This window comes from Chryseobacterium sp. JAH, assembly GCF_001507335.1.
GTDB lineage: Bacteria > Bacteroidota > Bacteroidia > Flavobacteriales > Weeksellaceae > Chryseobacterium.
In genome coordinates, this window is sequence record NZ_LMAH01000006.1 from 230,686 (window position 1) to 288,086 (window position 57,401).

A 57,401-nucleotide genomic window follows, 5' to 3' on the forward strand; every position below is an offset into this window, starting at 1 on the left:
TTTTTGTGTTCTTTTTTATCATTAAATTTTTATTTAAAAAGCACATCAACGACAGAAGTGATCTAACCGAAATCAAGAGATCAGACGAACCTGAACTTTTTAAAATGATTGATGACATCGTAAAAGAAGCCGAAACCAACTTCCCGAAAAAAGTATACCTGTCAAACGATGTCAACGCAAGTGTATTCTATGATTCAAGTTTTTGGAGTATGTTTTTTCCCATTCAGAAAAATCTAACAATCGGAGTCGGTCTTATCAACACTACAACAAAACAGGAACTGAAAGCGATACTTTCTCACGAATTCGGGCATTTCTCGCAGCGTTCCATGAAGGTGGGAAGCTATGTCTATAATGTGAATCAGATTATTTTTAATTTGGTCAATGATGATGAATCATATCGAAATTCTGTTGAAAAGTTCGCTAGTTTCAGCGGCTATTTTTCAATTTTTGCATCGCTGGCCATTTTCTTTACTTCAAAAATACAATGGGTGCTTGCGAAGATGTATTCTTACGTCAATATACGTCACATGGCACTTTCCAGAGAAATGGAATTTCATGCAGACGAGGTTGCCGCCAATATTGCAGGATCGATTTCTTTGGAAGAATCGCTTTTGAGACTAGAACTGGCCAATAATTCTTATCATAATGTGCTTAATTTTTATGAAGCGAGAATTTCAAAAAACCAATCGAGTAGAAATATCTACAGAGAACAGTTTTTTGTGATGAATTTTCTTGCCGAGCAAAACGAACTAGAAATGAAATACGATCTTCCACATGTGAAACTTACAGAGTCAGGCTTGTTCAACAAATCAAAACTGAATATAGAAAATCAATGGGCATCGCATCCTTCCACAGAAGACCGCGTAGCAAAACTAAGACAGCTTAATATTACAAAAGAAGTCGACAATCAACCTGCAAAAGATCTATTTAAAGATTTCGCAAAAACAGAAGAAAAACTGACAGCCAAACTTTTCTCCAACATAAAATACGAACGTGGAAGAAAAGATTTAGAATTCGAAACTTTTAAATCTGAATTTGAAACACAGTATCAGAGAGATTCTTTTGATAAAATTTTTAATAACTACTACGATAACAAAAATCCAAATCCTGAAATTCAGGAGAACGTTCTGTCTGAAAATATTCAGTTTGAAAACCTTTACGACAATGAAAAAGTAGAACTTGTATACACTTTAATCGCTTTGGAAAGTGATAAAAAAACCATCGAAGCGGTTGCCAATAAAGAATTTATTTTAAAAACATTCGACTACGACGGAAAAAAATATAAAGCTGCTGAAGCCAAAAAACTGATTCCGAAAATTGATCAGTCAATTGTAGAAATAAAAGATCAAATCATAAAAAATGATTCTGATATTTACAATTACTTTCTGAAAACAGCTGACATCCAAAATAGGAAATCAGAATTTGTGAGTCTTTATCAATCATTTTCAGATTACGATAAGCTTTATGAAGAAAAATACAAGCTGTACATTGATCTCGTAAATGCTACTGCTTTTATCAGTGCCCGAACTCCTTTTGAGCAGATCAGACATAATTTTATAACGCTTAAATCTTTGGAAGACCAATTAAAACAGGAAATGAGATTTCATCTTCAAAATCTACACCTCACCTCCGAATTGAGTGAGAAAGATATAAAAGATTTGAAAGATTACATTGAGAAAGAGCACATCTATTTCCGTAATGAAGAATATTTTGAAGCCAATCTGCGACTGCTGATGAACGCAATCAATACTTTACCTTATCTTCTTCACAGAAAATATTTTTTAGTTAAAAAAGAAGTACTATCACTGATGAACAATCTTGAAGAGCGTCGGCGTGTAGAAAAATTCTCCTAGTTAGAGTACCAACCGTTTTGTTTTTACAGAACGGTTTTTTTGTTATTTTTACTAAAGATTCTTACAAAGTATGATAATTATTTAAATGAATTAAAACAATGAGCGCAGAACAAATCCCAATCTACTACCACGGTACAAAAGCAGATTTAAAAACTGGTGACCTCATCGAAGTAGGCTTTGTATCAAATTACGGAACAAAAAGAAAATCAAAGTACATTTATCTTTCCGCCACTTTGGATGCGGCAACTTGGGGCGCAGAATTGGCTTTCGGAGACGGGAAAGAAAGAATCTACATCGTAGAACCGACAGGGAAAATAGAAGACGATCCTAACGTAACAGATAAAAAGTTTCCGGGAAATCCTACAAAATCCTACCGTTCGCAATATGCTTTCAAAGTCGTTGGAGAAGTTACAGATTGGGAAGGTCATTCCCCTGAACAGCTTAAAATGATGAAAGATCATTTGGAAAAGCTGAAAGAGCAAGGCATTGAAGCGATTGAAGATTAATTTAGAGATACATTTGGTATGAAATCCTTACTTATTTTTGTACACTGCCTCCTGCTCACAGCAAGTTTTCACCCCAGAGTATCGCAATAGTATTTCATCAAGATATTGTCTATACACAAAGCAAGAGATGAGATCTTTTAATAGGTATGAAAAATGTAACAAGTCAGATAAGGCTTTCAGTACGTGAAATAGAGAATGCATGAAATCGGACCATTTTAGAAGTATTTAATTATAAAATTGAGCTTGCGTAAAGAGGAAGATACTTTTTGACTAAGTAATAATGAACTCAAATCATTAGAAAATCATTCTGAAGAAAATTTTTCCCAAAAAATTTCTGTAAAAACTAATAAAATACCTTTTAATGGAAAATAAAAATTTCAACATTTCTTTTTTAGTGGATCAAACGCCAAACGAGGTTTTTAAAGCAATTACTAACGTACGTGGTTGGTGGTCTGAAGCAGCAGAAGGAGATTCAGAAAACCTCAACGACGAATTTACTTACATACATGGTGACATCCATTATTCTAAGCACAGAGTAGTGGAAGTTTTTCTAAACAAAAAGGTTGTATGGTTGACTTTAGACAGCAGATTATCCTTCGTAGAAAAGCAAGATGAATGGAACGGCACCAAGGTCATTTTTGAAATTACAGAACAGGATGGCAAAACCAAATTAGAGGTTACACATGTAGGATTGGTCCCAGAATTTCAATGTTTTGAAGGGTGCTCAAAAGGTTGGACACATTATCTGGAAAACAGCTTAATCCCATTGATAGTAACAGGTACAGGAAATCCTGACCGAAAGGAAAACATGTAAACCTACTACAACTCCAGAAAGTTAACTTATCAGGAACTATCATCTTACCCATTGAAAGGGAACTTTAAATACATAAAAACTCCAAAACAATGCAAAATACAAGAATTTTCACCACATCATTTGTCAGTGTTTATCCCCACTACATCACAAAAGCAGAAAAGAAAGGACGCACAAAAGAGGAAGTACACGAAATCATTTTCTGGCTTACAGGATATGATGAAAAAAGTCTTCAGGAACTGTTGGAAAAAAGAACTGATTTTCAGACTTTCTTCGATGAAGCTCCAAAACTCAACCCCAACGTTTCGTTGATTAAAGGAGTAATCTGTGGTTATCGTGTGGAAGATATTGAAAATGAACTGATGCGAAACATCCGGTATCTTGATAAATTGATCGATGAACTGGCCAAAGGAAAATCAATGGAGAAAATTTTGAGAAAAAGCGAATGATGATGTAAGCATATTCTCTTTTGAATTGGTATAAAAATATTCGCAAAATTTAGTTGAATCACATAATATGAAATCTTTAAATTCTCATAAGTAAAGTAAGTAACCATTCATTAGCTTCTCATTTTAAATATCTAAAACTAACTTCTCTAGCTTAGATGGCAATCTGATCAAAACATCATATTTAAATCATGAAAATATAAATAGCAGAGTACCTCCTACAGCACTTCATTAGATTTTATGAAAATAAAACTCAATCTGACAGGTTATAATTCATAAAAAAGTAAATATCATTAAGTATTTCAAAATATTTTGAGCCGTTTTAAGTTTTTAGAACGGTTTTTGATTAATACAATTGTAATGTAGTGTTGACTTAAATTTCATCTATTTAAACAACATTTCTAGCTTATTTACACCACAAAATATAACACCATGAAAAAAATACTATTACTCCTTTCCTGTATCCTCATTTCAGGAATTAACGCACAAGAAATGCCTCCTAATGTACACACAGTTCCTGAGGATAAAATGAATATCATTAAAACCAATATTACTGGTTATGCGTTCCGAAACATTAATCTTTCTTATGAGAGATCAATCAACAGATGGTTCGCCATAAATATAGGATTCGGAACTGTAGCAGAAGGGAAAGTTCCATTTATGAATGCTTTTTTAAGCGAAGAAGATGAAAAAGATTTTCAGAATCTTAAAATCAAAGCAACCAACTTGACCATAGAGCCTAGATTTTATATCGGTGAAGGCTATGGAAAGGGATTTTACTTCGCTCCCTACTATCGTTACTCAAAAGTTTCCACCAATACGTTTGACTACACTTATGATTACAGTGCTTTTGGAACGACCTTACCCATTCCAATGAAAGGTTTGGGAGATGCAAAAGGAAACAGCGGCGGACTCATGGTTGGTGCACAGTTTTTCCTCAACAAGCAGCATAGTTTTGTGTTAGACTTTTGGATTGCCGGGGCACACTATGGCTCAGGGAAAGGAGACTTCAGTTTAATGAGCGATATTTTTCTCACTCCAGAGATGCAGGCTGAGCTAAAAAGGGAGATTGAAAATTTAGATATTCCCTTTGTAAATTATACTGTAGAAACCAATTCAAATGGTGCAAAAATAAAGGTAGATGGACCGTGGGCAGGTTTTAGAAGCGGATTCTCATTGGGATACAGATTTTAATGCATCTTGAAATAAAAAATACCGTTCATAAAGTATGAACGGTATTTTTTTTATTTGTAAGCATCTTTAAATTTTTCAATAAGATGGTCAAGAGTATGGCGTTGTACGTAAACTGTTCTCACATCATCATAACGTGGGGATCTGTAAAAGACTTCATGGAAATCCATACTTCCATTTCCTACTTTTACCACTTTTTCAACATCAATGTTCAATTTCTTGAGTTCTTCTCTTAAGACTTGAAATTCGTCTTGGATATTATTCATCTTTATATTTTGGTTTAAGTTAAAAAATCATCAACAATTATCAAACTAACCCCTATTAATTTCAACAGATGGTTAAATTTTTAATAAATTTAGTAATTTACTTTGAAATAACCATAGGGTTTTCGATAATTTTTACATTTAATCAAAATAACAATAACTATACCTAACTGTATAGTTATTAATTAAAAGTGAATTCAATATGAACTAAATGTTAACAAACTTAATGCTACAGGCATTTTTCGTTGTAACAAAACCATAATTCCAAGCACTAATAATTAGGAAAAGAATAAGCATGTATAACGCAAACACAAAGTCGATTCTTAATGACTTTTTTAATTTTTTAAAGAAACCCAACGATCAACAGATTCATCTTTCTACTAAAAATAAGTTTTCTTTAATTTTTAAACTTTTAATTTTAGAATTACTCTTTACTTTAATCATTGTTACACCTCTTAATTATCTGATTGACGAATTCATAACGATAAAATCACCAAGTTTAGATTACAAATTCAATACAATATATGCTATCATCGCACTAATGGTTTTGATAGTTCCCTTTGTAGAAGAAATCATGTTCAGGTCTATTTTAAGATATAATTCAATTTTCAGTAAATGGATCGACCGAGAAAAATGGGATCGATATTTTCCTTATCTGGTATACACAATGAGTATTGCATTTGGTCTTGTACACGCCAGCAATTATTATAATGACTCTTTAAGTTTTTATCTCTTATTGCCTTTAATAATTTTAAGCCAGCTTTCCGGCGGATTTGTACTGAGCTACATTCGGGTGAGAATCAATTTTTATTATGGATTCATTTATCATGCTTTATGGAATTTGATTGCTGCTTTAATTATTCCGTCAATTGTACTTTTGATGAGCTGTCCTATCAAAGATCATTCTAAAAACTACAGCTTAGAAATCGATGAGAAAATACTTTTCAATCAAAATGAAATTCAGTCAATCTCAATAGATAGTAGAGATAATAAAGTGTACAAAATTGATGCGGAACAGTTGTTTCTTCAGGACATTCTCGATCAGATTTATGGTGAAGAAAAATATTACGTGGATGAATATTTAATTGATATGGATTTTTCTTCCAAGCAAGGTGTCACCAAAGAAGAATTTAAAAAGATTCTGGAAAAAGAATATGATATTGAATAAATTTTCAAGTTTAAATTTATTCTGTTCTTAAGAAATATCTATTAAAAGTGATTTTTAAATTTAACTCTTAAAACAATCTGCAATCAAATAAGCAAATACATTTTAAACCATGAAAACATTTAATACCCTTCTCGTTTTGATTTCACTTACAATTTCAGGTTCTATTTTTGCACAAAAAGCCGCACAGAATAAATCTGATAATGTTAAAACAAATACAACCAAGAATGAAAGAATTTTACCAAACGAAAATGCTCCTCATTTCATGCAGTTTGGAATCATGTCAAGAAATCATGATGAATTCAGAAAAAAATATGGTATTGCGGTCATTTATCAGAATTGTGTGATCAGCCAATTCCAATCTCAGAAAGCCAGAGAAAACAATCAACTCGTTGCTAAAACTCTCACAGAAAAACATGGAGATACATGGAGAAAAGATCTAGGATTTATTCCTTACGGTATATAATTTAAATTAAATCTTTTCCTCAACTTCAATTTCGTGTCTCAGCTGCGCTTTGTACAAGGTTGAATAATAGCCATTCTTATCCAGAAGTTCAAGATGCTTTCCTTCTTCAACGATCTTACCATGCTCCATAACAATGATTTTGTCGGCTTTCTCTATAGTTGAAAGTCTGTGGGCAATAATGATTGAAGTTCTGTTTTTGGTGATTTTTTCTGTCGCTTTCTGGATTAGTTTTTCACTTTCATGATCAATAGAGGAAGTTGCTTCATCTAAAATCAAAATTTTCGGGTCAGACAAATAGGCTCTTAAGAAAGATAATAACTGTCTTTGACCTAATGAAATAGACGAACCTCTTTCGCTTACTACATATTCATAACCACCGGGAAGACTTTCGATAAAATCATCCACTTCAATTTCTTTTGCGCCGGCTTTTATTTTCTCTAAAGTCACACTGTCATCTCCAAACGCAAGATTCTCAAAAATACTTCCATGGAACAGGAAAACATCCTGCAGAACAACACCGATATGACTTCTCAGATTATACAGCTCGTAATCTTTCAATTCAACGTCATCAATAAAAATTTCTCCGGAATTAATGTCATATAATCTCGTGATCAAACTAATAATCGTTGATTTCCCAGCTCCGGTGGCTCCTACAATAGCTACCGTTTCTCCAGGATTGACTTTAAAATCAATTCCTTTTAAAACTTCCTGCTTATCATCGTATGCGAAACGTACATCTTTGAATTCTATTTTTCCGTGAAAATGGTCTTTAGAAACCTTTCCGTTGTTTGGCATTGCATAATCTTCATCCATAATCCCTAAAACTCTTTCCGCACCTACAATTCCACGTTGAATATTATTGAAACGGTCTGCAATCTGCCTCAAAGGTCGAATCAGCATTGAAATAAACTGAATAAAAGCAATCACGACACCTGCGCTGATGGTAATGTAACCTCCATAAAACAAAACAAAACCGATAAAAAGTGAAGAAATTAATTCAACTACAGGAAAAAAGAGCGAGAAGATAAAAACCGTTCTCAGCAAAGCACTCTTTAGGGTAATATTAATATCGTCAAACTTTTGAAATTCAGCTTTTTGCCTGTTAAACACCTGAATAATAGGCATGCCGGCTAATCTTTCCTGCACAAAAGAGTTTTGGTTGGAAGTCCAGTTTCTTTCATCACCAAAAGCTTTTTTCAGCCTTTTCTGGAAAAACCTTGTAATCACGACCATTAGAGGTAAGATCGCCAACGAGATATAACTCAGATGCACATCCACCTGAAACATCATGAAGAGTACGAAAATAATTCTCAAAACATCTCCAAAAACCATTAAGAAACCATCTGTATAAACGGTAGCAATGGTTTCTACATCCCCCACTGCACGAGTGACCAACTGACCAATTGGGGTTTTATCAAAGAAAGCGGTTTTAAAATAAATCAGCTTATTGTAAAGTCTTTCGCGAATATCTCTGATGACATTCTGAGAAATATAATTAGAAAAATAAACCAAAAAGAAATTTAAAATCGTCTCTGCAAAAACCAACCCTACCAAAACATAAATATGCTTCATCATCAAGGCCTTATCTTTCAGTTTCGTAATATCATTATCTACGATTTGCATGGTAAGATAAGGTCTGTACGTGGAAACTATGGACAGTATAATGGAAATAATTAGGGTAAAAATAAACCACGAACGAAACTTCATACCAATGAAGAAAAGTCTCTTTACTATTGCCCAGGTATCTTGTTTTTTCATGATCGAAATTGACGTAAAGAATTAATTTTAAAAAATTCTCTGCAAAAATAAGACTTTAAAATTTTACAGCCTTTACAACTCCATCAAATAGTCATAGAAAGTTTCTGATCCCTGTTATTTACAGAATAAATTATTGTAGTTTTTCTAACCAGTTTAAAACATATCCCGCAACTTCTTCCCAACCTTTTTCACCGGCAATAAAATGACTTCTTCCTTCAAATTCTTTAAAGTCTACAATACTTTTTTCATCTTTGTACGCATTGGCTATTTTTCTTGAAAATTCTGCAGGGAAAATATGGTCGTTTGAGCCTGCGATAAACAATAACGGTTCATGAGGTTTATTTAAATCTAATTTTGCTGAAGATTTGAAAAGCGGATCTCTTGCCAATTTTCTGCTTTCGGGAGTGGCAACGGTTTCGTACAACGTATCACTTTCAGCTTTAGAATAATTATTAAAAAAAGCTTTGTGATACCATTCTTTTGATCCTAAATATGCTGAGTTTCCTCTGAAGAAATTCACTACAGGCCAAACAATTTTCACAGTAGAAAAAGGAGCCATTACATTTTTTGGTGGTGCACCATCGATACTCACACCCGCAACCGCTTTTCCCATATCAATAAGTTTCTGAACCATCAATCCGCCGAATGAATGACCGATTACAATTGGTTTCTCAGGAAGCGTATTGATGAATGTTACCAAATTTTCTACCGTGTCATCAAAACCAACATTTTTCAGTTCTGAAGGAATATTTTTCTTTAAATCAATTGGATTTCCATCATGTCCGGGATTTGCCGGAGTATGTACCGTGTAACCTTGTGCTTCAAAATAAGTTTTCCAATTTTTCCAGCTTGTATTGTTTACAAATAATCCGTGAATCAATACGATAGTTTTTGTTTTCATAATAAATATTGTTTTAAATTATGAGACAAAGTTGCGCAGATAAACTGAGAATAATTTTAACCTTGGTTAAAATCGTAACAGTAGTTTAAATTTTATTTGAATATTATTTTTAACGCAAAGTGTGCGAAGGTGTAAAAGTAGCATAGATCACAAAGATTTTGGCAAAGTATTACATCTGCTAAATCAGTGAGATATTAAAAAAGTTCAGTTTATTTCCCGGAAATTCTTTTTCTGATTCTGCTTAAAGATGGTCCCTGAATTCCCAAATAAGAAGAAATATGATACAAAGGAACATTATTAAAAATATCGGGATGCTGTTTTATCAGATCTAAATACCGCTCTTCGGGAGATTTTAAAATGAAGCCTTCAATTCTGCTCATGGTCACATTAAAAGCTTCCTGGGCCAAAAGTCTTCCGAATTTTTCCCACTGATGAGACAGCTGATAAAGCGAGATAAGATCTGTGTAACGAATATAGATAATAGTTGAATCAGTCAAAGCCTGAGTATGGTAATCACAAGGAATCTGATTGATAAAACTTTTGAAAGAAACCACAAATCCATTGGCGGAATACAGAAAAACATTCTTCTCTTCCCCTGTTTTTTCATCAATTGCATAAGAACGGAAGACTCCGTCAACAATAAACCCGAAATATGTACAAACCGTTGCCCGAAGATTATAATAGTCTCCTTTTTTATACATTTTGGGTTCCCATAAATCTAAAGACAATTTAAAATCTTCTTCTGTAAGACCTGCAAACTGGTTCAGAGCAAACGCTAATTTTTCAATTTCAGTCATGGTTTATCCGTTTTTTTATTCCTTAATTCCAATTTCTTCTATTTCCAAAGAAGGTTTTCTAAGGCTTTCTTTCTTAAACTTTTTCTCAAGAATATGGTAAACTACATAAACGCCGGCAATTGCGAAAAGCCAACTGATGATGTTGATTATTGAAAAACCTGTATAATTGTTATCACTCAAAGTATCGGTAAATGCTTCATAGATTCCGTAACAAATCAAAAAGGTAATCTGGAATCCAAAATAAATTGCAATTGCCAAAAGACCAAACGGCCATTTTGTTTTTCCAAATCTTTCTGCTAAACCGGCATAATATCTATATGCTCCGATTAAAATAAAAATTGACATCATAATTATTAGTTTTTAAATTAGTTTTATGAAAAATCATATCCTACATCCACTAGAAAAAGACCGTGGGCTGGTGCAGAGGTTCCTGCTGAGTTTCTGTTTTTATTTTCTATAACCTTTCTTACATCATCAGGTTCTATTTTACCCGAACCAACGTCAACCATTGTTCCTACAATTGCTCTCACCATATTTCGCAAAAAGCGGTTGGCTGAAACAGTAAATTTCAATTCGCTTCCATTCTGCTCCCACTCCGCTCTGTACATTTTGCAGAGATTGGTTTTGTTGTCAGTGTGCAGTTTCGCAAAACTTGTAAAATCTTCATATTCAAAAAGAATTTTGCAAGCTTCGTTCATTTTATCAACATTTATATTTCTCCTCCAGAGCTGCCACGCCGAATCTTGTGTAAAGGGATTTTTCTCTAAAGAAATATAATACTCATACGTTCTGAAACTTGCATCAAATCTCGCATGAAAGTCATTTTTGACAGGGAAAATTCTTTTAATCGATATATCAGCAGGTAAAAAACTGTTCATTTTATGACAAAGCTGATCACTGAGAGTCTGCTCGGTTTCAAAATGGGCAAACATTTTTTTAGCATGAACTCCTGTGTCGGTTCTTCCAGCACCTGTCGTTTTAATATCCTCTCTTAAAATGGTAGAAAGTGCTTTTTCAAGTTCCTGTTGCACAGAAATATCTTTCGGCTGTATCTGATAACCAAAATAATTTTTACCGTTGTATGAAAATTCTATAAAATACCTCAAAGTAAAATAGATGTTAGATTGTAGATTTTGTTAAAATAAACCTCAGCTATCAAAAGTTTTCCTACAAATTACCTTTAGTGCTTTTGCTTACTTTGTATTTTTGTTTTGATGCAAAAGTACCAAAAAATCAAGACTGAAAACTCAAATTAAACTTTTTTAGATAATTTGTAAAATTTCTAAAACTTGTACAGAAAGATGATTAGTTCATCGCAGCTAAGTCTTTCCCATTATCAAATAATTGAAATTTCTGAATGCAAATTAATCAAAACTCCTTAATGGCACATTTTTCTAAATCTTTTTAAAAGAGACAAAAAAAAATAAGAGAACGAATATTAGTAAAATCATTCAACAACAATAAAGAATTGATTTTCTAAAATTAATGTTGATAAATCATAGATATATACTATAAAATCGTCTATAAAATTCTTAATTTTGCCAACGTATGAAAAGATGGTATCTCTATCCTTTTTCCTTGGGTTATCATATGGTTACGGGCATCCGAAACAGTATGTATGATCTGGGAATTTTTAAATCTACGAAATTTAAAACCCCGATTATTAATGTTGGGAATCTTTCTGTGGGTGGAAGCGGAAAGTCTCCCATGGTGATGTATCTGGCTACTTTCCTTTCAAAATACTACAGAACCGGTGTTCTATCGAGAGGTTACGGAAGACTGACAAAAGGTTATGATGTTACAAACTACGACAGCAATTACAAAACCGTTGGTGACGAAGCAATGCAGTTATTCGAACGTTTTAAGAATCGTTTTGTAATTGCCGTTTCAGAAGAACGTGTTCCCGGAGCAAGAAAAGTCATTGATGACATGGATCTTGATGTCTTGATTTTAGATGATGCAATGCAACACCGAGCCATCAAAGCCGGATTTAATATTTTGATGACCGATTTTAACGATCCCTATTTTAAAGACTACCTTCTCCCAGCCGGAGATTTGCGTGAATCGAGAGCCGGATCGCATCGCGCTGATATCATTATGGTCAGCAAATGTCCTGATGAACTGACAGAAGAAACGAAACAGTATTACATCTCGAGAATCAAACCCTCATACAAACAAAAAGTGTTTTTTTCATCGATTGGATATGATGAAAATGTGTATGCTAGAGATAAGATGCTTCCTGATAATAATCTGAATTATTATGACATTCTTTTGATCACAGGAATTGCCAACCCGAAACCTCTTCTTAATCATCTGGCTAAATTTTCTCAGAAGGTAAAGCATCTGAAATTCAGAGATCATCATAATTTTTCAGATGATGATATTAAAAATATTATCGCAGAATACAAAAAACTAGGCGAATACAAACTGATTTTAACTACAGAAAAAGATTACGTTCGTCTCAAAACGTTCGATTATCTCCGTGATTTGGTCTATTACTGGCCTATTAATGTGATTATTGATGAAAAAGAAAAATTCAATCAGATGATTTTAGATTATACCAATAAAAAATAAAAAAATCCGCAGCAAATGCTGCGGATTTTTTATTGAAATAGAAACTTTCAATCTCTAAAATTTTATTTATTCGTACGATTCCAAAGTAAAATTACGTTGCATTGTTTAGATTTGTAAAAAATTTGCATATGAAACAGCTTTTGACATTTTTGATGTTAAGTATTTTCACTTTAGGATGTTCGCAAAAAACACCTGATGTTTCGAAAACTGAGTTTTCTAAAGAAGCTCTGAATCAAAAATTACAAAATGAAGAGGGAAAAGATATCACTGTTCAGGAAATCCTGAACCAGCACAAAGGGAAAGTTGTGGTGATCGATTTCTGGGCAGGTTGGTGCAGAGATTGCCTAAAAGCCTTTCCAAAAGCTATTGAACTCGAAAAAAATAATCCAAATGTAGATTTTGTTTTCTTTTCGCTCGACCGTTCAAAAGAAGGTTTTGACAGAAGTCTTGAGAAATTTGAAATGAAAGAAAAAGAAAACTACTGGTTTTCAACAGGCTGGAAAAACGATTTCAATAATTACATTGAACTCAACTGGATTCCTAGATATATAGTGATCGATCAAAAATCTAAAATCGCAAAATACTACGCAATCACTCCTGATGATCCTGAGATCCAAGCTACTATTGACAAGCTTTTGAACTAAACTGAAGATAAGATTTAGACTAAAAAAAGCCAGTCATCAACTTAAACCTTAAACAGGAATAACAGAATCCATATCTTTGTGATATGGATTCTCCGTTTCCGCTCCGTAAAATAATTCATGTTGATATGGATGCATTTTATGCTTCCGTGGAGCAGCATGACAATCCTGAATTAAAAGGGAAAGCAATTGCTGTAGGCGGCGGGCATCGTGGTGTAGTTTCGGCAGCAAGTTATGAAGCGAGAAAATTCGGAGTTCGCTCTGCAATGCCTAGTAAAACTGCTAAAGAAAAGTGTCCGCATCTTATTTTTGTACCACCCAGGTTTGCGCGTTACAAAGAAATTTCAAAAAAAATCAGGGAAATATTTTATGAGTACACTGATCTTGTAGAACCACTTTCTTTAGATGAAGCGTATCTCGATGTTACCGAAAACAAAAAAGGAATAAAATCTGCCAATCAGATTGCCAAAGAGATTCGTCAGAAAATATTTGAGCAAACAGGATTGACAGCATCAGCGGGAATTGCAATCAATAAATTCTTGGCCAAAGTAGCTTCAGACATCAACAAACCCAACGGACAGAAAACCATTCATCCCGATAAAATGGAATCATTTTTAGAAGAACTTCCTGTGGAAAAATTCTACGGAGTCGGTAAAGTGACTGCCAACAAAATGTTTACATTCGGAATTTTTAAAGGAAAAGATTTAAAGAAAAGAACACTGGAAGACCTTACGCGATTATTCGGGAAATCGGGTGGATATTATTACAATGTAGTTCGGGGAATTCATCATTCCGAAGTGAAACCTCACCGTATTCAGAAAAGCGTTGCTGTGGAAAGAACTTTTCTGGAAGATCTTTCAGATGAGCAGCAAATTGATGAAAAACTGACCAGCCTGAGCGAAGAACTTCACCAGCGTCTTCAGAAAAACAATATCATGGGACGCTCGCTAACGTTGAAAATTAAGTATAAAGATTTTTCATTATTCACCAGAAGTATTACCAAAGAAGAATACTTCAATTCTCCAGAGCAGTATTTTACGACATCAAAAAAGCTTTGGGAACTCCGTCCTTATGATAAAGCGGTACGATTATTGGGTCTCTCGTTATCTCATCTCAATACAGAAGAAAAAAAGCAGATTTCTGTTCAGCTTAAAATTCAGTTTGAAGAGTTCGAAGATTAGCCAATAATTTTCATTAAATTGATACTACCAAATACAATAAACTATGAACCAGACAATGATTCAATTTTTCCACTGGTACAGTGACGGGGACGGTGTACTGTGGAAACAAGCCGAAAAAGAGGCAAAATACTTATCAGAATTAGGAATCACATCAGTTTGGTTTCCACCCGCTTACAAAGGCACAAACGGCGGTTTCTCCGTAGGCTACGATGCTTATGACCTTTACGATCTAGGAGAGTTTGATCAGAAAAACAGCACTCCCACCAAATACGGAACCAAAGAAGATTACATCAATTCAATAAAAGCTCTGAAAAAAGAAAAAATTCAGGTTATTGTTGACATTGTTTTAGGCCATAAAGCGGGAGGTGATGAGCTCGAAACCTTTAAAGCGGCAAAAGTTGACGAAAACAACCGTGAAAAAATCATTTCAGAATTTTCAGATATTCAGTCGTATACTAAATTTACTTTTCCTGGAAGAGGAACAAAATATTCAGATTTTGAATGGAATTTCACCTGCTTCAGCGGGGTAGATTATGCTGAAGGAAAGGAGTCTCACATCTATAAAATTCAGTCTGAATACGGAAATGACTGGGAAGAAATGATTGACGACGAAAAAGGAAATTATGATTACCTCATGTTTAATGACGTTGAACACCGCAATCCTCACGTACGCGAAGAGCTCAATAACTGGGCAAAATGGTATTTTGACGAAACCGATTTTGACGGCGTAAGACTGGATGCTTTAAAGCATATTTCATTTGATTTTTATAAAGAATGGCTGACTATGCTCCGCTCCAATTCTGGTAAAAATATATTTGCTGTTGGTGAATACTGGGCTCCAGGACAACTGAATTTACTCCAAAAATATATTGAAGCGACTGAAGGCTGCATGAGCTTATTTGACAGTTCGCTTCATAATAATTTTCATACGGCATCCAATGAAGGTGGTTCTTACGATTTGCGTAGAATTTTTGATGAAACACTCACTGCAGTAGATCCAATGCATTCTGTAAGTATCGTAGATAATCATGACACGCAGCCTTTACAGGATTTAGAAGCTCCCGTTGAGACCTGGTTCAAGCCACTCGCCTATGCTTTAATTTTATTGAGGGAAAATGGATATCCATGTGTTTTTTATCCAGATTTGTATGGAGCCACTTACAAAGACAAAGACAGGGAGGGCAATGAGCAGGAAATATTCTTAGACAAAGTAGACGGTATCGAACAACTTTTAAAAGCAAGAAAAGAAAACGCTTATGGTGTGCAAAAAGACTATTTTGAAGACGCTAACTGTTTAGGCTGGACCCGTGAAGGTGATGAAGAGCATTCTGGTTGTGCTGTTGTATTAAGCAATAAAGACGCTTACCAAAAACCTATGGAAATGGGTGAAAAATATATAGGCAAAACCTTCTACGACCTTTTAGGACGATCTGAAGAAAAGATAGAAATACGGGAAGACGGCTGGGCAGATTTCCCTGTTCCTGCAGGAAATGTGAGTGTCTGGATAGCTGAATAATTTTTTATAAAGCTAAACTTTTCGGAGTTCCAAGATTTCCGGTCTTTCAGATTGATCGGAAATCTTTCCCTTATAGGCAAATTCAGTCCAAAGTGAACGCAGTTTTCTTCCATTTTCATCGATATATTTCCACGGAATATTATTTAAAATTCCTGCGTTTTTCCAAGCCGATTCATTTCCGAAAATGAAAGGCAGATCAATCGCATGAGCTCCCATAAAATGATTACCGATAATTCTTGGATGAATTCTGAACAGATAAATATTACCACCAGCTGCTGCATAGTTTTCTGCAAAATCTCTCGCAGGTTTTCCATAAATAATTTCTGTCGTAGATCGAATAACTCTATCAACTAAGCGTTTTGGTAGATACTTATTCATCATCTCGGAGGTACGGAGGTAAAGAGCAGTCTCCTCATCGTTGATTCCAATCAACACATCAATATTTTCTGCGTTCCCCTTCCACTTCTCTTCTACTTCATTTTCACTGCATAATGGTGGGAAACCATATTGAGTACCGAAAGGCATCGCTGCTTTTAAACCATATTTTAAAAATGCTGGAGGTTTTTTTTTAGCGGTTTCAATAATTTTAAAAAGGTCAGTTTCAGCGGTGAAATCCATAGTATTTTTCAAGAACTCTGCAGACATTTTCTGACGGTTCTGCCGCAATCCCAATGGCGCACTATGAATAATTACTCTTTTAAATAAATTTTCAACACCTTCAGAAACCATCAGATGAGCAATTGCATCTCCGCCAGACGACTGCCCGAATAATGCAATATTTTCAGCATCACCACCAAAATCTGAAATATAATTTTTAACCCATTTCAAAGCTTCGATAATATCAAACAAACCTAAGTTGGCTGGTCTTTTCTCTGTGCCTCCCAAAAAACCAAAAATTCCCAGTCGGTATGAAACGGTAGCGATGATGACATTCTGCTCTTTCACCCAATCTGAAGGATCGGCGGTCGATAGATCTCCACAGCCGATTTCATAGGAACCACCATGAATCCAAACGATAACCGGAATCTTTTCATTTTCACTAAATTTTTCAGGTCGGTAAATAGAAAGATATTGCACAGATTCCTCAACTTCGAAATCATCGAGATTGGTTTTGCCAATTATTTTTTCTAAAAGTTGACTAATATTCTGAGGGCAGACCGGTGTTTTCTCTGGGAATATAATTTCATCAGCGAAAGGCTGTACCGGAATCGGTTTTTTAAATCTTTCAGAATAGGCATAACGGATGCTTTTCGCTTTGATGATTCCGTTTTCTTTGATGCCTAAAACTTTCCCGAAAGAAGTCTTGAAGAAATAGGTACCAGTATTTTCCTGAAATTTCATGTTTCAAAAAATATATGTTAGTTTAAATTAATCTTTATCTTTCAGAAAAGGCCCAGCTTGCACTTTTTCCCTCAGCGTATTGAAATTCAAATAAAATTAATACTGTTTCCCCTAAAAAACAAAGGATTCAACTTATTTTTCATTGTATTGGAAAGACGAGTGACATTCTCTTTTTACTTTATTCAGACAAAAAAAAAAGAAAACATCTGTAAAACGGGTATATCTTTCTGTAATCTGTATAAGCGATATTTCTTAAAAAGTCACGATTTTTGCATAGAACAGAATAATTTAAAATTAAAAGATGGACACATACTCAGTAAAAGCTTACGGTACGGAATCTAAAGAAGCCGATTTAAAAGAAATGACGATCGAAAGAAGAGAAGCAACACCTAACGATGTGGAAATAGAAATTCTCTACTGTGGAGTTTGCCATTCAGATCTTCACACCGCAAGAAATGATTGGGGCGGAACAAAATATCCAGCAGTTCCCGGACACGAAATTGTGGGAAGAATTACGAAAGTAGGAAGCGAAGTTTCAAAATTCAAAGTAGGCGATCTTGCCGGAGTAGGATGTATTGTAGATTCTTGCGGAACTTGTGAAAGTTGTAAACAAGATCTTGAACAGTACTGCCAAACTGGCTTTGTAGGAACTTATAATGGGAAAGATTCTCATTTGGGAGGCCATACTTTCGGTGGTTACTCCGAAAAAGTGGTTGTAGATGCAGATCATGTTTTGAAAATTCCTGAAAACTTAGATTTAGCTGCAGTGGCACCCCTTCTCTGCGCAGGAATCACCACATGGTCGCCTTTAAGACACTGGAACGTCGGTGAAAACTCTAAAGTTGCCGTTGTAGGTTTGGGAGGTTTGGGACACATGGCGATTAAACTTGCAAAAGGCCTGGGTGCTGAAGTCACTTTATTCTCAAGAACTCCGGGAAAAACTGAAGACGCAAAAAAATTGGGTGCAGATCACGTAGTGATTTCTACAGATGAAGAGCAAATGAAATCGGTCACCGGAAAGTTTGATGTGATTATCGATACTGTTCCTTATGATCATGATGTAAATCCCTATGTTGCTACATTAAATATCAGTGGGACTTTAGTATTAGTGGGCTTCATTGGCAAAATGGAAGAAGCTCTTTTCACTCCTCCTATGATTATGGGACGTCGATCTGTTGCAGGGTCGGTGATCGGAGGAATCGCTGAAACACAAGAAATGCTTGATTTCTGCGGAGAACACAATATTGTCTCTGAAATCGAAATAATCAAAATGCAGGAAATCAACGAGGCGTATGAAAGAATGCTGAAAAGCGATGTGAGATATCGTTTTGTGATTGATATGAAATCTTTGTCTTAGATTTTATTTAAATAATATCCAAAATACTCTTCATTTTGAAGGGTATTTTTTTTGGAGATAAATTTGTGTGAATATGCGTTTAAATTAGTAAAAACGAAGTCGCACCGTTTTTATTTCTAGATGTTTGACTGTTATTAAGATTTCACTTCATATTAAAAACTACTGATATTTCTGCTCCATATCCTGATACGCCCAATCTGCCATTGCATCGATCACGGGAGCAAGTCTGTTTCCGGCATCACTTAATTTATAGGTAACATGTGGTGGAACTACAGGTTTCGCAGTTCTGATGATGAGTCCGTCACTTTCTAATTGTTTTAGGTGTTGGATCAACATTTTTTCTGTAACAGTCGGGATTGCTCTTTTCAGTTCGCTGTACCTTTTCTCACCATTTGAAAGCTGAAATAAAATAATTGGCTTCCAGAAGCCTGCTATTTTTTCCATCACATACATTACCGGACATTGATCCAGCAAATGTTTTCTGTTTTCCTGAATAGTAGAATTTTCTTTGATTGCGGTCATAGCGATACATACTTTAGGGTAAGTACTTGTATAAAAGTAAGTACAAATATAACTTTGTTCTCAGAAATAACAACATAAAATTATAAAATATTCACTTATGAAAATCATTATCACAGGTTCCCTAGGGAACGTTGCAAAACCATTAGCTCAACAATTGATTGCTGAAGGCCATGACATTACCGTTATCAGCAGTAACGAGAACAAAAAATCAGAAATTGAATCTTTGGGTGCAAAAGCAGCAATCGGTTCCGTTACAGATATCGAATTTTTAAAAGAAACTTTTAAAGGTGTTGATTCGGTTTTCCTCATGACTCCACCCATGATCGATGCAACAGATATCATAGAAAAGACAGTGAATGTCGGCAAAAAATATGCAGAAGCTGTTGCGAAAACCGGAGTCAAACGTTTGGTGATGCTGAGCAGTGTAGGTGCAGATTCACCAACAGAAAACGGACCGATTGCCAGTCTTCATCACATCGAAAAAATATATGGTGATCTCGAAAATGTATCTTCTACTTTTCTGAGAGCGGGCTATTTTTATATTAATTTTTTCAATGATATTCCCGTGATTAAAAATGCAGGAATTATTGGAGCTAATTATTCTGCGGAGGTTAAAGTTCCTTTGGTTCATCCAAAAGATATTGCAAAAGCAGCTGCTCAAGAATTGGTAAAAACCTCATCTGATCAAAAAATCCGCTATGCGGTAAGCGATAATCGTGAAGCGGGAGATTTTGCAAAAGTATTTGGCTCCGCAATCGGAAAGCCTGCTTTGCCTTGGATAGAATTTACTGATGAGCAGACTTTTGAAGGAATTTCTCAAGCAGGGCTTCCTGAAGAAATGGCCAAACTCTATGAAGAAATGGGACGTGGCATCAGAAACGGTGTTGTACAAGAAGATTTCATCAAATATGGTTCACCAATTGATGGTGAGACAAAATTAGAGGAGTTTGCTAAGGAGTTTGCTCATCACTTTAATTCATAATGTTTGAAAATAGATTCGGCGGGCCTCTGGCCCGCCGAATCTATTCCTATGCTCTAATACGATTTTATCCTACACTAATTTTAGGTCGTCGCGTTGGGACTTTTCATTATTTTTTTAATGTTTGTTTTAATACTTTTAGTTTTCCGTCAATTCTATTTTCCAATTTCAAATTTAAAATTTGGGCAACAATCGGATAAACATTTACGTTTTCAAACTCGTCTATGATCAGGTTATTTTCAAATCCCGGCCCCCATGCGTAAAATGTTGCTTTCATTTCAGGAACTAAGTTCGGATCATAACCATGTTTTCCAACCGAAGTTTTTTGATTTTTCTCCAAAAAAACTTTCGGAGCTCTTGGGATCAAAAGAATTTGCCCTATCCTATGATAGCGGTCATCTCTCGTCGAAAAGTGCAAATATTTCGGAAGCTTTTTATCCAAATACACTTCATAATCATCAGTTTTAGTTGCTTTCAACTGTTTATATACAGATTTAACCTCATCAGGGTTTTTAACATATACCCTTACCAAAGTCTGAGAGTTATAAAAATCAAACCGGTCTTTATTGAATAATATTTCAGGAATCTCCAGAGGATTTCCACCGTCAACCTGAATCATTCCATGATCAGAAACAAAAATAATGCTGACATTTTTCAAACCTAAATCATTTACTTTCTGAACCAGATTTCCAACCGCTTCATCAATCAACTGAACTGCCGCTTCAGTTTCCTTGGATTCAGGACCAAAATGATGTCCCGCTCCATCCACTTCAGGAAAATACATCGAAATAAAATGTGGTCTTTTATCTTCAGGAAGCTTGAGCCAGTTAATGACTTTATCTACTTTGTCTGAAGGTTTAAATTTCTCATGATACGGATAATAATATGTCGGTCTTTTTCCTCCGGCATCACTTGCAGAACCTACCCATTGTAACGAAGCAGTTATTAAACCTTGTTTTTCGGCCAATGTCCATAGAGGAATGCCACCATACCAACTACCATCTTCTGCATTTTCCTTTTTACTCATGGCATAGCTTTTCTTGGTTTTATAATCGTAAAAGAAATTATCCACCAAGCCATGATGAGAAGGATATAATCCGGTCATGAGACTCCAATGATTGGGAAAAGTAATACTCGGATAACTTGGAGTCATGGCTTTTGCCTGAACACCTTCACCAGAATATTTTAAAAGATTTTGGGCATTGTATTTCTTAGCGTAATCATATCGGAAACCGTCTGCAGAAATCATGATGACGTAAGGTTTTAACTTGGCCTCTTCGCTGTTAAATCGATTGGGACTAATAATCTGAGCAGTATCAATGATTGGTGTTTGTGCAAAACCGATTATTGAAATGAACAAGAATAAAAATTGAATTTTCAACTTCATCTGAAATTTTTGGCAAATTTAGCTTCTATAGCATATTAATGAAAGTTTTAGAAGTTAAAAAAACATTAAGATCTCTTTAATGAAATACTTTTATCATGATATTAAAACTAAAAAAAGCCACTTTCAGTGGCTTTCAATTATTCTTTAATTAATTTTTCAAAAGATAAACTTCCATCATGTAAAGTCATTTCAAAATAATAACTTCCGGATTTCAGATCAGCAACATTAATGTTGTCACCTTCTAATTTTACCGATCTTACTTTTCTTCCTGTAGATTCGTAGATGTCAATAGATTTTATTTTATCAGCATTTTTAAAACTTACCGTTTCTTTTGCAGGATTCGGGTAAATAACTACATTCTTACTTTCTGCCAATAGATCTTGCGTTGCTAATGATGCGGTTTTTGTTAAAGTTACATACCCTCTGTTTGTTCCTCCATGATATCCACTTGAAAGAGCAGGGCCCGGTCCTTTAGCAAAGAAAATATTAATTGTCCCTGCGCTATTTGTAATCGCAGTATCACCAGCTCCACCAGCCAGTGATCTTGTTGCTACCACTGTTCTTATACCGGAAGCTATTACATTTGAAGTCTCAGTCCAATCTTGTGCAGCATCTGGAGTAGGAGAAGATCCCACTCCTACAAATGTATAATCTCTGCTGGGCGTAGAGTTATAAACGAATCCATCTTTTCCGCTTACCATACCTTCGCCCACATTTCCAAAACCTATTCCTAAGTATGCGTTATCACTTCCTGTAAGTGTAATCGTAGCTAAAGTTGGTGTTGTATCAATCTTTACAGTCATTCCGGTTGACCCAAGAATTACTGTACCTGTACTAAACTGTGCGCTGACCGTTGTTGCCAGAGCTAAGCTTGAAATAAGTAATAATTTTTTCATATTTTAATTTTTTAAGAGGTTGATGATTTCTTTATTGTCTGTTTTTAATGCATATTCAAAAGGAGTCATTCCCATCGAATCTTTTTGGGTTTTATCAGCTTTATATTTCAATAATATTTCCACTAATTCTTTGTTTCCTGATTTTACCGCCCACAATAATGGTGTTGTTCCTGTAGCATCTGCAATATTTGGATCGGCATTTTTCTTGAGTAAATGTTCTACGAGATCTTTATTATATTGTATAGAAAGACCTGCCAAGGCAGTTCCTTCATTACTTTTATAATTCACATCTTTCACATGATCAATGAGAAACTCAGCGACTTCTTTATTTCCGCGGTAACAAGCTAAAATCAGAGTTGAAAAACCTCTTTCATTGGTCTCATTGATGACATTGGGATTTTTTTTCATCGCTTCTTTCATTTCAGCGACAGTTCCGCTTCTTGCAATATCAAAAACAGATTTTGCTTTTCCCTGGGCTGATAGTAAAGAAAAACCAAGTACACATATCGTCATTAAAATTATCTTTCTCATTGTTTTACAAGGGTATAATTGTATTCTACATTTACATTTTCAGCCACTTTCTTCATGACCATTTTCGGAATGGTGACCCGAAAATCTGCCGGTCTTGCTACAAAACCTCCCTCCATATAGATTTTCCCGTCTTTCATGGAAATGGTTGCAATAGAAGATACTGCCTTATCTACACCATGAAAATTCAATGTTCCCTGAATGGTATACTTTTGCGGATTAGCACTGAGTTTCGTTTTATCGAAACCCTGAATTTTTCCCTTGAATGTCGTCTTAGGATATTTTGCAGTTTCGGCATAGCTTTCATTAAAGTGTTCTTCCATCAGTTTAACCTTAAAATGAAAATTCTTCACCGCTGAAACCGAAGCAATTTCGCCAGTATCAGAATTGAGAATCACCGTATTGTTGTTGTCCTGTGCAAATACATCTTCAAATAAAGGAACAGAAGCTTCAAATGTTACTTTTCCTGTTTTGGAACTGTACTTTTGAGCTAACGCCATGTTTCCAAACAATATTGAAAACATTATTATTGTTAATTTTTTCATTTTTTTTAAATTTAATTTTCTACAAGACCGTCTGCTTTCCATTTGATGAAAGTATTAATCTGGCTAGCAGATAATGATCCTCCCTGCGGCATTTTTTGAGGATCCCCGGCAGGCCTTTGTATTCTGTCTAAAATATTGTCTATATTATTCTTTACCTGACTATAATTCGTCCACGGTTGGAACGACGCTGGTCCTCCCGCAGAATGACATGATATACAATTGGCATTAATAATCGGTTTAATATCTGTTTCGTACCGTACAGTTTGTGCAATAGGTGTCTTGTCTGAAATCTCTTCATAAGTTCTGCTTTCGCATGACGAAATGAAAAGAATAAGACCCGATATGTAAATTATTTTTTTCATTTTAAAATACTCTGTAAAGATTAAACCCAAAAAAAATCTGTCCTTTATCCCATTTTCCTGTTGCATTCGTAAGATATCCGATATCGGAATTGAGTTGAGAATTACTGAATAACAGCTGGAATACATGCCCTCCTGTTTCGATATCCATTCCCAATGAGAGTGGATTTTTGTAGAAACTGTGATTATCAAAATTCACAAAGTATTCTGCATTAATCGAAATCCTTTTAGAGATTTTGTAGCGGGCTCCCAATCCTGCCAAAAACTGATCGCTGTTTTGAATAGCAGGATCATAAAGATTTTTGTGCACATAAGACGGACTTAACTGCAGAGAAAAACCATCGCTGAATCGTCGTGAAATGAGCGCCTGAGTTAGATAAGAAAGCCTGTCGCCAAACTGAAGATTCGGATAGTTATCCTTATCTAAATCAGTATTCATAGCCATTACATTGTACCCTACAATTTCTACCGGAAAATCTTCGTTTTGTTTCAGAAGCTTATATTTGGCTCCAAACTCAAACGTTTTCATGTTGGTTTCCCTTGAAAGGCTTAATGATAATCCGTCGGTCACTCCATAGATTACCCCTAATTTTGTAGAAGCATCATCGAGCCCGAAAAAATTTTTAAATCCGGTGCTTACATCACCAAACCTGTGTGCGACAACAATGTACCATTCTTTCTTTGCAGTCAGCTTTGTAGACTGCCCCGTGACGATCTGTAATGCCTTGAATGCCGGCGGGTTGTTTTCTGTTGTTGTGAGAGTGTCAATATCTTTCAGCAAATCTTCCTGAGAAAAGGCAAGAATTGAGGTAAACATCGACAAAAATAATAGAGTTTTTGTCATATAAATTTTAATTAAAATTATATAACAAACTTAGAGAGTAATGCTTTTAAAAGTGTGTGACAAAAGTCACCGATGGAATTGTTTTTATCAATGGAAAGTATATAAGTTTATAAAACATTTTATTAGATATGACTAACATTTTTATTTTCGGGAATTCTTATACCTTCCTTGCTTTGTAAAATTTCACCTTCATTTTCTATTTTTTTCAAAACACGGCTTACGACCTCTCTTGATGTACCAAGATTGGTAGCAATTTCGCGGTGGGTTAATTTGATGGGGTGGTCACCTTTTAAGTCAATCTGATGTTTGATATAACTGAGAATTCTCTTATCCAGTTTATGAAATACAGCTTCGTTGACCATATTCATAACATCTGAAAAACGTTTATCGTACTCCTGATAAAACAATCTGTTTATTGCAGGAAACTGAATCAACCAATCATGCATTACGGAAACAGGTATAAGTAAAACCTCCGAATCTTCTTCTGCAACTGCATAAATGCGGCTTATGTGATCTGAGAAGATAGAGGAAAATGTCATCAGACAGCTATCATTTTCTCTGACATAGTAGTAGATAAGTTCTCGACCATCATTTAATGTAAATACCCGTATTGAACCTTTGATTAGAAATGGCACAAATTTATTTTTTTGTCCTTCTCTGATTACTTCAGTTTTCGCTTTTACCGTGTTGACAATAGCATGTTTATTGATCTCTTTTAAGAAATCATCACCTAAAAAGCCGAATTTATTAAAAATAAAATCAAAATTCATCGTACACGTTATAATATTTTAACGTAACAAAGATATAAATTTGAACTGTTCTTAATTATAAATATACTGTATAAAAGCTTATTTTGACCCATTCTTAATTATGGAATACACCAAATGAGAAAATAATAATATAAATAGTATGACAAAAAGAAATGCCCCAACTTTCGCTGGGGCATTCTTAATATATTTTTGAGAAAATCTTACGCTTGTACGTTGTTTCCACCTAATACGAAAGGCTCAACTTCTTTGATTTCTCCAAACTGCTGCTCATAGTTTGTGATGTTTTGCTGAAGAGCTGTAAGAACTCTTTTCGCGTGAAGTGGAGCAAGAATTACTCTTGAACGCACGTTCGCTTGTTGTACACCTGGCATAAGCTGGATGAAATCTACTACAAACTCTGATGGAGAATGGTTTACTAAAGCAAGGTTACAATAAACCCCTGAAGCTACCATTTCGTTCAATTGAATGTTGATGTTGTTTGGATCGTTGTTTTGGTTTTGGTTGTCCATTATTTTTGTTTAAGTTTTATGTTTAAATAATTCAAGGCTCAAAAATAAATTAAATCTTTGAACCTTGAACATTAAATTTTGAATTAATTTAAATCTTCGAATTCTTTTTTAGAACCTACGATTACATTCTGGTATTCTTTAAGACCTGTACCTGCAGGAATTCTGTGTCCTACAATTACATTTTCTTTAAGACCGTTTAAGCTATCTACTTTACCAGCTACTGCTGCTTCGTTAAGAACTTTAGTTGTCTCCTGGAATGACGCTGCAGACATGAAAGATTTAGTCTGTAGAGCTGCTCTTGTAATCCCTTGCAATACAGGTGTAGCTGTTGCAGGAAGTGCGTCTCTTACTTCTACCAATTTCAAGTCTTCACGCTTCAACTTAGAGTTTTCGTCTCTCAATTCTCTCGCAGTAATCATCTGACCTGGTTTAAATTCTTTAGAATCACCAGCTTCAGTAACTACTTTAAGACCAAACACTCTGTTGTTTTCTTCTAAGAAATCCATTTTGTGCTCTAAAGCTGCTTCAAGGAACTGAGTATCACCTCCGTCAACGATAGATACTTTCGTCATCATCTGTCTTACGATAATTTCGAAATGCTTATCATCAATTTTCACCCCTTGTAGACGGTAAACTTCCTGAATTTCATTTACTAAATATTCCTGAACCGCAGTTGGTCCTTTGATCTTCAAGATATCATCTGGAGTAACTGAACCGTCAGAAAGTGGCGAACCAGCTCTTACGAAGTCATTCTCCTGTACCAAGATCTGGTTTGATAATTTAACTAAATAAATTTTTCTCTCACCAGTTTTAGCTTCAACGATCAATTCTCGGTTACCTCTCTTAATTTTACCATAAGAAACTACCCCATCGATTTCTGTAACAACCGCCGGGTTTGAAGGGTTTCTTGCTTCAAATAATTCTGTAACTCTCGGAAGACCTCCAGTAATATCCCCTGACTTAGCAGATTTTCTTGGAATCTTGATTAAGACTTTACCAGCCTTAATTTTTTCACCGTCGTTAACCATTAAGTGGGCTCCTACCGGTAAGTTGTAACCTTTCTGTTCAACACCTTTAGAATCTACTACCTTCAATGTAGGTACAGCTTTCTTATTTCTAGATTCAGAGATTACTTTCTCCTCAAATCCTGTCTGTTCGTCAATCTCCAACTGGAATGAAATACCTTGGATAATATCTTCGTACTCAACCTTACCGGCGTTTTCTGCAATAATTACCGCGTTGTATGGATCCCATTTTGCAATAAGATCACCTTTTTTCACTTTATCTCCAGATTTAACCAATAATTGAGAACCGTAAGGTACGTTAGCAATCATCAACGGAGTTCTAGATTCGTTATCAGCAACCAATCTAAATTCTGTCGTACGAGATACCACTACTTCAGCAGTGTTTCCGTTTTCGTCTTCAGAAGTAATTGTTCTTACCTCATCCAATTCAACGATACCGTCTCTTCTCGCAGCGATTGATGGATTTTCTGATACGTTGGTAGATACACCCCCTTGGTGGAAAGTTCTCAATGTTAACTGAGTTCCCGGTTCCCCAATAGACTGTGCCGCAATTACACCTACTGCTTCACCCATGTGGATTTTCTTACCAGTTGCCAGGTTTCTACCATAACATTTAGCACAAATTCCTTTTTTGGTTTCACAAGTAAGCGGTGAACGTACTTCTAAAGATTCAAGCCCCATTTCCTCCACTCTTTTAGCCAAAGCCTCATCAATAATCTGATCAGCGATAGCAACCAATTCGTCGGTTTCAGGATCGTAAATATTATGAAGAGATACTCTACCTAAGATTCTTTCAGAAATTCTTTCAACGATCTCGTCATTTTTCTTCAGTGCAGTAACTTCTGTACCTCTTAGAGTTCCACAATCTGCTTCTGTTACGATAACATCCTGCGCAACGTCTACTAACCTTCTCGTTAAGTAACCTGCATCGGCAGTCTTAAGAGCGGTATCCGCAAGACCCTTACGGGCACCGTGAGTAGAGATAAAGTATTCTAAGATCGAAAGGCCTTCCTTAAAGTTTGCAAGAATCGGGTTTTCGATAATTTCCGCACCGGTAGAACCAGCTTTCTGCGGTTTTGCCATCAAACCTCTCATCCCTGATAACTGACGGATCTGTTCCTTAGAACCCCTCGCACCAGAATCAAGCATCATATATACAGAATTGAATCCACCTTGGTCAACTTTCATTCTGCTCATGATCATTTCAGTTAATCCAGCGTTGGTGTTTGTCCAAACGTCAATTACCTGATTATATCTTTCTGTATCTGTGATTAGACCCATGTTATAGTTGGCTCTAATTTCGTCTACAGTTTCAATAGATGTAGCGATCATTTTCTTTTTCTCAACAGGTACAACAATGTCACCTAATGAGAACGACAGACCTCCTTTGAATGCATTTGCATATCCTAAGTCTTTCATTGCATCCAAGAACTTCACAGTGGTAGGGAAGTCTGTATCAGCAAGTACTTTACCAATAACATTTCTTAATGATTTCTTGGTAAGAAGCTCATTAATATATCCTGATTGCTTAGGAACGATCTGGTTGAATAAGATTCTACCAACAGAAGTTTCAATCAATTTAGTTGTGATTACACCTTCTTCTTTTACCGGTAGTCTACATCTTACTTTAGCGTTCAATGAAACTCTACCTTCCGCATAAGCGATTTCCGCTTCTTCCGGAGAATAGAATGCAAGACCTTCTCCCAATACTTTTTTCTCATCTGTAGAGCTTAATTCTTTGGTCATGAAATATAGACCAAGAACCATGTCCTGAGATGGTACTGTAATTGGAGAACCATTTGCAGGGTTCAAGATATTCTGAGAACCTAACATCAATAACTGAGCTTCCAAAATTGCTTCTGGACCTAACGGTAAGTGTACCGCCATCTGGTCACCATCAAAATCGGCGTTGAATGCTGTCGTTACCAATGGGTGTAATTGGATTGCCTTACCTTCGATCATCTTAGGCTGGAAAGCCTGAATACCCAGTCTGTGCAAAGTAGGTGCTCTGTTTAGTAAAACAGGGTGACCTTTCATTACACCTTCTAAGATATCATATACTACAGGTTCTTTTCTGTCGATAATTCTTTTAGCAGATTTTACTGTTTTTACAATTCCTCTTTCGATCAGTTTTCTGATGATAAACGGTTTGTAAAGCTCAGCTGCCATATCTTTAGGAATACCACATTCGTGAAGCTGCAAGTTTGGACCTACAACAATTACCGAACGCGCAGAGTAATCTACCCTTTTCCCTAGTAAGTTCTGACGGAAACGACCTTGCTTACCTTTCAATGAATCTGAAAGTGATTTCAATGGTCTGTTTGATTCAGATTTTACTGCAGAAGATTTTCTTGTATTATCAAATAATGAATCCACAGATTCCTGAAGCATACGCTTCTCGTTTCTCAAGATTACTTCAGGAGCTTTGATCTCCAATAATCTCTTCAAACGGTTGTTTCTGATAATTACTCTTCTGTAAAGGTCATTAAGGTCAGAAGTCGCGAAACGTCCTCCATCCAATGGAACCAATGGTCTCAATTCTGGTGGTATTACAGGAAGCACACGCATAATCATCCACTCCGGTCTGTTGATCATTCTAGTGTTAGCACCTCTCAATGCTTCTACCACGTTCAATCTTTTTAGAGCTTCCGTTCTTCTTTGCTTAGAACCTTCGTTGTGAGCTTTGTGTCTCAAATCGAAAGACAAAGCATCAAGATCAATTCTCTTCAGCAATTCCTCAACCGCTTCAGCACCCATTTTGGCGATGAATTTGTTCGGATCTGCGTCATCAAGATATTGATTCTCTACAGGAAGAGTTTCCATGATGTCAAGGTATTCTTCTTCTGTAAGGAATTCTTTATCATCAAAATCAGAACCATCCAATTTCTTAGCGATACCCTGCTGAATAACAACATATCTCTCATAATAGATGATCATATCTAATTTCTTAGAAGGAATACCCAAAAGGTAACCGATTTTGTTCGGTAAAGAACGGAAATACCAAATGTGCGCAATAGGAACAACCAAACCAATGTGTCCGATTCTTTCTCTACGTACTTTTTTCTCCGTAACCTCTACACCACAACGGTCACAAACGATCCCTTTGTAACGAATTCTCTTGTATTTACCACAAGCACATTCGTAATCTTTGATAGGACCGAAGATTTTTTCACAGAACAAACCGTCTCTTTCAGGTTTGTGCGTTCTGTAGTTAATGGTTTCCGGTTTTAGAACCTCCCCTCTAGAGTCCTGTAAAATGGACTCAGGAGAAGCTAAACCGATGGTTATTTTATTAAATCTACTTGATTTATTTTTATTTGACATTTGTTAGATTTTAAATTTTAGATTTTAGATTTTAGATTAATTTTTGAATGTTGCCATTCAACATTTATAATTTAAAATTTAAAATTATTCCTCTAGTCTTACGTCTAATCCAAGACCTTGTAACTCGTGAAGTAATACGTTGAAAGATTCCGGAATACCTGGTTCAGGCATTGCTTCTCCTTTCGCAATCGCTTCATAAGTTTTTGCTCTACCAATCACGTCATCCGACTTCACAGTCAAGATTTCTCTTAGGATGTTTGATGCTCCAAATGCTTCAAGAGCCCAAACCTCCATCTCTCCGAATCTCTGTCCACCAAACTGAGCTTTACCTCCTAATGGCTGCTGAGTAATCAATGAGTAAGGTCCGATAGAACGTGCGTGCATCTTGTCATCTACCATGTGCCCAAGTTTCAACATATAGATAATACCTACCGTTGCAGCCTGTGTAAATCTTTCTCCGGTACCACCATCATAAAGGTGAGTGTGACCGAATTTAGGAACTCCAGCTTTTTCAGTGTACTCTGTAATCTGATCAAGAGTTGCCCCATCAAAGATTGGCGTAGCGAACGTCATACCCAATTTCTGACCAGCCCATCCAAGAACTGTTTCATAAATCTGTCCGATGTTCATACGAGAAGGTACCCCTAGTGGATTCAATACGATATCTACCGGTGTTCCGTCTTCCAAGAATGGCATATCTTCCTCACGAACGATTCTCGAAACGATCCCTTTGTTACCGTGACGACCCGCCATTTTATCTCCAACGTTTAGCTTACGTTTTTTAGCGATATATACTTTAGCCAACTTCATGATCCCTGCAGGAAGCTCATCTCCGATAGAAATTGCGAATTTCTCACGGTTTTTAACTCCTTGAATATCATTGAATTTGATTTTATAGTTGTGAATCAATTGTTTGATCAATTCATTCTTATCGTTGTCAACAGTCCAATCAGCACCGCTAACGTTAACGTAATCTTCAACTGAAGTCAATAATTTATGAGTGAATTTCATTCCTTTACCGATAATTTCCTCATCTAAGTCATTGGTAACTCCCTGAGAAGTTTTACCGCTAACCAGTGTGTTTAATTTTTCGATTAAAGTATTTCTCAACTCGTCAAACTTAGCCTTGTAAGTGTTTTCAATCTCTTCAAGTTTAAGTTTTTCTTCAGTTCTTTTCTTTTTGTCTTTAATGTTTCTAGAGAACAATTTCTTGTTGATTACAACACCTCTTAATGAAGAATCTGCTTTCAATGAAGCATCTTTCACATCACCTGCTTTGTCACCAAAGATTGCTCTAAGAAGTTTCTCTTCAGGAGTCGGGTCAGATTCACCTTTTGGAGTAATCTTACCAATCATGATATCACCAGGCTTCACTTCAGCACCGATTCTGATCATTCCATTCTCATCAAGATCTTTTGTAGCTTCTTCAGATACGTTAGGAATATCTGCTGTAAGTTCTTCCATACCCAATTTGGTATCACGAACTTCTAGAGAATACTCATCCACGTGGATTGAAGTAAACCAGTCTTCACGTACAACTTTTTCGTTGATTACAATTGCATCCTCAAAGTTGTATCCTTTCCAAGGCATGAAGGCCACTACCAAGTTTCTACCAAGAGCCAATTCTCCGTTTTCGGTTGCATAACCGTCGCAAAGAACCTGTCCTTTTTCTACCGTCTCACCTACTCTTACGTTTGGTCTTAGGGTAATAGTAGTACTCTGGTTAGTTTTTCTGAACTTAGTCAGTTTATATGTTTTTGTAGCAGATTCGAATGATACTAAATCTTCGTCATCGCTTCTTTCATATTTAATCGTAATCTGATCGGCATCTACATATTCTACAGTACCTCTACCTTCAGCATTGATCAAGATTCTTGAATCTTTTGCAACTTGTTGTTCCAGACCTGTACCTACGATTGGAGCCTGTGGCTTCAACAAAGGAACTGCCTGACGCATCATGTTTGATCCCATCAACGCACGGTTCGCATCATCATGCTCCAAGAATGGAATTAATGAAGCTGAAATACCAGAAATCTGGTTAGGTGCAACGTCAATCAAATTAACTTGAGAAGGCTCAACTACAGGATAATCACCATCTAATCTGGCAATAATTCTGTCTGTTAAGAACGCTCCGTTATCATCTAATTCAACGTTTGCCTGAGCAATTACTTTATCTTCTTCGTCTTCAGCATTTAGATAAATAGGATCAGCATGTAAATCTACAGTACCTGAGTCTACTTTTCTATATGGAGTTTCGATGAAACCTAAAGTATTGATTTTAGCATAGATACCTAAAGAAGAGATCAAACCAATGTTTGGTCCCTCAGGAGTTTCGATCGGACAGATACGGCCATAGTGAGTATGGTGAACGTCACGTACCTCGAAACCTGCTCTTTCTCTTGATAAACCACCAGGTCCTAGGGCAGAAAGTCTACGCTTGTGCGTGATTTCTGATAGAGGGTTGGTTTGGTCCATGAACTGAGAAAGCTGGTTGGTACCAAAGAATGAGTTAATGACTGATGTTAAAGTTTTCGCATTAACAAGATCAAGCGGAGTAAAGATTTCGTTATCTCTAACGTTCATTCTTTCCTTAATTGTTCTTGCAATTCTAGAAAGACCTACACCAAACTGTCCTGCTAATTGCTCACCAACAGTTTTAATTCTTCTGTTTGATAAGTGGTCAATATCATCAACCTCAGCCTTAGAGTTTACCAATTCAATTAAGTGTCTTACAATCGCAATGATATCTTCTTTCGTAAGAACCTCAGTAGTAGTTGGGATATTAAGACCTAACTTTTTGTTTAGTCTGTAACGTCCTACTTCACCAAGAGAATATCTTTGCTCAGAGAAGAATAATTTCTCGATAATTCCTCTTGCAGTTTCCTCATCGGGTGGATCTGCATTTCTTAACTGACGGTAAATATATTCTACCGCTTCTTTTTCAGAGTTGGTAGGGTCTTTTTGTAAAGTATTCTGGATGATAGAGAATTCGTTTGAATTTTCTTTGTGAATCAGGATAGACTTCACACCAGCATCCAAAATAAGATCTAAATGTTCTTTTTCAAGAATTGTTTCTCTGTCTAGGATGATTTCGTTTCTTTCGATAGAAACAACCTCTCCAGTGTCTTCGTCTACGAAATCTTCGAACCAAGTGTTCAATACTCTCGCAGCCAAAGTTCTACCTTCTACTTTTTTAAGTGCAGCTTTAGAAACTTTCACTTCTTCTGCAAGGTCAAAGATCTGAAGAATGTCTTTATCAGATTCGAAACCGATCGCTCTTAATAATGTAGTTAAAGGTAATTTTTTCTTACGGTCGATATACGCGTACATTACGCTGTTGATATCGGTTGTAAATTCCATCCAAGATCCTTTAAAAGGAATAATTCTTGAATAGTACAATTTTGTTCCGTTAGCGTGGTAAGTCTGCCCGAAGAATACACCCGGAGATCTGTGTAACTGAGTTACGATAACACGCTCTGCTCCATTAATAATAAATGAACCAGACGGAGTCATATAAGGAACCGGACCTAAATAAACATCCTGTACAACGGTCTGAAAATCTTCATGTTCAGGGTCAGTACAATACAATTTTAGTCTGGCTTTTAGAGGAACTGAATACGTTAAACCTCTTTCCACACATTCGTCAATCGAATAACGTGGAGAATCTACCAAATAATCTAAAAATTCCAAAACGAATTGGTTTCTAGAATCGGTAATTGGAAAGTTTTCCTGGAAGGTCTTGTGCAAACCTTCTTTCCTTCTGTCTTCCGGAAGTGTATCCAGCTGGAAAAAATCTTTAAATGACTCTAATTGGATATCTAAGAAATCCGGAGTAATGATTTTTCCTTTCGCTGTAGAGAAATTAATTCTCTCATTTCCTTTAGTAACTGCTGTTGTTTTACTCATAAAACTTTTAAGAAAGGGTTAAAAAATATTTTGATTTATACAAAAAATATCAGAAAAAGACTAAAAGATTAAACAGGCAAGATAAAAGACATTTGATGTTTGGCGCTATCAGAAGTGGTCTTTGTTCTTAATTGTTTATTCTACACTCTAATTCTAACTGCAACGCTGGTATATCTTTTCACAGCGTAATGCAAAATATTTTTAAATTTTTACTTCAGACGAAAAAACGCAAAATTCCATAAACACGAAATCCCTTTCAAATTAAGTGAAAGAGTTGATTAATAATGTTTTACAGTAATATGTATAATTTTAGCGCCAAAAGTGACTGCAAATATACAACAAAATTTTATCCTGACAAAAAACAACCACTTCGTTTTGAAGAGGTTATCCGATTAATACCATCTAATTATTAACAGCTAAGTCGTCTAAAAGGACTACACCGCTCCTTTTATCAAGAGCACTTACAAGTTATGAAGTAGAAATATAGAAATTCAATAATGATAAGAATAAGGTATTAATTTTCTTGTTTGACTTTTCATGCATAAAACCAATCAATCTTACTACCATATATAATCTAATCCTCTTTTTTCAGCTACTGCCTTATAAAAATACTCAAACCAAAAAAAAGCCTGAGCAAATTGCTCAGGCTTCCTATTTTTAAGAGTGAAATGAATTATTTCAATTCTACTTCAGCACCAGCTTCTTCTAATTGCTTCTTAAGAGCTTCAGCTTCGTCTTTAGAGATACCAGTTTTGATTGCAGCAGGAGCTCCATCTACGATATCTTTAGCTTCTTTAAGACCAGCACCAGTTAAATCTTTTACCAATTTAACGATTGCTAATTTAGAAGCACCTGCAGACTTAAGAATTACATCGAATTCTGTTTTCTCTTCAGCAGCTTCACCTGCACCTGGACCAGCCATAACAACTGCAGCAGCAGCTGGCTCGATTCCGTACTCATCCTTAAGGATAGTAGCTAATTCATTTACGTCTTTTACTGTTAAGTTTACTAGCGTTTCAGCTAAATTTTTTAAATCTGACATTGTTGTAATGTTTTTGTTGATTATTTATTTAATTTTTTGAGAGTAATTATTCAGCAGCTGGCGTTTCGTCAGTGCTTTCTGCAGCAGGAGCTTCTGGAGCTGCCTCAGCAGGAGTTTCTTCTACTGCAGGAGCTGCTTCTTCAGCTGTAGCTTCTGTAGTTTCAGATTTGTTTTGAAGAGCAGAAACAACTCTTTGAATTGGAGACTGAAGTAATCCGATGATTTCACCGATCATTTCTTCTCTAGACTTAATGCTTACTAATGCATCAAGGTTGTTGTCACCAACATAGAAAGTTTCTTGCACGAAAGCTGATTTTAAAGCCGGCTTCTCTTCTTTTTTTCTAAAGTCTTTGATTAATTTTGCTGGAGCGTTAGCTGTATCAGCAATCATTAATGCAGAGTTTCCTTTGAAAGTTTCGAACATTTCAGAGTAATCTACTCCTTCAATCTGTTCCATTGCTTTTTGCAAAAGTGTATTTTTTACAACTTTTACTTTGATATTTTGTTTGAAAGCCTGTCTTCTGAAATCAGAAGATTTAGCAGCATTCAAACCGTCTAGATCTGCTACATAAACTACTTTAGCATCCTGAAGCAAGTCTTTGATCTCTTGTATCGCTACAACTTTTTGGTCTTTTGTCATTGTCTTAAGGATTATAATTAGTTAACAGATTTACTATCAATTGCGATACCTGGGCTCATTGTAGAAGACAAATAAATGCTCTTCACATAAGTACCTTTAGCAGCAGTTGGTTTCATTTTGATTAAAGTAGAGATTAATTCCTGAGCATTCTCCTTGATTTTAGCAGCATCGAAAGATACTTTACCAATACCAGCGTGGATAATACCGTATTTATCTACTTTGAAGTCAATTTTACCAGCTTTAACTTCAGTTACTGCTTTACCAATTTCCATAGTTACAGTACCTGATTTAGGGTTAGGCATCAAACCTCTTGGTCCTAATACTCTACCCAATGGTCCTAATTTACCCATAACAGCTGGCATAGTAACGATAACGTCAACATCTGTCCAACCATCTTTTATTTTTTGTAAATATTCATCAAGACCTACATAGTCTGCACCAGCTGCTTTCGCTTCAGCTTCTTTGTCTGGAGTTACTAAAGCCAAAACTTTAACGTCTTTACCAGTACCGTGAGGAAGAGATACTACACCTCTTACCATTTGGTTAGCTTTTCTAGGATCAACACCTAATCTTACCGCGATATCAACAGAAGCATCAAACTTTGCAGTGTTTACTTCTTTTACAAGAGCAGCACCTTCTTCAAGGTTATAAATTCTTCCTTTCTCTACTTTGCTTAAAGCTTCCTTTTGCTTTTTAGTTAATTTTGCCATTTCTCTTAGTTTTAAGCGTTAGTTGGTTTAGTTCCTGTTACTCTTAATCCCATAGATCTAGCAGTACCTGCAACCATAGAAAGAGCAGAGTCCAAAGTAAAACAGTTAAGATCTGTCATCTTATCTTCAGCGATCTTTTGAACTTGCGCCCAAGATACAGCACCTACTTTGTTTCTGTTTGGTTCACCGGATCCTCCTTTGATTTTAGCTGCATCCATTAACTGAATTGCTGCAGGTGGAGTTTTAATAACGAATTCAAAAGATTTGTCTTCGTACACTGTAATTACTACAGGTAAAACTTGACCTGGCTTATCCTGAGTTCTTCCGTTAAATTGTTTACAAAACTCCATAATGTTCACACCTGCAGAACCTAATGCCGGACCTACTGGTGGAGATGGGTTTGCTGCTCCTCCTTTTACTTGGAGCTTAACCATTTTAAAGACTTTTTTAGCCATTGTTTGTTTTTTAAAAATTGAATAATTAATGAGTTTGGAAGCATTTATTATTCAGCAGGTTACCGCACTCACATAAAGTAAACCTACTTTTCGGACTGCAAAATTATGAAATATATTTTAATTAGCAAACACTTAACTCATTAAATTTCAGAATTAAATCGTAAAATTTAATATCAGTCTGTAAAATAATTGATTAATTTTAAAAAAACAATTTAGTATGAAACATGTAAAATCTACTTTGATATTACTTTCCTGTGTAACACTTTCTTCATGCTGGCCGTGGAATGGAGGTGATGACCCACCATTTGAACCTCAAACCGCATATCAACCGGTCATTGTCACCCGTTCAGAACTAAACAATATCAGCCTTCAGGTTCCGAAAACAACAGTGAAGAATGAAAAAATTTATGTAAAAGATCAATTCATCTTCGTTAACGACAGACGAGACGGCTTTCATATCATCAACAATTCTGATCCTTCCAACCCCCAAAAAGTAAAATATCTGAAAGCACTGGGCTCCAGCGACGTCGCCATAAGAAATGACATCTTTTATATTAATCAGGCCAGAGATCTAGTTGCTTTAAAAATTAATACCGCAACCAATGAAGTACAGGTTTTAAAAAGGATAGAAAATGTTTTCCCGGCACTGAAATCACCCGACGGATTTGAAGCTCCTGCAGAAAATGACAAAATAGTAATCGACTGGAAACAAAAATAAAACCATGAAAAAATATATTACTCTTTTATGTTTCGCTATTCTAGTCAGTTGCAGTGACAGCAGCGATGCAACTGAATCTCTGTCTACGGACGGAAAAGAAGGCTCTACCGCAACATTTATTCTGAAAAACAATTATATGTATGTGGTTGATCAAGCAAACTTGAATGTATTCAGCCTAATAGATCCTGCGAATCCTGTGAAAGTTAAGACTGTAGATGTAGGTTTTAATATTGAAACATTATTTTCAATGGACAATTACTTGTTTATCGGTTCCCGAAACGGAATGTTTATATATAACATTTCACAAAACCCAGAAACACCCGCGTTTGTTTCAAAGGCATTACATTTTACTGCCTGCGATCCTGTCGTTGCAAATTCTACTCATGCTTATGTTACATTACATTCTAACACAACCTGCAATGCAGCAGACAACAATAAGCTTTTAATCTATAATATTGCAAACATTCAAAATCCATTACTGGTATCTGAACGAAACCTTTTAGAACCAAAAGGGCTCGCTCTGAGTGGAAATTATCTGTTTATTTGTGATCGAGATGATATTGTAATTTTCAATATTTCGAATCCCCAGAATGTAACGGTAGCTAAAACGATTGCCAATATTCCCGCAAGAGATCTGATTATTGACGGGAATCATTTGTTTGCTTTTACCACTACTACTGTACATCAGTTTAATATTGATCCCTCTAATATTCAGAATATCACTCCGGTCAGTACGCTTCCCCTTTAAATTTAAATATTACACAAAAAAAATACCGCTCATTTCTGAACGGTATTTTTTTATATCTGAAAAGTATTATACTTTTTCTACCTGCATAAAGCTTAGTTCCATTGGAGTCTTTCTTCCGAAGATCAAAACAGAAACCTCTACTTTCTTCTTGTCTTCTAAGATTTTCTCTACAGTACCATTGAAACCATTGAATGGTCCATCGATTACTTTTACGTTTTCACCAACGATGAACGGAATTTCTGCATCAGAAGCAAACTCTGAAAGTTCATCCATTCTTCCCAACATTCTGTTAACCTCAGATTTTCTCATCGGTACAGGATCTCCACCTTTAGTTAAACTTAAGAAAGAAATTACACCTGGAATATTTTTGATAACGTGAGGAATCTCTCCCATCAACTCTGCTTCCACCATCAGATAACCAGGATAGTATGGTCTTTCTTTTGGCACTTTCTTCCCATTTCTAAGCTGAATAACCTTTTCCATAGGAATCACTACTTGAGTAACATACTGCTCAAATCCTAAACGTTTGATTTCTGTCTCAATATAGTTTTTCACTTTATTTTCCTGTCCGCTGATTGCTTTCAGCACATACCATTTCAATTCGCTCATTATGGGAAAATACTTTATTAGTTGAAGGTATTGATTAATATTCCGATGATGTTGCTGATTGATTTTGAGAACAATTCATCAACCCCAAAGGTGAATAATGCCAAAATAACAGTGGCTACAGTAACTACAATAGTTGAAGACTGTAAGTCTGACCACTTCGGCCACTCTACTTTATGTCTAAATTCGTGATAAGAACCTTTTAAAAATTCTACTAAGCTCATTATTTTCTTTTTGCACGGGCACAAGGATTCGAACCCTGATCAACGGTGTTGGAGACCGGTATCCTACCATTGGACGATGCCCGTAGATTAAAAGTTCCGTAAGTTTCCTTACGGAACTTTAATTATATTAAGATGATTAGTCTAAGATTTCAGTAACCTGACCTGAACCAACTGTTCTACCTCCTTCTCTGATCGCAAATCTAAGACCTACGTTAAGAGCGATTGGCTGTAACAATTCTACAGTGATCTCTAAGTTATCACCAGGCATTACCATTTCTACACCTTCTGGTAAGAAGATTTCACCTGTAACGTCAGTAGTTCTTACGTAGAACTGAGGACGGTATTTGTTGTGGAATGGAGTGTGACGTCCACCTTCTTCTTTAGAAAGGATATAAACTGAAGCTTTGAATTTCTTGTGAGGCTTCACAGAATCTTTCTTAGCGATAACCATACCTCTCTTGATGTCAGTTTTTTCAATACCTCTCAACAATAGACCTACGTTATCTCCAGCTTCTCCTCTATCTAGGATTTTTCTGAACATCTCAACTCCTGTAATAGTAGAAGTTAATTTTTCTTCACCCATACCGATGATATCTACAGGATCTCCTGTGTTGATAATACCAGCTTCGATTCTACCAGTTGCAACAGTACCTCTACCTGTAATAGAGAATACGTCTTCGATTGGCATCAAGAAAGGCTTATCAGTATCTCTTGGTGGTTGCTCGATCCATTCGTCAACAGCATCCATTAATTGCTCAACAGATTTGAACCATTGGTCATCAGTCTTAGCACCTCCTTCAGCAGTAGCAGCTGTAAGAGCTCCAAGAGCAGAACCTTGAATTACTGGAGAGTTATCTCCGTCGAATTCGTAAGTAGACAATAAGTCTCTTAATTCCATTTCAACTAGCTCTAACAACTCAGCATCATCTACCATGTCAACTTTGTTCATGAAAACAACGATTCTAGGTACGTTTACCTGACGACAAAGAAGGATGTGCTCTCTAGTTTGAGGCATTGGTCCATCTGTAGCAGCACATACAACGATAGCACCGTCCATCTGAGCAGCACCAGTTACCATGTTCTTTACATAATCCGCGTGACCTGGACAGTCAACGTGAGCATAATGTCTTTTTTCAGTTTCGTATTCGATGTGAGCAGTATTGATAGTAATACCTCTTTCTTTTTCTTCTGGAGCAGAGTCAATAGAAGAGAAATCTTTTTTCTCAGCAAGACCTTTACTAGCCAATACAGCAGAGATTGCTGCAGTAAGTGTAGTTTTACCATGGTCAACGTGACCAATAGTACCAATGTTCAAGTGTGGTTTGTTACGATTAAACGTTTCCTTTGCCATGATTTAAATTATTTATTTTATTGTTTATTCAAATTTTCGGTGTGCAAATATAATGAATTTTTGAATACTAAAATCTTTTTGTTAAAAAAACTTTACTATTCAAATCCAAAAACTGCAAACCGCTATTTTTTGTATTATGGAACTGCAAATTTATAACAAAAAAATGAATTAAAAAAAACACTTTCTAAATCCAATATCATTTTTCTCTCGTATATTTATCTGAACCTATTAAATTAAAATAAATTTTATGAAAAAACTATTCAACTTTTGTCTGGCTACATTAGCTTTTGTCACCGTATTATCTTGTGACGATGATGAAAACACAAGTATGCCCGAAATACCTACGGTAGGTCCCGATGTGATGGTATACGGTTTAAGCACCAACAATGATCTTTTAGCTTTTAATGCTAAAAACAGCAATGTGATGACTTCTATAAAACCTATTACAGGACTTTCAACCGGAGACAAACTATTAAGTATTGATTTCAGACCCGCTACAGGTGAGTTGTATGCGGTTTCAAATTCCAGTAAACTGTACATCATCAATACGGCTACTGCAACTTCAAGAGTAGTAAGCACTACAGCTTTTACTCCTGCTGTTTCAGGAACAATTGCTTCAATTGATTTTAATCCTACCGTTGACCGTATCAGGTTAGTGACCAATACAGGGCAAAACCTTCGAATCAATCCTGAGAATGGAGTTACAGCATTCACTGATACAAGTATTGCAACTACAGCAGCAATTGCCGGGATTGCTTATACCAACAGTAAATCCGGCGCTACGACAACTACTTTATATGATCTTGACCTGACATCTGGAAAATTATTTAAACAAGATCCGCCAAACAACGGAACTTTAGTGGAAGTAGGAAGCTTAGGATTTACATTCACAGGTCAGGCTGCTTTCGACATCAATCCTGAAAATACTGTAGCATTGATGGCCGTAACCAGCGGATCTCAAAATGCATTATACAATGTAGACTTGGCTACCGGAAAAGCTTCAAGCATAGGGACGCTTCCACAAAAAATCATCGACATTGCAATTCCTACAAATCCTGTAGCCTATGCAATCGACAATGCCAATGCGTTGCAGATATTCGACCCAAACAATCCTGCAACTCCTGTTACCAAAGCAATTACAGGATTACAAAGCGGTGAAGGAATTCTTGGTATTGATTTCAGACCGTTAAACGGACAATTATATGCTTTAGGAAGTTCAAGCAGAATTTATACAATTAATTTGGGTAACGGCGCAGCAACACAAGTAGGCACCGGTACATTACCTACTCCTCTTGTAGGAACTGAGTTTGGATTTGATTTCAATCCGACGGTTGATAAAATAAGAGTGGTGAGCAATACCGGACAGAATTTAAGATTAGATCCTGTTACTGGTGGTGTTACCGCTGTAGATACTGTACTTAGCCCGGGAACTCCAGCTGTAGGTGCAGCAGCATATACCAATAATTTTGCCGGAACAACTGCCACCGAACTTTTTGTAATCGACCATAACACTGATAAACTTTACCTACAAAATCCACCAAACGGAGGTATTTTGGTAGAAAGAGGTGCATTAGGAATCAATATTTCGGGTGCAAACGGATTCGACATCGGAAGCACAAGCCAAAAAGCGTACTTATTGGCTACTATCGGTGCAGAAACAAAAATATTCACCGTCAACACTACAAATGGAGCTACAGCTTCCTTAGGTACTTACCCTAATCCTGTGAAAGGTTTTACGGTAGGCTTAGGATTCTAAAAAAAGACTTGATTTTCATAAAGAAGCCCGAGGTAGATTATTCTATCTCGGGCTTCAATTATATAGGGATAAATGAAAGAATCTTTTTTAATTTAAACTTACACCAAATTATCTATAAAGCTTCTGCCTTCCTGGTTTTATTAAATATCCAAAAGATAATCGGGAATATTAACAAGGTTAAAAAGGTTGCGGTAATCAGACCGCCAATAATAACAATCGCTAAAGGTTTTTGTGATTCTGAACCGATTCCCGTAGAAAGCGCCGCTGGTAAAAGCCCGATGGAAGCCATTAACGCGGTCATAATTACTGGGCGTGTTCTGGATTTCACCCCATTAAAAATAGCGTCATCTATTTTCGAACCTTCTTTAATATTCTGATGAAATTCTGTGATGAGAATCACTCCGTTTTGAATACAGATCCCCAGAAGAGCGATCATTCCTACTCCTGCAGAAATACCGAAATTCATGTTGGTTACATGCAATGCAATAATTCCGCCGATTAAAGCGAAAGGAACGTTCGCCAACACCAAAAGCGAATCTTTCATATTTCCGAAAAGGATAAATAAGAGGAAGAAAATTCCCAAAATACTGATCGGAACAACCTGTGCCAATCTTTTTGAAGCCCTTTGTTGGTTTTCAAACTGACCCGTCCAGCCTACAGAATATCCTTCAGGAATTTTAATTTTGGCGACTTCTTTCTGTGCATCGCCAATTGTTCCCCCCAAATCACGGTCACGTATGGAGAATTTAATTCCAATATATCTTTTAATATCATCTCTATAAATAAATGCTGCACCGTTGTCTTTTACAATCGTACTGATCTCTTTTAAAGGAATTTTAGCACCGTCCTGCGTAGGAACCATTAGTGAAGCAATATCTTTTTCGTCTTTTCTGTACTCTTCAGAATAACGGAGCCTGATTGGAAATTTTCTTTCTCCGTCAAACATTTCAGAAGCCGTTTTTCCACCGAAAGCCATTTCCAAAACGGACTGTGCATCATCCGGCATCACACCGTACGCTGCCATTTTATCTCTGTCTAAAACCACACTTACTTCAGGCTGACCGATATTTTTAATGATTCCGGCATCTTTCACACCTTCTACATCTTTTATTGATTTTAAAACCTCATCCGCCAGTCTGTCGAGCGTCTGTAAATTATCACCGTAAATTTTAATTCCGTTTTCAGCTTTAAAACCTGCAACGGCTTCTGCCACATTATCCGAGATCGGCTGAGAATAATTAAAAGTAATACCCTGATAATTCCTGAGCTTTTTATCAATTTCCTCTACGAGGTCTTCATAATTGATTTTTCTTTTCCACTCATCTTTTGGCTGAAGATTCACCGCAAACTGCACAAATCCGAAACCGTTAGGGTCTGTTCCGTCATTGCTTCGTCCGGTTTGCGCCAAAACATCAGTGACTTCCGGAACGCTCATGATATCTTTCTTCAGAATATCGGCGGTCTTCAACGATTCTTTTAGAGATGAGCTCATCGGCATTTCTGCAGTAATCCACAATGATCCTTCATTTAATTGGGGTAAAAATTCTGTTCCTAAAAATTTTCCTGAGAATAATGTGACTGCCATGAAAGATAAAGCAACAATCAAACTGAGTTTTTTGTGTTTAAATGTAAAACTGAAACCTTTCATCACTATCCTGTCCCAGAAATTTACAAACGGATTATTTTTCTCCCGTACATTTTTATTTAAAAGCAAATGGGTAAGCACGGGAACCAACGTCAATGTAAAAATCAGTGCGCCAATTAATGCAAAACCCAGCGTGAATGCCAGTGGTGAAAACATTTTCCCTTCCACTTTCTGAAATGAGAATATTGGAATTAATGATGTGATGATAATTAATTTTGAAAAGAAAATCGCCTTTCCTAAACCTGTACCGGTCTGTTTGATCCAGCCTGCTTTGGCCATTTTGTTAAATTTCTCCGGACCGTATTTCTTGGCTTTATGGTCGAGCATCACGAAAATTCCTTCGACCATGACGACCGCACCATCGATGATAATCCCAAAATCTACAGCTCCCAGTGAAAGTAGATTCGCACTCATGCCTGCCATTTTTAAACATAAGAACGCAAACAGCAGGGATAAAGGAATGATGATGGAGACAATCAACGTCGTACGCCAGTCTGCCATGAAAATCAAAACAATGACCGTGACCAGGATAATTCCTTCCAATAAGTTGTGCATTACGGTTTCTGTAGTAAAGTCCATCAGGTTATCACGGTCGTAGAACGTGACCATTTTTACATCTTTCGGAAGGATTTTCTCGTTGAGCTCATTAATTTTAGCCTTTACTCCTACCAAAACCTCACGCGGATTTTCTCCCTTTCGCATCACTACAATTCCTTCTACGGTATCATCCTGTTTATTTAAACCCGCCTGCCCCACTCTCGGCAAAGAACTTTCATGCACTTCCGCTACATTTTTTACCAAAACCGGATTTCCGCTCTCATTTTGAATGGTAATATTTCCGATATCTTCATTAGATTGTACCAAACCGATTCCTCGCACAACGTAGGCTTGTCCGTTTTTCTCAATCACATCTCCACCCACATTCAGATTGCTTTTTGTTACGGCTTCAAAAACCTGAGAAGGCGTAAGATTGTATTTATCCAAAGCTCTCGGGTCAATGCTCAGCTCAAAAACCTTATCCTGACCACCGAAAACGTTGATATCAGCCACACCTGGAACGCCTCTCAGCGCACGGTCGATCACCCAGTTTTGTAAAGTCAGTAATTCTCGGGAATCTTTGGTTTTACTTTCCAATGTATATCTGAAAATTTCTCCGGTCGGGCCGTAAGGTGGCTGCACTTCGGGGTCAACCTCATCCGGAAGACTCACATTTCGCAGCTGATTGTTGACCTGATTTCTGGCAAACATATCGTCTACTCCATCATCGAAGAGAATTTTAACAATAGATAGTCCGAACATCGTGGTACTTCTCACACTTGTTTTCTTCTGAACAGGACTCATTGCCAGCTCAATGGGTGTCGTGACAAAACGTTCCACTTCTTCTGCACTTCGGCCATTCCATTGGGTGATGATCACGATTTGGGTGTTGGTGACATCGGGGAAAGCTTCAATGGGCATGTTTTTGAAACTGATAAAGCCCGCAACGGCCAAAACCGCTACCCAAATAAAGGTGAAGGCTTTATTTTTGAGTGAAAACGAAATGATATTTTTAATAAATTTATTCATGCTGAATAGATATTAGATGATAGATTTCAGATAGAAGACTGATACCTAAATATTTAATTGGAAAAACTTTAACTAAGAAACTCGTTGAAATGATTTTAAACACATAAGTCACATTAGCGAATTATATTTTATTTTGCTTAACAGAGCACATTTAGGAAAATCTTTGATTTTCCTAAATGTTTAATTTTCATCTTAGTTTTTCAGTGAACGGTAAATTAGCAACTGATTATTGGTGATGACATTTTCTCCTTCTGCAAGACCTTCTGAAATGTAAGTCACGTCACCGAGCTGTTTCAGAACTTTAATTTCTTTTACTTTAACATCGGTTCTTGATTTAAAAACAACCACAAAACTTCTGTCATCATCAAAAATTACTGCCTTTGACGGAACTGAAAGTGCTGACGCATTCTCAGATTTTGAAACCCTGATGGTCGCTTTACTTTCAGGAATCAACAATCCGTTGGCATTATCCAAAACCACTCTTGCCTGCATCGCATTTGTTTGCGGGTCTATGATTTTAAAGATTTTATCAATTTTTCCGTCAAAAAATTTATCCGGATAAGATAATGTGGAAACCTGCGCCGCCATTCCCAGACTTATTTTATCAATATCAGATTCATTGACATTCATGATGGCCCAAACTTTTGTGGTATTGGCCACATCAAAAATATTTTCGCTTCGGTCACTTCTCAGCTGCATGTCTTTGTTGATGTCTTTGTGAACGATGTATCCGTTGATTGGAGCGAGAACACTGTAGATATTTCCTTTTTTCACATTATAAACGGTACTTACTGCAGACGATCTTTGCATTTGATCCTGGGCTTTCTGCACCTGACTTTTAGCTTCCAAAACATCTCTTTCCGTATTTAGTTTTCCTTCATACATTTCTTTGGCAACGCGAAGATTATTCTGCGCAACCAATAAATCTGTTTTAGCATCACTCACATCTTTCTGAACATCGGCTAATTCTGTACTTCTTATGGTGGCGAGCACCTGTCCTTTTCTCACATAATCTCCAAGTTCAACGTTGACACTCATTACATTTCCGCCAACCAAAGGATAAACGTCGATGTAAGAGTTTCTGTCTGCAGATATTTTTCCGTAAAAACTGTAGGTATCTTCTATGCTTTTAAATTCAACTTTTTCTGTGGTGATCGATTCGAGCATGGTATTGCTCAGTTCAAAACCTTTGGGTGCATCATCTTTCGGTGCTTCTCGTTTAGAACAAGATGTTAAAAAAAGCGAAATAACAAAAGGGATTATCAATTTTTTCATTTAGATTATTATTTTAAACGCAAAGAGCGTAAAGATTTTTTTTTCGTGCTGTTTTAAGTTCGCTGACACGTTCTCAGCAAAAACAACAAAAGTTTATAGTTAATAAAAGATTTTCACCTGTACCAATTGATTGAGCTGTTCTGCAGACTGTATCAGCTCGTTTTTCATATCATAAATCTGGAGAGAAGTTTGGCGGTAACTTTCCATGAAATCTGTAAAATCGATGAGATTGACGTTTCCGTTTCTGAAGTTTTTCAGAATTCCGTTGTAGACTAAGTCTAGATTATCGAGGTCGGTAGATTTAATTTCCAGCAACTGTTCGTACTGATTTTTCCATATTTGGAAAGCTACCTGTACTTTAGTCTCTAAATTCAATTTCTGGAATTCGGCATTTCTCCGGTTTTGCTCAATGGTATAATTGGCTTTCTGCACATTTCCTTTATTTACTTTCCAAAGCGGAATGGGAATTCCAACTTTTAAATTGATCTCGTTTCTGAAAGTTCCCGAGTTTTGATCGTACTCCGCTCCTACATTCAAATCCGGAACATTGAGAGATTTCTGCCATTGTGCATAGAGCTTAGAATTATCAATCAGTTTTAGATTAAACAAATAATCTGCGTTATTCTCAATGGCTTTTCTTTTTAAATCAGATTCATCACCGAAAGGCTGTGCAGCAAGAATTTCTTTTGCTTCTTCATCTGAAATCTGAGGCTCTATATTCTCTGTAATTCCGGTAAGAACTTTTAAATTTTGTTCAAATTCCAAAATATCTTTAGTAATTGCCAGTTTGTCATTATTCAACTGAATGACCATGCTCTGTAATCTCACTTCATCTTTTAACGAAACATTTCCTTTTGCAGACTGTACTTTATACGCCTTCAAAAGATCATTCATATAACCCAATTGCTTATTGGTATTCTCAAGCTTTAGCTTTTCGTAATAAAGATTGTAGTAATTGGTGTGAAGCTGCGTTCTCAGTTCCACAAGCAACTGAGTAAATTGGAGCTGCGCCAAATCTTTATTGGATTTTGCAAAAGCGACTTCATTTTTCTTCTTTCCTCCCATGTAAATCAGCTGCGTCACCTCAAAACCTTTGGCTTTTCCGGCATCTAAAACCTTTCTGTCTTCGGGATTGTAAGCGTTGATGTACCCGCTTATCTGTGGAAGTTCCCAGATTTTAGCCTGCAGAATATCCGCATCAGCAATGTTGATGTTGTACTGCTCGGCAAGAAGCTGAAGATTATTTTGCTGAAAGGCATTTTCGCAATCCAAAAGCGACATTTGCTGTTGCGCCGTCATTATCGAAGATATAACAACAAACAGTCCTGCAATTTTGTTCATTCTCTCAATTTTGATGACAAAAGTGCGGTTGCTCGATTAAAACGACCTTAAAGGAGACTTAAAAAAAAATTAAATTTGAATTTGAACTGCTTTTTGAATCATAACAAGAGGAACTGTAAGATTTTTTCCTAAACCTAGATACTTAACAATATTTTGAAAAAGAAATTTTCTTACTATTTGGAAAATGTTTAGAAAAAAATTGTAAACGCAAAGCGGGAAAAGATTTTTTAAATCTATGGTCAACTTCAAGATATACAAAGCCGTTTCATTTGGCCAGATAAAACAATTTATTGTGGGCAGACGAACTTTTTGTTCTTATCTTATTATTATATTAAAAACCTATTTATTAAAAGTAACCGTAAACTTATTGGTGTGTTCCTCAGGTGAGTTGTATTTGATTTTCGCATTGTGGTATTCCAGGATTCTTTTTGCAATTCGGAGACCGAGGCCTGAGCCCGTGATATTTTGAGAATTATGGCCACGCATGAATGCGTCAAACAATTTGGGCTGTTCTTCTAGTGAAATCGTGCTTCCGGCAGACACAACATCTACGATCAGCTGTGATTCGGTTTCTGTGATTAAAACTTTTGCTTCAGAATCGTCCGAATAGACCGCAGCATTTTTAAACAAATTAATAAATACAATATTGAGCAGTGGCTGAACACCTTTTATGGTAAGAAAAGATTGATCGGAAGTATTTTCCGAAATCAGAAAGTCCATGGTGAGATTCGGGAAACTTTTTTGAACACGCTCGAAAGATTCAAAAATCACTTCATCAATTCGTACTTCTTCATAGATCGTCTGAATATTTTCTTTGTCGAATTTTGTAAGCAGCAAAAGAGAGTTTGTTAAATCTGAAAGTTGGTATACATCTTTCAGCATTTGTTTCAAAGCAGAAAGTGTTTCAGGAGAATGTTGCTCCAGTTTGATTAAATTTTCAAGCTGGAAAGCCATTCTGGTAATTGGAGTACGTATTTCGTGCGATGCACTTGCCGTAAAGTCTTTTTGCGACTGGAAAACATCATTCAAACGAACAATCATCGTATTAAAAGACTTCGCCAGAATGCTGATTTCGTCATTAGACTGCTCAACCTGAATTTGTGTAGTCAGTTTGTGCGCCGTTACTTCAGAAATTTCTTTGTTCAGATCTTCGAGTGGCCGCAAAAATTTCCCCATAAAATAATAGCTGAAAAAACCAATCAGAAGTGTGCAGGTGATGAAAGCGGTAATCAAAAGATATTTAAGATAATCCAGCTTCGACTGTCCGTTGGTATCGAATGCGCTGGTAATGATGTAGTAGTTTTCGCCGTTGATATTTTTCAGAGCGGCATAAACTTCAGGAAATGTATCCTGCTTGTGAACCGCTTTTTTATTATCGACTTCCTTTAATAGTTCATTATCCCACGTAACTTTTCTGTCTTTAATCGTGCTGTAGATGAGTTCCTTTTTAGCATTAAAAATCAAAATTGTTTCATTCAGTAAAACATTGTCAGAGTTTTCATTAAAAAAAATGGGTGCCTCTTCCTCAAAATTTTTAGACTTTGAAATAAAGTTGGTGGTAAAATCCAGTCGACGGACAAACCTTTCCTTAAATTCCTCTTTTCTGAAATCATTAAAGGAAACGTAAATAATAATCAGAACAATACCGAAAAGTAATGAAAACCAAATGCTGAGCGTGAGCGCAATTTTCCTTTTTAAAGACATCTACAAAGGATTTAAGTAATATCCGAAACCAGAACGCGTGTGAATCAATTTAACTTTAAAATCTTTATCTAGTTTCTTTCTCAAAAAATTGATATAAACTTCAACGGTATTGGTATTCGTATTAAAATTATGTTCCCAAACGTTTTCGGTAATCTGCTGTTTTGAAACGGTTCTCCCCTGCGCTTCTGCCAGATAAACCAACAGCTGAAATTCTTTTAAGGTCAAAGCGATTTCGTTTCCGGCTCTGAAAACTTTCTGTTCTGTTTTGTTGATGATCAAATCATCAATTCTTATAATATCCTGGTCTGCAGTATCCGTAGGCACTTTTCTTCTCAGCAACGAATTCATCCGCAACAGTAATTCTTCAAACTGAAAAGGTTTAACCAAATAATCGTCAGCCAATCTTGTGAAAGCATCTTTCTTATCAGACAGATCGCCGTAAGCAGAGATGATAATGATCGGCGTATTTTTATCAAAAGATCTTATCGTCTGGCAAACATCCAGTCCGTTAATCTTCGGAACATTAATATCCAAAAGATACAGATCATAAGAATTGTTTTTTATCTGACGGAGAAAGGTTTCTCCGTCGTAAATTCGGTCGGTGGTAAAACGGTTTGACTCTAAAAACTTACTCAATTCTGCCGAGAGAATGAGATCGTCTTCCAAAAGAAGAATATTCATCAAAGATATATTTACCACGAATTTAACGAAAAAAATAAAGAGGTTGAGAATTGCAGGAGCAGAGAATGGTCTTCAATACATGAAATGTTAAAGTAAATAGTCCGGTGAAAGCTGATGGTTTGAATGTTTTGGTTCTTTAATTATGATTCATTAAAATAATATTAAACTTTTTAAAACGATATAATAGCAAAGACTATTTCTATCAACAACAACGAAAAAGCCTCAGATATTTCTATCTGAGGCTTTAATTATTGGTTTCCCGTTTGCGGAGAGAGAGGGATTCGAACCCCCGGACCTGTTACAGTCAATAGTTTTCAAGACTATCGCAATCGACCACTCTGCCATCTCTCCATTAACTCCGATTGTATCGTTGTTTTTGGTGGTGCAAATATAATACGTTTTTTTGAATCTCCAAAATTTATCTTTCAAAATTTACAAGAAATACCATTTGTACATTGAGAAAGAGTGATTTAATTGACTGAAAATCAAAATTTTTATTTCTTTGCTACACGAACTGCCTTTGTTTTTCTCTTATTCAGTGCAATTTTATTCTGCTTTGTCTACCCTTGCATTTCTGAACGCAACGTAAAACAAAGATTTTTGAATAAAGAACCCTTTATTTTAAGACCTACAAAGGTATTCACTTATTGAAGTTACAAAGTTATACAACCAAAGCTGATAAATAATTTACTTAAGCTTTTCAAAATTAAAAATTCAGGGCAAGAAATTTTAGGCAAAAAAAATCCCGAAGAAATCGGGATGAAAAATGAGCCAACTACGGGACTTGAACCCGTGACCTCTTCCTTACCAAGGAAGCACTCTACCGCTGAGCTAAGTCGGCATTAAAAGAAAAAAATCACGCTGTAAAAGAGTGATTTTTTTTGAGCGGAAGACGAGGGTCGAACTCGCGACATTCAGCTTGGAAGGCTGACGCTCTACCAACTGAGCTACTTCCGCAATTTTGTTTCCAAAACTATTGGTAAACGCTGTGCAAATCTAGGGAAACCCTATATACTTTGCAAGTTTTTTTTCTAATATAAAATGTGGGGAGAGCAGGATTCGAACCTGCGAAGCCGAAGCAACTGAGTTACAGTCAGTCCCATTTAGCCACTCTGGAATCTCCCCAGATATTTTATATTAAATTGAGCCTCCAGAGGGACTCGAACCCACGACCTGCTGATTACAAATCAGCTGCTCTAGCCAACTGAGCTATGGAGGCAATTTAATAAAAACTGAAAGCTATCAGAGAAATCTACTCTGTGCTGCATCAGCAGTTAAAAAAAATCACGCCTGATGCGGTGTGAATTGAGCGGAAGACGAGGGTCGAACTCGCGACATTCAGCTTGGAAGGCTGACGCTCTACCAACTGAGCTACTTCCGCAATTTTGTTTCCAAAATCATTGGTAACGGTTTGCAAATCTAGGAAAAACCTTTTAAACCTGCAAGACTTTTTTTAATATAAAATGTGGGGAGAGCAGGATTCGAACCTGCGAAGCCGAAGCAACTGAGTTACAGTCAGTCCCATTTAGCCACTCTGGAATCTCCCCAGATATTTTATATTAATTGAGCCTCCAGAGGGACTCGAACCCACGACCTGCTGATTACAAATCAGCTGCTCTAGCCAGCTGAGCTACGGAGGCAAAAATTAAAAAAGATTTCAAAAAACGATTGTTCCTTTTTGCGAGTGCAAATATAGAACAGATTTTTTGAAATCTCAAACTTTTTTAGAAACTTTTTTTAATTAATTTTCTATGCTAATTCTTTTTTCTTGATTAACAGTTTCTTAGCTGCGTCTACACATTGGTCTAAACTTTCTTCAAAACTTGTACTTGTCTTTTTTACGACGATATCATCACCCGGAACAACCAAAATAAGCTCAGTCGTCTTATTGGCTTTGTCTGAGTTATTTTCTACTTTTAAGAACACTTTGCATTCCTGAAGCTTGTCATAAAACGTATTAAGCTTGCTTACTTTTTTGTCAACGTGTGACTCTAGCGGTTCGTGTGGAGTTAAGCCGATTGCTTGTACTGAAATCTTCATAATTCTTCTTTTTTAACAGCTCTTGGATGAGCTTGATTAAACACTTTTTTCAACTGTTCTATATTAGCATTCGTGTACACCTGAGTGCTTGCAAGACTAGAATGCCCTAATATTTCTTTTACTTTAGATATCTCTGCCCCATTATCTAAAACATGTGTAGCAAAGCTATGTCTTAGGATATGCGGACTTCTTTTTTGCTTCGAAGTAACAAGACTAAGGTACTTATTAACGACTACATAAACAAATTTTTCACTCAGTTTCTTTCCCTTTTTGTTGACAAAGAAATATTGTTTAAAATCTTCCTGAGGTTTTCTGATCGTCAGATACGTCTTAAGCAGATTGGATAGGTCCGGAGAAATCGGAACATATCGCTGCTTATTTCCTTTACCCAGAATCTTAAGCTGTTCGCCTTCTAAGTTTACACTTTCAAATATTAAGCCACAAAGCTCAGCCTTTCTGATTCCTGTCTGGTACAAAACCTCAACAATACACTTTTCCAGGATGTTATCAACACTGATGAAAACATTATCCTGAAGCGTTTGCATTTCCTCTTTCGACATAGGAATCTGCTTCTCCGCATAAAACTTAAGAGAGGAAACAGTTTCTACGGGAGATACTTCAATTTCACCCAACCTCAGAAGGAACAGGTAAAAACTTCGGAGCGAAGAAAGCTTGCGATTGATACTTCTCTTTGAGATATCATGCTCACTGAGTTCAACTATAAAATTTCTGATTATTTTCTTATCGGCTTTGACAATATTATCGGAGCCTTCAGTTTTAAGATAAAAGGAATAAAAATCATCAAGATCTTTGCGGTAGCTTGTGACTGTATGAGGTGAATACCTCCTTTCGAGCTGTAGATAGTCTAAAAACTTCTCTCGCATAATGTATATATAAAACAAAAATCACTCCTCAAATATAACTATTTAAGAAGTGATTTAGTATGTGTTTAAGAAAATTTCTTAAGCTTGTTCTTCCTTGCTTAATCCTCTTTGCTTATAAGCTGCTTTCAGCCTAGATTGTCTAAGAGTTACAGAAGGCTTAATAAAAGCTTGTCTAGATCTTAATTGACGAACTGTACCAGTTTTATCAAATTTTCTCTTGTATTTTTTTAGTGCTCTATCGATGGATTCACCATCCTTTACAGGTATTATTAACATAATTTACATCTCATTTTGGATTGCAAAAATATAACTTTTTTCTTGATTAGCAAATTTTTCACCAGTAAAATTGATAATAATTCTAAAATTCATGCAAACCCATTTTTAATATGATTGAATTTAAACAAAATATTGTATCTTTGTCTCTACAAAAACATGGGGTTGACTGGTTTCGACAGCAAGACCAATGGGTAAGTAAGCATGCAGAGAACCGTAGTGCGATCTCTTTAATCCCTTGCTACAAACTTTTAACTGGCAACGAAGAGTTCGCTCTTGCAGCTTAATCCGAATAAAGTAAGATTTCAAGCGCTTTCCCGAAGATAGTAAGGAAGCAAGATGTCTCACAAATGCTCTGTTCTGCGGCGTTTGATTCTGAGATATAGTAATGCAGAAATAAGGTTTTGGGAGCTTTGACCAGGACTCGAAAACTTCAGAAGCTAAGGTTTAAGTTGGGTGTTTGCTCTCTGCTTAGGCACGAAAATCAACAGTAAAATAAGCATGTAGAAATCTTATGTATTGCTTGTTTGGACGAGGGTTCGAATCCCTCCAACTCCACTTAAAACCCTGTAAATTAGAATTTACAGGGTTTTTATTTTTTTGATACTATTTAGATGATACCTGATTATAGTTAAAAAACACCCACAGCTTCATCAAACAATTATCATTTTTCAAGATCATTCGATTCCTTTTTATTTGCTATGCTTAAAATACACCTCGAGCATACTGCCATTCGGATAATAAAACAAATAACGTTTTGTTCGTTTTTTTTAAAAATATTTTTACAACGATCTTGTTAGATTGTCATGTACTATAGAAAACATCAATAAAAATCTGCTACAGAAAATTATACTTTTGTAGATAGTAAATAATTACCTATTGAATCTAAAAAAACAAATTTTAACAGAACTTGAAATCGAAAATTCCTTTACTATAAAAAGGGTAGAAAATCTAACCTCTGAAACTCTTCATCCAAAGAGACTAATTTTTAACCGAATAATCTTAATAGAAGATGGATCAGGAAATATGATTGTAGATGGTACCTTTTACAGATTAAATCAGAAAAATGTGTTTTTGATCGCAAAAGGACAAATTCTACAATTTGAAAAATCTTCGACGTATTCCGGGTATAATTTGGTTTTTGGAGATTGCTTTTGGGAAAAAACGCCTAAAAGCGCCAGCAATTGCAAAGCCGTACTATTTAATAATATATCAGCCAACCAACTTTTAGAGCTCAATGAATCGGAACTCAATGAATTTTCATCTCTGCTCAATATTCTTTTAAAAGAGTATTTATCCGATGATTATATAAATAAGATGGATGCCCTCGCAGCTTACCTTAAAATTATTATGATTAAATTGGCCAATGTCAAAATGACAGATGAAGCTGCCTTCAACAGCCAGGATTATATGGCATACCGTAGTTTTATGGATCTGATCAGTGCAGAATTTCATGTTTGCCATTCCGTAAACAAGTACGCTGAAAAATTGAATTTGACCGCTCGAAGACTTAGTGAACTTTGCAAAAGATGCAGCGGTCTAAATGCCAAAGAAATTATAAACGGACAATTATTATCAGAAGCAAAGCGGTCTTTACAGTTTGGATCCAGCCCTGTCAAAGAAATAGCGTACAACCTTAATTTTAATACACCTGAAGAGTTTAGCCATTTTTTTAAAAAATATGTGAAAATCTCTCCGCTTGAGTATCGAAACCAATATCTTAACCTGGGGAAATAGTGTGGTTTTTGACATTACAAAAGTATTTATTCGCATTTACTGAGATACGAAAGCCAATTACTTTTGTAAAAAACAATTACATATGTCATTATATAATTTAAAACAGATTGCAGGCATCGCTATTCCAGACAGTGCAATAGCAAAACAGGCCACTGAGCTTTTGCTGGAACATGGAACAGAATTCATCTACAACCATTCAATGCGTGTATTCTTATTTTCGTCTCTGAATGCTAAGCGTAAAAATTTACAGCATGATACCGAACTTTTATACGTCGCTTCTGCATTTCATGATTTAGGTCTTGTTCCGCACTACAGCAGTGAAGATTTGCGTTTCGAAGTGGATAGCGCCAATGCAGCAAGAAACTTCTTAAAAAGTCACGGAGTTCAAAAAGAAAAGCTTCAATTGGTATGGGATACTATCGCATTACATACTACTATAGGTATCGCTGAACATAAAGAAAATGAAGTGGCCTTGATGTATTCCGGAGTAGGATTAGATGTAATGGGAGAAGATTATGAGCATCTAAGTCAGGAAAATAGGGAGGAAATTGTTGCAGCATTCCCACGGACTGATTTTAAAAAGAAAATAATTCCAACATTTTTCAGCGGATTTGAGCATAAGACAGATACCACATTTGGAAATATTAAAGCTGATGTATGTGCTTTTATGATCCCTAATTTCAAAAGAAAAAATTTCTGTGATTGTATATTACATTCTCCCTGGAGCGAATAACAGCAACCAATTATCACGATATGCCATTCGCCGGACCGGTGAATGGTTTTTTTGTCATCCATCATTTCAACAGTTATTATCTGTTTGATTTCAATTAATAACTAATATCTCCCTCAACTAAATAGTAATCTTGTTAATTATCTGATGGGGTTCAGGTTATTTGTAGCTTTTTGATCAAGACTCGAAAACTTCAGAAGATAAGGTTTAAGCTGGATGTTTGCTCCCTGCTTAAAAAAGATATAAACGGCTTCATCAATTTACTGAATCCTTGGTGCGATGTATGAATCAGATTTAAATGTCCAAAAACATTCTACCATATAGCTGATAGATACTTATTTTCGGATTTTGAATTTTCTCTATCTCAGCATCATTACATACAAAATCAAAGGCCTCCTATAGGAAGCCTTCGAAACACCAAATCACAAAATATTAATATGAAAAATATTTATTTATAAAGCTGTTGCAGTATACGTTACTGTTTGCGTATACGTTCCGGCCGGTTTACCTAAGATATCAGAAGATGATGATTTCGACGCTGGAATAGTGTAGTCCAGATTCAACGTTAATGCGCTTCCAAGCGGAGCATTTGATACTAAAGTTTGATCAGTTTCAGATAAAACAACAGGTGTTTTTGTTCCTCCCATGCTTCCGGCAGCCGCAGCAGCCTTGATTGTCAAAACATTGACTGGGATTAAGTTCGTTCCATTGACAAAACTTCCACCTCCTGCTTTTACTTTAACATTAAAGTTCTTCGTTGAAGTAATTTTCAAAGAGTTGGCTTTAGTAATCGTTTGATCAGAGTTGTAATCTGCCGCAGTCGCATAGTTAAAGTCAACTGTATTACCGATGGCAGTACTTCCGCTGTCTATAGAGATTACATCTTTCAGGGTAATGTTTACCGTTGTGGTTGC

General features: G+C 36.1%; 52 protein-coding genes, 9 tRNA genes and 1 other RNA gene (1 of these 62 running past the window's edge). 19 read left to right on the plus strand and 43 right to left on the minus strand.

Annotation, left to right across the window (positions count from 1 at the left end; all coding sequences use genetic code 11):
• The 5 genes from AR685_RS13670 to AR685_RS13690 all read left to right on the plus strand — a co-directional run.
• Window positions 1-1,853 carry the 3' portion of a M48 family metalloprotease gene (locus AR685_RS13670; RefSeq protein WP_059124912.1) on the plus strand. The gene continues 205 nt to the left of window position 1, outside the view, so the window shows 1,853 of its 2,058 coding nt (coding positions 206-2,058); the start codon falls outside the window, past its left edge; it ends in the stop codon at window positions 1,851-1,853.
• A 98-nt stretch (window positions 1,854-1,951) separates the two neighbouring features.
• Window positions 1,952-2,359, plus strand: coding sequence for an NAD(+)--rifampin ADP-ribosyltransferase (arr, locus tag AR685_RS13675; protein ID WP_047444807.1), 408 nt, complete (start codon window positions 1,952-1,954; stop codon window positions 2,357-2,359).
• 361 nt (window positions 2,360-2,720) lie between these two features.
• Window positions 2,721-3,173, plus strand: coding sequence for an SRPBCC domain-containing protein (locus tag AR685_RS13680; protein ID WP_059124913.1), 453 nt, complete (start codon window positions 2,721-2,723; stop codon window positions 3,171-3,173).
• A gap of 89 nt (window positions 3,174-3,262) precedes the next feature.
• Window positions 3,263-3,619 (plus strand): DUF2200 domain-containing protein, encoded by a 357-nt coding sequence (locus AR685_RS13685; protein WP_047444811.1) that lies wholly within the window; start codon window positions 3,263-3,265, stop codon window positions 3,617-3,619.
• Window positions 3,620-4,048: 429 nt separating this feature from the next.
• On the plus strand, window positions 4,049-4,810 hold the full coding sequence (locus tag AR685_RS13690) for a DUF3575 domain-containing protein (protein WP_059124914.1): 762 nt from the start codon (window positions 4,049-4,051) through the stop codon (window positions 4,808-4,810).
• A 50-nt stretch (window positions 4,811-4,860) separates the two neighbouring features.
• On the opposite strand, the gene AR685_RS13695 is transcribed toward AR685_RS13690, so the two are convergent.
• The gene (locus AR685_RS13695) at window positions 4,861-5,073 is read right to left on the minus strand and encodes a hypothetical protein (protein WP_047444816.1); all 213 of its coding nucleotides are present in this window, start codon (window positions 5,071-5,073) and stop codon (window positions 4,861-4,863) included.
• Window positions 5,074-5,365: 292 nt separating this feature from the next.
• Between AR685_RS13695 and AR685_RS13700 the strand changes: the two genes are divergently transcribed.
• Window positions 5,366-6,238, plus strand: a complete 873-nt coding sequence (locus AR685_RS13700; RefSeq protein ID WP_047444818.1) for a CPBP family intramembrane glutamic endopeptidase — start codon at window positions 5,366-5,368, stop codon at window positions 6,236-6,238.
• A 109-nt stretch (window positions 6,239-6,347) separates the two neighbouring features.
• Window positions 6,348-6,701, plus strand: coding sequence for a hypothetical protein (locus AR685_RS13705; RefSeq protein WP_047444821.1), 354 nt, complete (start codon window positions 6,348-6,350; stop codon window positions 6,699-6,701).
• A 6-nt stretch (window positions 6,702-6,707) separates the two neighbouring features.
• Here AR685_RS13705 and AR685_RS13710 read toward each other — a convergent pair whose 3' ends face one another.
• The 5 genes from AR685_RS13710 to truA all read right to left on the minus strand — a co-directional run bounded on the left by AR685_RS13710 (window position 6,708) and on the right by truA (window position 11,263).
• Window positions 6,708-8,459 carry an ABC transporter ATP-binding protein gene (locus AR685_RS13710; protein ID WP_047444823.1) on the minus strand — a complete coding sequence of 584 codons (1,752 nt, stop codon included), beginning with the start codon at window positions 8,457-8,459 and terminating at the stop codon, window positions 6,708-6,710.
• 130 nt (window positions 8,460-8,589) lie between these two features.
• Entirely contained in the window at window positions 8,590-9,360 is a 771-nt protein-coding gene (locus tag AR685_RS13715; RefSeq protein WP_047444826.1) for an alpha/beta hydrolase, read from the minus strand.
• A gap of 209 nt (window positions 9,361-9,569) precedes the next feature.
• On the minus strand, window positions 9,570-10,157 hold the full coding sequence (locus AR685_RS13720) for a Crp/Fnr family transcriptional regulator (protein ID WP_047444828.1): 588 nt from the start codon (window positions 10,155-10,157) through the stop codon (window positions 9,570-9,572).
• Window positions 10,158-10,172: 15 nt separating this feature from the next.
• The gene (locus AR685_RS13725) at window positions 10,173-10,505 is read right to left on the minus strand and encodes a hypothetical protein (RefSeq protein WP_047444830.1); all 333 of its coding nucleotides are present in this window, start codon (window positions 10,503-10,505) and stop codon (window positions 10,173-10,175) included.
• A 23-nt stretch (window positions 10,506-10,528) separates the two neighbouring features.
• Window positions 10,529-11,263, minus strand: a complete 735-nt coding sequence (truA, locus tag AR685_RS13730; RefSeq protein ID WP_047444832.1) for a tRNA pseudouridine(38-40) synthase TruA — start codon at window positions 11,261-11,263, stop codon at window positions 10,529-10,531.
• 442 nt (window positions 11,264-11,705) lie between these two features.
• Between truA and lpxK the strand changes: the two genes are divergently transcribed.
• The 4 genes from lpxK (at window position 11,706) to AR685_RS13750 (ending at window position 16,069) form a co-directional block, all read left to right on the plus strand.
• Window positions 11,706-12,731 (plus strand): tetraacyldisaccharide 4'-kinase, encoded by a 1,026-nt coding sequence (gene lpxK / locus AR685_RS13735; RefSeq protein WP_047444834.1) that lies wholly within the window; start codon window positions 11,706-11,708, stop codon window positions 12,729-12,731.
• A gap of 128 nt (window positions 12,732-12,859) precedes the next feature.
• Entirely contained in the window at window positions 12,860-13,375 is a 516-nt protein-coding gene (locus AR685_RS13740; protein WP_047444836.1) for a TlpA family protein disulfide reductase, read from the plus strand.
• An 83-nt stretch (window positions 13,376-13,458) separates the two neighbouring features.
• Window positions 13,459-14,553 (plus strand): DNA polymerase IV, encoded by a 1,095-nt coding sequence (gene dinB / locus AR685_RS13745; RefSeq protein ID WP_047444839.1) that lies wholly within the window; start codon window positions 13,459-13,461, stop codon window positions 14,551-14,553.
• Window positions 14,554-14,596: 43 nt separating this feature from the next.
• A complete protein-coding gene (locus AR685_RS13750) occupies window positions 14,597-16,069 on the plus strand; it encodes an alpha-amylase (RefSeq protein WP_059124915.1) in 1,473 nt (490 codons plus the stop codon).
• A 12-nt stretch (window positions 16,070-16,081) separates the two neighbouring features.
• Here AR685_RS13750 and AR685_RS13755 read toward each other — a convergent pair whose 3' ends face one another.
• Window positions 16,082-17,410 (minus strand): carboxylesterase family protein, encoded by a 1,329-nt coding sequence (locus tag AR685_RS13755; protein WP_059124916.1) that lies wholly within the window; start codon window positions 17,408-17,410, stop codon window positions 16,082-16,084.
• 301 nt (window positions 17,411-17,711) lie between these two features.
• Between AR685_RS13755 and AR685_RS13760 the strand changes: the two genes are divergently transcribed.
• The gene (locus AR685_RS13760) at window positions 17,712-18,767 is read left to right on the plus strand and encodes an NAD(P)-dependent alcohol dehydrogenase (protein ID WP_047444845.1); all 1,056 of its coding nucleotides are present in this window, start codon (window positions 17,712-17,714) and stop codon (window positions 18,765-18,767) included.
• Window positions 18,768-18,926: 159 nt separating this feature from the next.
• Here AR685_RS13760 and AR685_RS13765 read toward each other — a convergent pair whose 3' ends face one another.
• Window positions 18,927-19,289 (minus strand): winged helix-turn-helix transcriptional regulator, encoded by a 363-nt coding sequence (locus AR685_RS13765; RefSeq protein ID WP_059124917.1) that lies wholly within the window; start codon window positions 19,287-19,289, stop codon window positions 18,927-18,929.
• Between the two features lie 97 nt (window positions 19,290-19,386).
• On the opposite strand from AR685_RS13765, the gene AR685_RS13770 reads away from it, so the two are divergent.
• The gene (locus tag AR685_RS13770; RefSeq protein ID WP_047444849.1) at window positions 19,387-20,271 is read left to right on the plus strand and encodes an NAD(P)H-binding protein; all 885 of its coding nucleotides are present in this window, start codon (window positions 19,387-19,389) and stop codon (window positions 20,269-20,271) included.
• Window positions 20,272-20,377: 106 nt separating this feature from the next.
• Here the strand turns inward: AR685_RS13770 and AR685_RS13775 are convergent, their stop codons facing one another.
• The 14 genes from AR685_RS13775 to rplK all read right to left on the minus strand — a co-directional run bounded on the left by AR685_RS13775 (window position 20,378) and on the right by rplK (window position 37,208).
• On the minus strand, window positions 20,378-21,655 hold the full coding sequence (locus AR685_RS13775; RefSeq protein ID WP_059124918.1) for an ectonucleotide pyrophosphatase/phosphodiesterase: 1,278 nt from the start codon (window positions 21,653-21,655) through the stop codon (window positions 20,378-20,380).
• Window positions 21,656-21,792: 137 nt separating this feature from the next.
• Complete coding sequence (locus tag AR685_RS13780) at window positions 21,793-22,551, minus strand: T9SS type A sorting domain-containing protein (RefSeq protein ID WP_059124919.1); 759 nt, start codon at window positions 22,549-22,551, stop codon at window positions 21,793-21,795.
• Between the two features lie 3 nt (window positions 22,552-22,554).
• On the minus strand, window positions 22,555-23,082 hold the full coding sequence (locus AR685_RS13785) for an ankyrin repeat domain-containing protein (RefSeq protein ID WP_052187927.1): 528 nt from the start codon (window positions 23,080-23,082) through the stop codon (window positions 22,555-22,557).
• Window positions 23,079-23,624, minus strand: coding sequence for a YceI family protein (locus tag AR685_RS13790; RefSeq protein WP_047444855.1), 546 nt, complete (start codon window positions 23,622-23,624; stop codon window positions 23,079-23,081). The genes AR685_RS13785 and AR685_RS13790 overlap by 4 nt, the downstream gene beginning before the upstream one ends.
• 11 nt (window positions 23,625-23,635) lie before the next feature.
• Window positions 23,636-23,986, minus strand: a complete 351-nt coding sequence (locus tag AR685_RS13795; RefSeq protein ID WP_082671940.1) for a hypothetical protein — start codon at window positions 23,984-23,986, stop codon at window positions 23,636-23,638.
• 1 nt (window position 23,987) lies between these two features.
• Window positions 23,988-24,827, minus strand: a complete 840-nt coding sequence (locus tag AR685_RS13800; protein WP_047444860.1) for a DUF5777 family beta-barrel protein — start codon at window positions 24,825-24,827, stop codon at window positions 23,988-23,990.
• Window positions 24,828-24,949: 122 nt separating this feature from the next.
• On the minus strand, window positions 24,950-25,597 hold the full coding sequence (locus tag AR685_RS13805) for a Crp/Fnr family transcriptional regulator (RefSeq protein WP_047444862.1): 648 nt from the start codon (window positions 25,595-25,597) through the stop codon (window positions 24,950-24,952).
• 200 nt (window positions 25,598-25,797) lie between these two features.
• Window positions 25,798-26,106 (minus strand): DUF3467 domain-containing protein, encoded by a 309-nt coding sequence (locus AR685_RS13810; RefSeq protein WP_047444864.1) that lies wholly within the window; start codon window positions 26,104-26,106, stop codon window positions 25,798-25,800.
• Window positions 26,107-26,189: 83 nt separating this feature from the next.
• The gene (gene rpoC, locus AR685_RS13815; protein ID WP_047444867.1) at window positions 26,190-30,455 is read right to left on the minus strand and encodes a DNA-directed RNA polymerase subunit beta'; all 4,266 of its coding nucleotides are present in this window, start codon (window positions 30,453-30,455) and stop codon (window positions 26,190-26,192) included.
• An 84-nt stretch (window positions 30,456-30,539) separates the two neighbouring features.
• Window positions 30,540-34,361 (minus strand): DNA-directed RNA polymerase subunit beta, encoded by a 3,822-nt coding sequence (gene rpoB / locus AR685_RS13820; RefSeq protein ID WP_047444868.1) that lies wholly within the window; start codon window positions 34,359-34,361, stop codon window positions 30,540-30,542.
• A gap of 673 nt (window positions 34,362-35,034) precedes the next feature.
• Window positions 35,035-35,403, minus strand: a complete 369-nt coding sequence (gene rplL / locus AR685_RS13825; RefSeq protein WP_047444870.1) for a 50S ribosomal protein L7/L12 — start codon at window positions 35,401-35,403, stop codon at window positions 35,035-35,037.
• 46 nt (window positions 35,404-35,449) lie between these two features.
• Window positions 35,450-36,043: a 50S ribosomal protein L10 gene (gene rplJ / locus AR685_RS13830; RefSeq protein ID WP_047444872.1), complete on the minus strand. Its 594-nt coding sequence runs from the start codon at window positions 36,041-36,043 to the stop codon at window positions 35,450-35,452.
• Window positions 36,044-36,060: 17 nt separating this feature from the next.
• Window positions 36,061-36,753, minus strand: a complete 693-nt coding sequence (gene rplA / locus AR685_RS13835; RefSeq protein WP_047444874.1) for a 50S ribosomal protein L1 — start codon at window positions 36,751-36,753, stop codon at window positions 36,061-36,063.
• Between the two features lie 11 nt (window positions 36,754-36,764).
• Window positions 36,765-37,208: a 50S ribosomal protein L11 gene (gene rplK / locus AR685_RS13840; protein WP_047444876.1), complete on the minus strand. Its 444-nt coding sequence runs from the start codon at window positions 37,206-37,208 to the stop codon at window positions 36,765-36,767.
• A gap of 217 nt (window positions 37,209-37,425) precedes the next feature.
• Here rplK and AR685_RS13845 point away from each other — a divergent pair, with 217 nt between their 5' ends.
• Window positions 37,426-37,926: a hypothetical protein gene (locus AR685_RS13845; protein WP_059124921.1), complete on the plus strand. Its 501-nt coding sequence runs from the start codon at window positions 37,426-37,428 to the stop codon at window positions 37,924-37,926.
• Between the two features lie 4 nt (window positions 37,927-37,930).
• Window positions 37,931-38,674, plus strand: a complete 744-nt coding sequence (locus AR685_RS13850; RefSeq protein WP_052187933.1) for an LVIVD repeat-containing protein — start codon at window positions 37,931-37,933, stop codon at window positions 38,672-38,674.
• A gap of 66 nt (window positions 38,675-38,740) precedes the next feature.
• Here the strand turns inward: AR685_RS13850 and nusG are convergent, their stop codons facing one another.
• The 4 genes from nusG to tuf all read right to left on the minus strand — a co-directional run bounded on the left by nusG (window position 38,741) and on the right by tuf (window position 40,855).
• Window positions 38,741-39,283: a transcription termination/antitermination protein NusG gene (gene nusG / locus AR685_RS13855; protein ID WP_047444878.1), complete on the minus strand. Its 543-nt coding sequence runs from the start codon at window positions 39,281-39,283 to the stop codon at window positions 38,741-38,743.
• 17 nt (window positions 39,284-39,300) lie between these two features.
• Window positions 39,301-39,504, minus strand: a complete 204-nt coding sequence (gene secE / locus AR685_RS13860) for a preprotein translocase subunit SecE (RefSeq protein ID WP_052187936.1) — start codon at window positions 39,502-39,504, stop codon at window positions 39,301-39,303.
• Between the two features lie 13 nt (window positions 39,505-39,517).
• Window positions 39,518-39,588, minus strand: a tRNA-Trp gene (locus AR685_RS13865).
• A gap of 52 nt (window positions 39,589-39,640) precedes the next feature.
• The gene (tuf, locus tag AR685_RS13870) at window positions 39,641-40,855 is read right to left on the minus strand and encodes an elongation factor Tu (protein WP_047444879.1); all 1,215 of its coding nucleotides are present in this window, start codon (window positions 40,853-40,855) and stop codon (window positions 39,641-39,643) included.
• Between the two features lie 247 nt (window positions 40,856-41,102).
• Between tuf and AR685_RS13875 the strand changes: the two genes are divergently transcribed.
• Window positions 41,103-42,611 carry a DUF4394 domain-containing protein gene (locus AR685_RS13875; RefSeq protein ID WP_059124922.1) on the plus strand — a complete coding sequence of 503 codons (1,509 nt, stop codon included), beginning with the start codon at window positions 41,103-41,105 and terminating at the stop codon, window positions 42,609-42,611.
• A gap of 112 nt (window positions 42,612-42,723) precedes the next feature.
• Here the strand turns inward: AR685_RS13875 and AR685_RS13880 are convergent, their stop codons facing one another.
• From AR685_RS13880 to rpsU, 16 genes are all read right to left on the minus strand, one after another.
• Window positions 42,724-45,822 (minus strand): efflux RND transporter permease subunit, encoded by a 3,099-nt coding sequence (locus AR685_RS13880; RefSeq protein ID WP_047444883.1) that lies wholly within the window; start codon window positions 45,820-45,822, stop codon window positions 42,724-42,726.
• Window positions 45,823-46,014: 192 nt separating this feature from the next.
• Complete coding sequence (locus tag AR685_RS13885) at window positions 46,015-47,097, minus strand: efflux RND transporter periplasmic adaptor subunit (protein WP_059124923.1); 1,083 nt, start codon at window positions 47,095-47,097, stop codon at window positions 46,015-46,017.
• 99 nt (window positions 47,098-47,196) lie between these two features.
• On the minus strand, window positions 47,197-48,438 hold the full coding sequence (locus tag AR685_RS13890) for a TolC family protein (RefSeq protein WP_082671941.1): 1,242 nt from the start codon (window positions 48,436-48,438) through the stop codon (window positions 47,197-47,199).
• A 339-nt stretch (window positions 48,439-48,777) separates the two neighbouring features.
• Window positions 48,778-50,142: an ATP-binding protein gene (locus AR685_RS13895; RefSeq protein WP_059124924.1), complete on the minus strand. Its 1,365-nt coding sequence runs from the start codon at window positions 50,140-50,142 to the stop codon at window positions 48,778-48,780.
• On the minus strand, window positions 50,143-50,823 hold the full coding sequence (locus AR685_RS13900) for a response regulator transcription factor (RefSeq protein WP_047444890.1): 681 nt from the start codon (window positions 50,821-50,823) through the stop codon (window positions 50,143-50,145). It abuts the gene before it with no gap.
• 266 nt (window positions 50,824-51,089) lie between these two features.
• Window positions 51,090-51,174, minus strand: a tRNA-Ser gene (locus tag AR685_RS13905).
• A 418-nt stretch (window positions 51,175-51,592) separates the two neighbouring features.
• Window positions 51,593-51,664: transfer RNA gene (locus AR685_RS13910), tRNA-Thr, on the minus strand.
• A gap of 43 nt (window positions 51,665-51,707) precedes the next feature.
• Window positions 51,708-51,780, minus strand: a tRNA-Gly gene (locus AR685_RS13915).
• 87 nt (window positions 51,781-51,867) lie between these two features.
• A tRNA-Tyr gene (locus AR685_RS13920) sits at window positions 51,868-51,948 on the minus strand.
• Window positions 51,949-51,968: 20 nt separating this feature from the next.
• A tRNA-Thr gene (locus AR685_RS13925) sits at window positions 51,969-52,042 on the minus strand.
• Between the two features lie 89 nt (window positions 52,043-52,131).
• A tRNA-Gly gene (locus AR685_RS13930) sits at window positions 52,132-52,204 on the minus strand.
• Between the two features lie 85 nt (window positions 52,205-52,289).
• Window positions 52,290-52,370: transfer RNA gene (locus AR685_RS13935), tRNA-Tyr, on the minus strand.
• A 19-nt stretch (window positions 52,371-52,389) separates the two neighbouring features.
• A tRNA-Thr gene (locus tag AR685_RS13940) sits at window positions 52,390-52,463 on the minus strand.
• Window positions 52,464-52,572: 109 nt separating this feature from the next.
• The gene (locus AR685_RS13945) at window positions 52,573-52,863 is read right to left on the minus strand and encodes an HPF/RaiA family ribosome-associated protein (RefSeq protein ID WP_047444892.1); all 291 of its coding nucleotides are present in this window, start codon (window positions 52,861-52,863) and stop codon (window positions 52,573-52,575) included.
• Entirely contained in the window at window positions 52,860-53,747 is an 888-nt protein-coding gene (locus AR685_RS13950; protein WP_059124925.1) for a tyrosine-type recombinase/integrase, read from the minus strand. The genes AR685_RS13945 and AR685_RS13950 overlap by 4 nt, the downstream gene beginning before the upstream one ends.
• 78 nt (window positions 53,748-53,825) lie before the next feature.
• The gene (gene rpsU / locus AR685_RS13955; protein ID WP_034723363.1) at window positions 53,826-54,023 is read right to left on the minus strand and encodes a 30S ribosomal protein S21; all 198 of its coding nucleotides are present in this window, start codon (window positions 54,021-54,023) and stop codon (window positions 53,826-53,828) included.
• A 158-nt stretch (window positions 54,024-54,181) separates the two neighbouring features.
• Here rpsU and ssrA point away from each other — a divergent pair.
• The 3 genes from ssrA (at window position 54,182) to AR685_RS13970 (ending at window position 56,490) form a co-directional block, all read left to right on the plus strand.
• Window positions 54,182-54,581, plus strand: a transfer-messenger RNA (tmRNA) gene (gene ssrA, locus AR685_RS13960).
• Window positions 54,582-54,899: 318 nt separating this feature from the next.
• Window positions 54,900-55,757 carry a helix-turn-helix domain-containing protein gene (locus tag AR685_RS13965; RefSeq protein ID WP_059124926.1) on the plus strand — a complete coding sequence of 286 codons (858 nt, stop codon included), beginning with the start codon at window positions 54,900-54,902 and terminating at the stop codon, window positions 55,755-55,757.
• Window positions 55,758-55,839: 82 nt separating this feature from the next.
• Window positions 55,840-56,490 (plus strand): HD domain-containing protein, encoded by a 651-nt coding sequence (locus tag AR685_RS13970; RefSeq protein ID WP_059124927.1) that lies wholly within the window; start codon window positions 55,840-55,842, stop codon window positions 56,488-56,490.
• Between the two features lie 449 nt (window positions 56,491-56,939).
• Here the strand turns inward: AR685_RS13970 and AR685_RS13975 are convergent.
• Window positions 56,940-57,401, minus strand: a 462-nt coding sequence (locus tag AR685_RS13975) for a hypothetical protein (RefSeq protein WP_059124928.1), incomplete at its 5' end; no start/stop codon positions are given.

What these genes read in the sequence shown, in the direction of transcription:
- arr (WP_047444807.1), top strand. Translation starts at nt 1,952, where the DNA reads ATGAGCGCAGAACAAATCCCAATCTACTACCACGGTACAAAAGCAGAT.
- AR685_RS13695 (WP_047444816.1), bottom strand. Translation starts at nt 5,073, where the DNA reads ATGAATAATATCCAAGACGAATTTCAAGTCTTAAGAGAAGAACTCAAG.
- secE (WP_052187936.1), bottom strand. Translation starts at nt 39,504, where the DNA reads ATGAGCTTAGTAGAATTTTTAAAAGGTTCTTATCACGAATTTAGACAT.
- rpsU (WP_034723363.1), bottom strand. Translation starts at nt 54,023, where the DNA reads ATGTTAATAATACCTGTAAAGGATGGTGAATCCATCGATAGAGCACTA.
- AR685_RS13775 (WP_059124918.1), bottom strand. Translation starts at nt 21,655, where the DNA reads ATGAAGTTGAAAATTCAATTTTTATTCTTGTTCATTTCAATAATCGGT.
- AR685_RS13880 (WP_047444883.1), bottom strand. Translation starts at nt 45,822, where the DNA reads ATGAATAAATTTATTAAAAATATCATTTCGTTTTCACTCAAAAATAAA.
- nusG (WP_047444878.1), bottom strand. Translation starts at nt 39,283, where the DNA reads ATGAGCGAATTGAAATGGTATGTGCTGAAAGCAATCAGCGGACAGGAA.
- rpoC (WP_047444867.1), bottom strand. Translation starts at nt 30,455, where the DNA reads ATGTCAAATAAAAATAAATCAAGTAGATTTAATAAAATAACCATCGGT.
- AR685_RS13710 (WP_047444823.1), bottom strand. Translation starts at nt 8,459, where the DNA reads ATGAAAAAACAAGATACCTGGGCAATAGTAAAGAGACTTTTCTTCATT.
- AR685_RS13845 (WP_059124921.1), top strand. Translation starts at nt 37,426, where the DNA reads ATGAAACATGTAAAATCTACTTTGATATTACTTTCCTGTGTAACACTT.
- AR685_RS13755 (WP_059124916.1), bottom strand. Translation starts at nt 17,410, where the DNA reads ATGAAATTTCAGGAAAATACTGGTACCTATTTCTTCAAGACTTCTTTC.
- AR685_RS13680 (WP_059124913.1), top strand. Translation starts at nt 2,721, where the DNA reads ATGGAAAATAAAAATTTCAACATTTCTTTTTTAGTGGATCAAACGCCA.
- AR685_RS13795 (WP_082671940.1), bottom strand. Translation starts at nt 23,986, where the DNA reads ATGAAAAAAATAATTTACATATCGGGTCTTATTCTTTTCATTTCGTCA.
- AR685_RS13790 (WP_047444855.1), bottom strand. Translation starts at nt 23,624, where the DNA reads ATGAAAAAATTAACAATAATAATGTTTTCAATATTGTTTGGAAACATG.
- AR685_RS13885 (WP_059124923.1), bottom strand. Translation starts at nt 47,097, where the DNA reads ATGAAAAAATTGATAATCCCTTTTGTTATTTCGCTTTTTTTAACATCT.
- AR685_RS13725 (WP_047444830.1), bottom strand. Translation starts at nt 10,505, where the DNA reads ATGATGTCAATTTTTATTTTAATCGGAGCATATAGATATTATGCCGGT.
- rplK (WP_047444876.1), bottom strand. Translation starts at nt 37,208, where the DNA reads ATGGCTAAAAAAGTCTTTAAAATGGTTAAGCTCCAAGTAAAAGGAGGA.
- rpoB (WP_047444868.1), bottom strand. Translation starts at nt 34,361, where the DNA reads ATGAGTAAAACAACAGCAGTTACTAAAGGAAATGAGAGAATTAATTTC.
- AR685_RS13890 (WP_082671941.1), bottom strand. Translation starts at nt 48,438, where the DNA reads ATGAACAAAATTGCAGGACTGTTTGTTGTTATATCTTCGATAATGACG.
- AR685_RS13970 (WP_059124927.1), top strand. Translation starts at nt 55,840, where the DNA reads ATGTCATTATATAATTTAAAACAGATTGCAGGCATCGCTATTCCAGAC.
- rplJ (WP_047444872.1), bottom strand. Translation starts at nt 36,043, where the DNA reads ATGACAAAAGACCAAAAAGTTGTAGCGATACAAGAGATCAAAGACTTG.
- AR685_RS13810 (WP_047444864.1), bottom strand. Translation starts at nt 26,106, where the DNA reads ATGGACAACCAAAACCAAAACAACGATCCAAACAACATCAACATTCAA.
- AR685_RS13785 (WP_052187927.1), bottom strand. Translation starts at nt 23,082, where the DNA reads ATGAGAAAGATAATTTTAATGACGATATGTGTACTTGGTTTTTCTTTA.
- AR685_RS13715 (WP_047444826.1), bottom strand. Translation starts at nt 9,360, where the DNA reads ATGAAAACAAAAACTATCGTATTGATTCACGGATTATTTGTAAACAAT.
- AR685_RS13850 (WP_052187933.1), top strand. Translation starts at nt 37,931, where the DNA reads ATGAAAAAATATATTACTCTTTTATGTTTCGCTATTCTAGTCAGTTGC.
- AR685_RS13900 (WP_047444890.1), bottom strand. Translation starts at nt 50,823, where the DNA reads ATGAATATTCTTCTTTTGGAAGACGATCTCATTCTCTCGGCAGAATTG.
- AR685_RS13760 (WP_047444845.1), top strand. Translation starts at nt 17,712, where the DNA reads ATGGACACATACTCAGTAAAAGCTTACGGTACGGAATCTAAAGAAGCC.
- AR685_RS13780 (WP_059124919.1), bottom strand. Translation starts at nt 22,551, where the DNA reads ATGAAAAAATTATTACTTATTTCAAGCTTAGCTCTGGCAACAACGGTC.
- AR685_RS13720 (WP_047444828.1), bottom strand. Translation starts at nt 10,157, where the DNA reads ATGACTGAAATTGAAAAATTAGCGTTTGCTCTGAACCAGTTTGCAGGT.
- AR685_RS13690 (WP_059124914.1), top strand. Translation starts at nt 4,049, where the DNA reads ATGAAAAAAATACTATTACTCCTTTCCTGTATCCTCATTTCAGGAATT.
- dinB (WP_047444839.1), top strand. Translation starts at nt 13,459, where the DNA reads ATGGATTCTCCGTTTCCGCTCCGTAAAATAATTCATGTTGATATGGAT.
- AR685_RS13770 (WP_047444849.1), top strand. Translation starts at nt 19,387, where the DNA reads ATGAAAATCATTATCACAGGTTCCCTAGGGAACGTTGCAAAACCATTA.
- AR685_RS13750 (WP_059124915.1), top strand. Translation starts at nt 14,597, where the DNA reads ATGAACCAGACAATGATTCAATTTTTCCACTGGTACAGTGACGGGGAC.
- AR685_RS13950 (WP_059124925.1), bottom strand. Translation starts at nt 53,747, where the DNA reads ATGCGAGAGAAGTTTTTAGACTATCTACAGCTCGAAAGGAGGTATTCA.
- AR685_RS13705 (WP_047444821.1), top strand. Translation starts at nt 6,348, where the DNA reads ATGAAAACATTTAATACCCTTCTCGTTTTGATTTCACTTACAATTTCA.
- lpxK (WP_047444834.1), top strand. Translation starts at nt 11,706, where the DNA reads ATGAAAAGATGGTATCTCTATCCTTTTTCCTTGGGTTATCATATGGTT.
- AR685_RS13805 (WP_047444862.1), bottom strand. Translation starts at nt 25,597, where the DNA reads ATGAATTTTGATTTTATTTTTAATAAATTCGGCTTTTTAGGTGATGAT.
- AR685_RS13685 (WP_047444811.1), top strand. Translation starts at nt 3,263, where the DNA reads ATGCAAAATACAAGAATTTTCACCACATCATTTGTCAGTGTTTATCCC.
- AR685_RS13945 (WP_047444892.1), bottom strand. Translation starts at nt 52,863, where the DNA reads ATGAAGATTTCAGTACAAGCAATCGGCTTAACTCCACACGAACCGCTA.
- rplA (WP_047444874.1), bottom strand. Translation starts at nt 36,753, where the DNA reads ATGGCAAAATTAACTAAAAAGCAAAAGGAAGCTTTAAGCAAAGTAGAG.
- AR685_RS13740 (WP_047444836.1), top strand. Translation starts at nt 12,860, where the DNA reads ATGAAACAGCTTTTGACATTTTTGATGTTAAGTATTTTCACTTTAGGA.
- AR685_RS13895 (WP_059124924.1), bottom strand. Translation starts at nt 50,142, where the DNA reads ATGTCTTTAAAAAGGAAAATTGCGCTCACGCTCAGCATTTGGTTTTCA.
- AR685_RS13800 (WP_047444860.1), bottom strand. Translation starts at nt 24,827, where the DNA reads ATGACAAAAACTCTATTATTTTTGTCGATGTTTACCTCAATTCTTGCC.
- rplL (WP_047444870.1), bottom strand. Translation starts at nt 35,403, where the DNA reads ATGTCAGATTTAAAAAATTTAGCTGAAACGCTAGTAAACTTAACAGTA.
- AR685_RS13765 (WP_059124917.1), bottom strand. Translation starts at nt 19,289, where the DNA reads ATGACCGCAATCAAAGAAAATTCTACTATTCAGGAAAACAGAAAACAT.
- tuf (WP_047444879.1), bottom strand. Translation starts at nt 40,855, where the DNA reads ATGGCAAAGGAAACGTTTAATCGTAACAAACCACACTTGAACATTGGT.
- AR685_RS13875 (WP_059124922.1), top strand. Translation starts at nt 41,103, where the DNA reads ATGAAAAAACTATTCAACTTTTGTCTGGCTACATTAGCTTTTGTCACC.
- AR685_RS13700 (WP_047444818.1), top strand. Translation starts at nt 5,366, where the DNA reads ATGTATAACGCAAACACAAAGTCGATTCTTAATGACTTTTTTAATTTT.